This is a genomic window from Clostridia bacterium (genome assembly GCA_017438525.1).
Lineage (GTDB): Bacteria > Bacillota > Clostridia > Oscillospirales > RGIG8002 > RGIG8002.
The window spans coordinates 1-42,600 of sequence record JAFRVI010000033.1; the positions used below are offsets into that span (position 1 = coordinate 1).

The window sequence follows — 42,600 nt, forward strand, 5'->3', positions numbered from 1 at the left end:
AGGGCGTCTGCCAATTCCGCCACACCGGCGTTTGAACAGTCGTATGATACCACATCGGGCGGGAAAGCGCAAGTGGTTTTTGAAAAAATAAGGCGCAACGCATTGACACCGGCGCGCGAAGATAGTAAAATATAGAAGACGATAATCCATACGAAACGGATATGATACTATGAGCGAAGAAAAGAAAACCATAGGCATAATGACCAGCGGAGGCGACGCCCCCGGCATGAACGCCACGATACGCGCCGTCGTCAGAAGCGCGCTTTCGCGCGATATGCGCGTTATGGGCATAATGCGCGGCTACAACGGCCTTATCAACGACGAGGTCAAAGAAATGCATATGCGCAGCGTTTCGGAGATACTCCACCGCGGCGGCACGATTCTTTATACCGCGCGCTGCGACGAGTTCCGCGCGCTTGAGGGACAGATAAAGGCCGCCGAAATCTGCAGGAAGCACGGGATGAGCGGCGTCGTCGTTATCGGCGGCGACGGCTCTTTCAGAGGCGCGGTCGATCTGTCGAAGCAGGGGATAAACTGCGTCGGCATACCCGCGACAATCGACAACGACATCGCGGCGAGCGAATACACAATCGGCTTCGATACCGCTATGAATACCGCCTGCGAAATGATAGACAAGCTTCGCGACACCTCGCAGTCGCACGAACGCTGCTCCGTCGTAGAGGTTATGGGCCGTCACGCCGGCCACCTCGCGCTTGAGGTCGGAGCCGCCTCCGGCGCGACTTCGATAGTTATTCCCGAGATCCCGATCGACATTGAGAAGGATATAATCGACAAGATCAACAGGGTGCAGCGCAAGGGCAAAAAGCACTTCATAATCGTAGTCGCCGAGGGCACCGGTCTGACGAACGAGATATCGCGCCGCATTCAGGAGGAAACCGGCATCGAGAGCCGCGTCACCGTTCTCGGTCACGTCCAGCGCGGCGGTGCGCCGACCGTACGCGAAAGGGTCATGGCGAGCGCGATGGGATACCGCGCCGTAGAGCTGCTTTCCTACGGCGTGACAAACCGCGTCGTAGTGCTGAGAAACACGCAGATAACCGATATGGATATCAACGAGGCGCTCGGGATGAAAAAGCAGATCGACATGAAGCTTTATCAGATATCCAACACCATTTCGATATAACGTTTAGGGGGAAGAAGTATGGACAGCAAAGTCACCGATACCGCTCAGCGACTCAAGGGACTGCGCGAGATGGAGGATATTTCCGTTTCGCAGATGGCGTCCGCGCTCGGCATTTCAGAGGAAGTTTACAACGAATACGAAGCGGGGAAGCGCGACTTCTCGATATCCTTCCTGCATAACTGCGCAAAGCAGCTCGGCGTCGACGTCGTCGACATAATCACCGGCGAAAGCCCGAAGCTTTCCGGCTACACCGTCGTCCGCACCAACGAGCGCCAGCCGATCGAACGCCGCAGGGGATTTACCTACAACCACCTCAACCCGAACTTCAAGGGCAAGATCGTCGAGGCGTTCGAGGTCTTCTGCCCGTATTCCGAAGCGGAGCACATCATGGGCATACCGCTTTCGACGCACAAGGGGCAGGAGATGGACTTCGTCCTCGAGGGCGAGCTTGACGTCGTCGTCGACGGGCACGTCGAACGCCTGAAGCCGGGCGATACGCTTTATATGGATTCCTCCAATCCTCACGGTATGAATGCCGTCGGCAAGGAAGGCTGCCGCTTCCTCGCGATAGTCGCGTCGGTCGAATAAGCTATGGAAGAGTTACGCAAAGAATGCCTCGAATGCAAGCGCTGCGAGCTGTGGAAAACGCGCAATAACGTCGTTTTCGGCAAGGGCGATCCGCACGCCGACATTATGTTTATCGGCGAAGGCCCGGGCGAGCAGGAGGACCTGCAGGGCCTTCCGTTCGTCGGCAGGGCGGGGCAGCTGCTCGATAAGATGCTCGACGCCGCCGGCATACCGCTCGGCAGCGTCTATATCGCGAACACCGTCAAATGCCGTCCGCCGCACAACCGCGATCCGCTGCCGGAGGAGAAGGACGCCTGCCGCGGCTGGCTTCAGCGCCAGATCGAACTGATAAACCCAAAGGTCATAATCGCGCTCGGGCGTATCTCCGCCGCCGACTACGTCAAAGAGGACATTCGCATAATGAAGGAGCACGGTCAGTGGATGGAACGCGACGGCAGAAAGTGTATGGCGATGCTCCATCCCGCCGCTTTGCTTCGCAACCCGAATCTCAAACCCGAGGCGTTCGCCGACATCCTCAAGGTGCGGGACTATATAGAAGAGAACAACTGATGATCCCCATAAACAGGCCGACCGAAACAAGCGTTTCGGTCGGTTTTCCGCATATTGACAATTTTATATAAACGGGTAAACAATATCAGAATATCGCGCGTTCGAGACGAAGCAGGTATTCCTTCTTTTCAACTCCTCCGGCGTAGCCGACGAGATTGGTGTTAACGCCTATCACGCGATGGCAGGGGATGATTATCGCGACCGGATTATTATGACACGCCATACCTACCGCGCGCGCCGCGCCCGGTTTTCCTATCGCGGCGGCGATCTCGGAGTAGGCGCGCGTCGCGCCATAGGGTATCTTCAGCATCTCGCGCCTTACCGCGAGCGCGAAATCGGAGCCGTCTTCGGTCAGCGGCAGGTCGAAATCCGTGCGGACGCCGGCGAAATACTCCTTCAGCTGTATCTGCGCTTCGATAAGCAGACGGCTTTCCCGCGTTTCAACGGCTTCTCCGTTATAATATGACAGTTCGCATATGCGCCCGTCATTTTCCGCGATAAACAGCTTGCCTACGGGACTGTCAAATACCGCTGCGTTCATTCTCATCACCTCCACCGATAATAATATACCACACTTTCGCCGTCCTTTCAACCGCTTTGTAGCAAACGCGGCCCTGCGAGAATAGAATATCATATAAAAGCAAAAGCGGGGAGTATGGTTATGAATAACGGCGAAAAAAGCACGCATTATTTTCTCGGCGCAAACAGCGGCGAGGGTTTCGTATCAAGGTTCGACGAGCTCGACTGTATGCTCGGGCTGAATAGGAAAATCATCATCAAAGGCGGTCCCGGAACGGGTAAATCGCGCATGATAAGGCGCGTCGCGGAGCATTACGAGGGGATGGGCAAGGCGGTGGAATACATCCACTGCTCCTCCGATCCCGACTCGCTCGACGGAATAATCGTTGACGAGCTCGGCGTATGCGTCGCCGACGGCACCGCGCCGCATATCCTTGAAGCCGATCTGCCCGGCGTGCGCGACAGCATCGTCAACACCGGCGACTTCTGGGACGAGAAGGCGCTCGCGGCCGAGGCGGAGGCGGTCGCGGACCTCTGCAAGCGCATCAAGCACGAGTATAACTCCGTCTACCGCTCGCTCAAGGGCGCGGAACGGCTGAAAAGCGACAATTTCAACATAGTAGACGCGGGCGTGAAGCGCGATAAAATGAAGGCGTACACACAGCGCCTTATACGTAAAGAAATACCTTTTTCCGCGAATCCCGAGCCGTATTACTACCGGCGGTATCTGTCGGGCATAACGCCTCGCGGCGTGCTGGTTTACTGGAACACCGTCCGCACGCTCTGCGACAGGGTTTACGTGCTGAACGACGAATACGGCGTCGGAAGATATATCCTTGAAGAACTTCGCACGGCGGCGGTGATGCGCCGGCAGAACGCGATAGTATGTCTCTGCCCGCTTTACGAGGGCGAAGTCGCGGAGCACCTGCTGCTTCCGGAGCTGCGGCTCGCGTTCGTAACGTCGAACGAATACCACGCGTTCCCCGGCGAGCCGTACAAACGCATAAATATGCAGCGGTTTTACGATAACGAAAACGTCCGTTCGCACCGCAACCGCATCCGCTTCAACAAGAAGACTGCCGCCGCGCTGATCGGGAAGGGATGCGAGACGCTCGCCGGCATTAAGATAATGCATGACAAGCTCGAGCGGCTCTACACACATACGATGGATTTTGCAAAGCTCGAAGGACTTACGCGCTCCGTTATAGACCGCCTCGACGCTTTCGTCGGAGAATAGGAAAAATTTTGCATTATCTATTGAAAGAAACCTATATAGTATGCTATAATAACAAACAGAGTAATATGCCCGCAGTGTGATCTGCGCCGGAAGTGAAACAATGTCCGTAAATGTTGCAAAAGTGAATAAGCATACACCGGCGTATGAAGCGGGGATCCGCGCCGGTGCGCTTTTGCATAGAATAAACGGGCAGGAGATAAACGACCGCCTCGACTATGATTTTTACTCTTCCGACGAGGATCCCGTATTTGAGTTCGAGCAGGACGGCGAGCTTCGCGAGGTAACGCTCGAAATGGACGAATACGACGACGCGGGACTTGAGTTCGACACCTATCTTATCGACTGCCAGCAACGCTGCAAAAACAAGTGCGTCTTCTGCTTCATCGAGCAGAATCCCGCAGGTATGAGGGACGCGATATACTTCAAGGACGACGACTCCCGTATGTCGTTCCTCGCCGGCAACTACATAACGATGACCGCCGTTGACGACGCGGAGCTCGAGCGGATGATCCGTTACAAGCTGAACGTCAACGTTTCCGTCCACACCACCGAGCCGGAGCTGCGGGTGGCTATGATGAAGAACCCCGCCGCCGCGAAGATAAACGACCAGCTTAAAAAACTCGCAGCCGGCGGCGTGAAGATGAACTGTCAGATAGTGCTATGCCCGGAAATAAACGACGGAGCGCATCTGGAACGCAGCGTGCGCGATCTCGCCGCGCTGTATCCGGCCGTGCAGAGCGTCGCGGTTGTGCCGGTGGGACTGACGGAGCACCGCGGCGGACTTTCTCCGCTGCGGCTGAACACTCCCGAAGAAAGCGCCGCCGTGATAGACTTCGCCGAGAGCTTCGGCAGGGAGTTCAAAGCGAAGAACGGCACGAGCTTCGTTTTCGCCGCGGACGAGTTCTATATCAACGCGGGCAGGGCGATACCGCCGGCGGAGTACTACGAGGATTATCTGCAGTACGAAAACGGCGTAGGAATGCTCGCTTCACTGCTTGACGAGTCCGAAGCGCTGATTGCTTCGCTCACCGAGGGGAAAAAGAAGGCGACGGTGCACGTTATAACCGGCGTCGCCGCGGCGCCATACATAAAGCGCGTGCTCGAGGAGCTGCGGGCGAAATGTCCGCGTCTCGAATACGCCGTCCACGCGGTGAATAACGACTTTTTCGGCAGGAGCGTGACCGTCGCCGGTCTCGTTACCGGCACGGATATATGCGGCCAGCTCGCGAAGTTAAAGCTCAAGGGATACGTTTTTATCCCGGATACGATGCTTCGTTACGAAAACGATATGTTCCTCGACAGCATGACGCTGAAAGAGGTTTCCAAGCGCCTCGGCGTGAAGGTCCGTCCGGTTCCCGCGGCGGGCGCGGCGCTGGCGCGTGAAATTGCGGAGGTATGCGGATGCGGAAGTATACGGTAGCCGTCGTAGGCAGGCCGAACGTGGGCAAGTCCACGCTCTTCAACAAGCTTACGGGCAAGCGAATTTCGATAGTGGAAGACACTCCGGGCGTTACGCGCGACCGTATTTACGGCGAGTGCGAGTGGCGCGGAGTGGTTTTTGACCTGATCGACACCGGCGGCATCGAGCCGTCGGCTGACGACGTCATACTCGCGAATATGCGCGCGCAGGCGCTCGTCGCCATCGAGTCCGCGGACGTGATAATCTTTATGACCGACGTGCGCACCGGTGTTACCGCCGCGGACGCGGAGATCGCATCCATGATAAAGAAGGCGGGCAAAAACGTAGTCCTCTGCGTCAACAAAGTCGACTCCGTCGGCAGCGTTCCGCCCGAGGTTTACGAGTTCTATTCGCTCGGTTTGGGGGATCCTTACCCGGTTTCGTCGGTCCACGGCTCCGGCACCGGCGATATGCTTGACGCAGTGTTCGAATACTTCCCGACGCTCGAGGGCGAGTCAGACGAAGAGGATATGATAAAGGTCGCGCTTATCGGCAAGCCGAACGTCGGCAAATCCTCGCTGCTCAACCGCCTCGCCGGCGAAGAGCGCGCCATCGTTTCCGATATAGCGGGCACGACGCGCGACGCCATCGACTCCCGCGTCGAGAACGAATACGGCAAATACCTCTTCGTTGACACCGCCGGACTCCGCCGCAAGCCAAAGGTCGACGCGGATATAGAGAAATACAGCGTTATGCGCACGCAGCTCGCTGTCGAACGCGCCGACGTCTGCGTCGTAATGATCGACGCCGAGACCGGATTCACCGAGCAGGACGCGAAGGTTGCGGGTATCGCCGTCGAAGCCGGCAGAGGACTTATCGTTGCCGTCAACAAGTGGGACGCCGTAGATAAGGAAACCGGTACGATGAAGGAATACGACAAAAAGCTCGCGGAAGGGCTTTCGTTCATGCCTTATGCGCCGTATATCTACATATCGGCGAAGACGGGGCAGCGCTGCGATTCGCTTTTCCAGCTGATAAACGAAGTCGCCGGAGAATGCGCGCGCCGCATCACGACCGGACGCCTCAACGAAGTGCTCGCCGACGCTACTACGCGCGTCCAGCCGCCTACAGACAAGGGCAAGCGTCTGAAGGTCATGTATATGACGCAGTCCGGCACGAAGCCGCCGACCTTCGTCATATTCGTAAATTCCAGAGACCTATTCCATTTCTCGTATCAGAGATATATAGAGAACCGGCTGCGTGAAGTTTTCGGCTTCAAGGGTACGCCGATAAGATTCGTCATAAGGGAACGTGAAAAGGAGCAGTTCTGATGTTTTATCTGAAGCTTGCGGGGATAGCGATACTCGCTTATCTGCTGGGAAGTCTGTCATTCTCGATAATAGCGTCCGACGTGCTCGGTGAAGAGGATATACGCAAAAAGGGAAGCGGCAACGCCGGCTTGACCAACGCGATTCGCACCGGCGGAACGTGGGTGGCGATAATGACCTTCATCGGCGACTCACTCAAGGGAGTCGGCGCGATTTACGCGGCAAAGTGGATAATGAGCTCCGACCCGACACCTTTTGCTGTTAATTGGGGAATGTACGTCGCCGCCGTCGCGGTTATGTTCGGGCATATTTATCCGGTCTTTTTCCGGTTTCACGGCGGCAAGGGAGTGCTTACGTCGGCGGCGGTCGTAGCCGTTCTGGACTGGCGCGCTCTTCTGGCGCTGCTCGGAGTCTTTCTGATCGTGTTCATTATCAGCGGCATAGTGTCGCTTTCTTCGCTCGTCGCCGCGATACTGATTCCCGGCGCGACGGTTGTCTTTAATTCGGACGGGTTTTATTATTCCATAATTTTCATGACGATAATCGCCGTAACGATCATCGCCGGACATAAAAAGAATATAGACCGTATTATAAACGGTACCGAAAAGAAACTGTTTTACAAAAAGGAGAAGTAAATATGGCTGCGATAACTGTTCTCGGCGCCGGAGGATGGGGAATAGCATTCGGCATAATGTGCTTCAGAAACGGCAACGCCGTAACGCTCTGGACGCCTTTTGACGAGGAGCGCGAGCTGCTGCTCCGCGAACGCGAGCATACCGCGCTGCTCGAAGGCGTAAAAATCCCTGAGGAAATAAAGATAACGTCCGAGCTTTCATCCGTTTCGACCGCGGATATAATCGTCGTCGCCGTGCCTTCGTCCGCCGTCAACGAAACGGCGGAGAGGATAAAGGGAATAATAAATGAAAACGCCGTCGTCATCTGCCTTTCAAAAGGCCTTGACGGCACGCGCTTTATGCTTATGCACGAAGTTATAAGGGAGCAGCTGCCGGATTGCAAGCTCTGTGTCGTTTCGGGTCCGTCACACGCGGAAGAAGTCGCGCGCGATCTGCCGACGGCGGTCGTCGCCGCTTCCGAAGACGAAGAGGTGGCGAAATACGTTCAGCGTCAGGTCTCCTGCGACACGTTCCGCATTTACACCACTACCGACGTTATCGGCGTCGAGACCGCCGGCGCGATAAAGAACGTCGTCGCGCTCGTCGCGGGCGTGCTCGACGGAATGGGCTACGAAGACAACACCAAGGCGGCGCTTATGACGCGCGGCATGAAGGAGATCTCCGACCTCGGCGTCGCGATGGGCGGCAGGAAGACTACCTTCCTCGGCCTTGCGGGTTTCGGCGACCTGATAGTTACCTGCACGAGTATGCACAGCCGCAACAGGCGCGCGGGAATACTCATCGGGCAGGGCTGTTCCGCAGAGGAAACGCTGAAAAGGATCGGCATGACCGTCGAGGGCTACGCCACGACGAAGGCGGCGTACAACTTTGCCCGTGAGAAGAACGTGGAAATGCCGATAGTCACGGAAATGTACCGCGTGCTTTACGAAGGCAAGGATCCGCGCGTCGCGCTTACCGATCTGCTCAACCGCCCGATGAAGGCGGAATAGGGGAAGAGCGCAAAATAAAAAATCCAACCGCGTAAGCGATCGGATTTTTATCTTGTGTTTGGAGCGAGCGTCAGACTCTCTCGACCTTTCCGGAACGCAGGCAGCGGGTGCAAGCGTAAACGTGAGTCGGAGTGCCGTTCACCATGGCCTTTACGCGTCTGATGTTGGGCTTCCAGGTCCTGTTGGATCTGCGGTGAGAGTGGGAAACTTTAATTCCGAAAGTGACGCCTTTATCGCAAAAATCGCATTTAGCCACCAAAAACACCTCCTAATGAATTCGCAACTTTGCTATTATAACAAAGGTATTCCGAAAATGCAAGAGTTTTTTTCAAAAAAATTCACTATTATAAATCAATATAAAGGAATCGTATAAGAAACCGGGCCGCCGACGCATCGGCGGGGAACGGAGGATTTTATGCCGGCAAACAAAATCGTGCCTTTGAAGCACGTAATTGATGAACTCGGTCTGCGCGTGATATACGCGCCGGAGCATTACGGAAAAACGGAGATAATCACCTCCGAAATCAACCGTCCGGCTCTGCAGCTCGCGGGCTTTTTCGAGGCCTATGACCCCAACCGCATACAGATCGTCGGAATGGTCGAAACAATCTATCTGCGCGACCTTGACCATGTCTCCCGTGCGAAAAGTATTGACAGTCTGTTTTCCGCGGGGCTTCCGCTGCTCGTCGTGACGCGCTCGATCGAGCCGTTCCCCGAAATGATCGAAGCGGCGCAGAAATACGGCGTTACGCTCGCGCAGTCCGCGGCCACGACGTCAGAGTTCACTGCCGCGCTCATAAGCTATCTTAACGTCGAAATGGCGCCGTACATCAATCAGCACGGCGTGCTCGTCGAGGTCTACGGCGAAGGCGTGCTGCTTCTGGGCAACAGCGGCGTCGGCAAGAGCGAGACCGCGATAGAGCTCGTCAAGCGCGGACACCGCCTTATCGCCGACGATTCCGTCGAGATCAAGCGCGTTTCTTCAAAAACGCTCGTCGGCACCGCGCCGGAGATCATCCGCCACTATATCGAGCTGCGCGGCATCGGCATCGTCGACGTCCGCCGCCTGTTCGGTATGGGCTCGGTCAAGCTGACCGAAAAGATCGACCTGGTCGTCCATCTCGAGCCGTGGAGCGAGGACGTGGTCTACGACAGAATGGGTATGGAAACGGAATACACGAGCATCCTCGGTATAAACGTCCCGTCCGTTACGATCCCTGTCAGGCCGGGACGCAACCTGGCGATAATCGTCGAGGTCGCGGCGATGAATAACAGACAGAAAAAACTCGGCTACAACGCCGCCGCGGAGCTCGACGCGAAGATAACCCGCGGCAGCCGTGAAGCGCAAATCTTATCGGAGATGAACGAAGTATGAAAAGAATAGGTATAGACCTCGGCGGCACTTACATCAAAGCCGGTATAACCGACGAAAACAACGACATAATCTTCAGAGGAGAAGCCCCTACCGGTCTGCCTTGTCCTGCGGAGACCGTCGCGGATAACGTAGCCGCACTCGTCAAAAAACTCACGGCGGACGCCGGCCTTACTCTTGACGACATAGAGAGCGTCGGTATGGGCAGTCCCGGCACCGTAGACTGCGATCACGGCATAGTGGAGTACGCCAACAACCTCGGCTTCCGCGACGTGCATTTCTCGGATATGCTCCGCGAACGCATCGCAAAGCCGCTTTATATGGGCAACGACGCGAACGTCGCCGCCTACGGTGAATACGTCAAGTGCGGCGAAAAATACACCTCCTTCGTTTTCATCACGCTCGGAACGGGCGTAGGCGGGGGAATAATACTCGACGGCAAGATTTACACCGGCTTCAATTTCGCCGGCGCGGAGCTCGGCCACATAGTTATCCAAAAGGACGGTTATCCCTGCACCTGCGGCAGAAAGGGCTGCTGGGAGAGCTATTCCTCTACCAACGCGCTGATCAGAATGTGCCGCGAGGAGATGGCGAAGGATAAAAACTCCGCGCTCTGGCGCCTCTGCGGAGGCGACGAAGGCAAGGTCAGCGGCAGAACGGTCTTCGCCGCGGTTGCAGAAGGCGACGCAGCGGCAAAAGCCGCGCTGAAGGTCTTTATCGACTACCTCGCCTGCGGTATCGCGAGCGTTATCAATATTTTTCAGCCGGAGGTGCTCTGCATAGGCGGCGGCATTTCCGCGCAGGAGGAATACCTAATCAAGCCGCTGAAAAAGGCGGTGGAGTCCGAAACCTACGGTATGGGCGGCGGCAGGCGCACCGAGATACGCGCCGCAAAGCTTCTCAACGACGCCGGGATCATCGGAGCCGCCGCGCTCGGAGATATATATAAATAGAATCATTCGGAGGAAAGCATTGGAGCTTATTAAACGCTTTCGGACAATCAAATACCTTACCGACGAGCCGATGAGCCGGCACACGACCTTCCGCACGGGAGGTCCGGCCGATCTTATGCTGCTTCCTTCTTCCGTTGCGGAGCTTTGCGAAGCGCTCGCGATCCTTCGGGAAGAAGGCGTGACGCCGTTCGTTCTCGGCAACGGATCGAATCTTCTCGTTTCAGACAAGGGGATAAGGGGCGTCGTCATCAAGATCGGCGCCGGAATGGACGGGATAATCGCCGACGGCAGCCGCGTTATCTGCGGCGCGGGCGCGCTTTTGACGCGTTTTTGCTCTTTCGCGGCGGAAAACTCGCTTTCGGGCGCGGAAGCGCTTTACGGTATCCCGGGTTCTGTCGGCGGCGCGGTTTATATGAACGCCGGAGCGTACGGCTCGGAGATAAAGGATATCCTCGTCAGCGCCGACTATATTGAACCCGACGGCAAGACCGGAACGCTTCACGGCGTCGAGGGATACGGCTACAGGCGCAGTCCTTTCACGGACGGCGAGAGGATAATAACGTCCGCCGTTTTCGCGCTGAAGGCCGGAAAGCGTTCGGAGATCGAAGCGAAAATGGCGGAGATCAAGACGCGCCGGACCGAAAAGCAGCCGCTGAACTACCCGAGCGCCGGCAGCGTTTTCAAACGCCCGGAGGGGTACTTCGCCGCGGCGCTGATCGACCGGGCCGGACTTAAAGGAACGTCCGTCGGAGGCGCCTGCGTCAGCGAAAAACACGCCGGTTTCATTGTCAACAAAGGCGGCGCGACGACGGGTGACATTCTCCGTCTTATCGACATCGTGAAAGAGAAGGTTCTTGCTGATTCCGGCGTCGCGCTGGAAACGGAAGTCAGATTCGTGGGGGAGGAATAAAATGGGCAATACGGTATTTATAACGGGTATGTCGGGCGCCGGAAAATCCCGTGCGATAAACGCGCTCGAGGATATGGAATACTACTGCGTGGATAATCTCCCCGCAAGCTTAGCGACCACGTTCGCCGACCTCGTTTCGCAGTCGCGGGACAAGCTCTCGAACGTCGCTATCGTTATCGACACGCGCGACGGCGAAAACGTCGGCGTCGAACTTTCGGCCGCGCTTCGCGAACTGACCGAAAGGGGCATCGGATACAAGGTGCTTTTCCTCGAAGCGTCAACTCCGACTATCGTGCGCCGCTACCGCGAAACGCGCCGCAGACACCCGCTGGCGCACTCCACCGGAAGCGACGTCTCGAACGCGATAGAGCGCGAGCGCGAATTGCTTACACCGCTGCGTTCCATGGCGGATTACATCATCGACACGAGCAACTCCACTCCAGCGCAGCTCCGCGAACGCATAGTTTCGCTCTTCTCTACGGAAAAGAGTTCGGGCATGGCGGTTTCCTGCGTCTCGTTCGGCTTCAAATACGGCGTTCCCACCGACGCGGATCTCGTTTTTGACGTCCGCTGCCTTCCTAATCCGTTCTACGTTGACGAACTGAAGCATTGCACCGGCCTCGAAGAGCCCGTCAAAAAGTTTATCTTTTCTCATAAATCTTCCAACGAGTTTCTCGCGAAGATAATAGACTTCATAGATTACGCCCTGCCTCTCTACGCGGAGGAGGGCAAAAGTCAGCTTGTGATTGCCATCGGCTGCACCGGAGGCAGACACCGCTCCGTCGCGTTCGCGCAGGCGGTCGCGGATCATATCGGCGCCGAGGCCATACACAGAGATATCACGAAATAGCGGAGCGAATATGTCTTTTTCAGCTGAAACGAAAACCGAGTTATGCGAGCTTCCGCTCGGCGAAACGTGCTGCGTTACCGCCGAATGCTACGGTATGCTGCTTTTTGCAAGAGAATTCGGCGAGCGCCGCATACGCGTCGTAACGGAGAGCGAAGCGGTCGTAAAGCGCCTTCGCGAGCTTTGCAGAGCGCTTTTTTCGATTGCGCCGAAGGCGGTGCAGAGCAAAGGGCACGGCGCCGGAAAATACGAGGTCAACGTTTCCGACGATGACGCCGAGCGCATATTCAGTTTCTTCGGCCACGATGAAACGCAGGTTTCCACACGCATCAATTACGATATCGTGCTGCCGCAATGCTGCCGCAGGTCGTTCCTGCGCGGAGCGTACCTTACCGGAGGAAGCGTTACCGATCCCAACAGCGGATATCATCTTGAAATATCGACGCCGCTCTTTAATCTTTCAAACGACGCTGCCGAAATAATGACGAGTCTTGGGCTTTCGCCGAAGCGTACGGTGCGCGGAGGCAAAAACGTCGTCTATTTCAAGTCGAGCGAAGAAATAGAGGACTTTCTGAATAATATCGGCGCCGGTTCAAGCGCGTTTCGTCTGATGGAAGTCAAGGTCATGAAGGACGTCAGAAACCGCGCAAACCGCCTGAGCAACTGCGACAGCTTCAATATTTCACGCAGCATCAACGCCGGCGTCGAGCAGGCGGAAAAGATACGCAAAACGCTCGAAACCAAGGGGCGTTCGCATTTTCCGCAGGAGCTCCGCGAACTCGCGCAGATACGTGTCGACAATCCGGAAGCGTCGCTCCGCGAGCTCGGCGAAATGCTCGAAAAGCCGCTTTCGAAATCCGGCGTCAGCCATAAGTTAAGAAGGATAATGGAGTATACCGAATGACCGACTTCGTCCACCTTCACGTTCACAGCGAATACAGTCTCCTTGACGGCGCGTGCCGCATCAAGGAGCTTGTTTCGCGTGCGAAGGAAATGGGGCAGACGGCGGTCGCGATAACCGACCACGGCGTAATGTACGGCGCGGTCGATTTTTATAAGGAATGCAGAGCGCAGGGGATAAAGCCGATCATCGGCTGCGAGGTCTACGTCGCTCCGCGCACGCGCTTTGACAAAGAGCACGCGTATGACTCAAACTACAACCATCTTATCCTGCTGTGTGAAAACGACGAGGGCTATCACAATCTGATGAAGCTCGTTTCCGTCGGATTCACCGAGGGCTTTTACGTCAAGCCGCGAGTGGACGAAGAAACGCTGCGCAAATACAGCCGCGGGCTGATCTGCCTTTCCGGCTGTATTGCCGGGGAAGTCCCGCAAAAACTCCTTTACGGCGACTACGACGGCGCGAAGCGCGCCGCGCTGAAGCACCTTGAGATATTCGGCGAGGGCAACTACTTCCTCGAGGTCCAGGATCACGATATGGACGAGGAACGCCGCGTCCTGCCGCAGCTCAAACAGCTTTCCGAAGAAACCGGCATACCGATGGCGGCGACCAACGACGCGCACTATATCACGAAGGACGACGCGCTGCTTCAGCGCGTGCTTATGTGCGTGCAGATGAACCGCACGCTCGACGATCCGGAGAAGTACGGGTTTCCCACCGATGAGTTTTATCTGAAGACCGGCGATGAAATGGCGGAACGCTTCGGCGGTTTCGACGGCGCGATCGAAAACACCGTGAAGATCGCCGAGCGCTGCAACGTTGAGATCGAATTCGGCGTTACAAAGCTGCCGTATTTCGTGCCGGAAAACAACGAAACCCCTTACGACTGCCTCTGCCGCCTGTGCTTTGAGGGAATGAAAAAACGCTACGGCGAAAATCATCCGAAAGAGATTACCGACCGCCTCGATTACGAGATAAAGACCATAAGCAAGATGGGGTACGTCGAGTATTATCTCATCGTCCACGACTTCATACACTATGCCAAAACGCACGATATACCCGTCGGACCCGGCAGGGGAAGCGGCGCCGGAAGTCTCGTCGCGTACTGCATCGGCATAACCGGCATCGACCCGATAAAATACGGGCTGATATTCGAGCGTTTTCTCAATCCCGAGCGCATTTCGATGCCTGATTTTGACGTTGATTTCTGCGTTGAGAAGCGCGGGCAGGTCATCAACTACATCTCGTCGAAATACGGCGAAAGCCACGTCGCGCAGATAATCACCTTCGGAACGATGGCGGCTCGCGCGGCGATACGCGACGTCGGCAGAGTGCTCGGAATGCCTTATTCCGACGTCGACCGCATCTCGAAGATGATCCCGTTCATGACCGACCTGACTACCGCGCTCGCGCGCAATAGAGAACTGCGCGAAAAATACGACGAGGGCGGGCAGACAAAGAAGCTTATCGACCTCGCGCTCCGCGCCGAGGGGATGCCGCGCCATGCGTCCACCCACGCCGCGGGCGTCGTGATAACACGAGGCGAGGTCACAGAGTACGTTCCGCTGATGAAAAACTCCGACTCGATCGTCACGCAATACCCGATGGGGACTCTCGAGCAGCTCGGATTGCTGAAGATAGACTGCCTCGGGCTCCGTAACCTTACCGTTATCGACAACGCCGTCAAGGCGATACGCCGCAAATGGCCCGGTTTCGATATCAACGAGATATCCCACGAGGAAAAGCGCGTCTACGATATGCTGTCGAAAGGGCATACCGAGGGCGTATTTCAGCTTGAATCGGCGGGGATGCGCAACCTGCTTTCGTCGCTGAAACCGAAACATCTCGAAGATATCATAGCCGCCATTTCGCTTTACCGGCCCGGCCCTATGGATTCGATCCCGAAATATCTCGAATACCGCGCGCATCCGGAAAGAATAAAATACGACCACCCGCTGCTTGAGAACATCCTCAAGGTGACAAGCGGCTGCGTGATATATCAGGAGCAGGTAATGCAGATCGTCCGCGACCTCGCCGGCTATTCGCTCGGCAGGGCGGACCTCGTCCGCCGCGCGATGAGCAAAAAGAAAGCGGACGTGATGAAAAAGGAGCGTCACAACTTCATCTACGGCAAGCCCGAAGACGAAGACGGCCCCGCCATAGACGGCTGCGTCAAGCGCGGAGTCGACGAAAAGACGGCTAACCGCATTTTCGACGATATGATGTCTTTTGCGTCGTACGCGTTCAATAAATCCCACGCCGCCGCGTACGCGATAGTCGCTTACCAGACCGCCTATCTGAAGGCGCTTTATCCGAAGGAATACATGGCGGCGCTGCTGACAAGCGTAATGGGCAGCGCGGAAAAGATAGCCGAATACATCAACGAGTGCAGGCGTATAAACATCAGGATCCTGCCGCCGAGCATAAACGAGAGCTTCGAGAGCTTCGTAGCCGGCGAGGACGGAATTCGCGTCGGGCTTCTTACTATAAAAGGCGTCGGCTTGAAGTATCTGAACGACTGCGTGCGCGAAAGGGAAGCGAACGGAAAATACAAGTCTGTATTCGATTTCATCAGGCGTACAGCGAAGTTCGATTCCAACAAGCGCGCGATTGAAAGCTTGATAAAGTGCGGCGCGTTCGACGGGCTCGGCGCGACTCGTAAGCAAATGCTTACGAGTTACGAAGCGTATATGTCGCAGGTTTCCGCGTCAAAGAATCGCAACCTCGAGGGTCAGACCTCGCTTTTCGGCTTTATCGAACAGCGCGAGGATCTGTCTGAACCGCGGCTTGAAAACGTGGGAGAATACCCGATCACCGACTTGCTCCGCATGGAAAAGGAAACGCTCGGGCTTTACGTTTCCGGTCACCCGATGAGCGGCTACGAAGATAAGGTCAAACGCCGCGGATGCGTCGATATCGCGCGCGTGCTCACGGAATCCTCCGAGGAATACGGAGGTATAAAGGACGGCGATATCGTTTCTGTCGCGGGGATCGCGGCGGAAATCAAGAAAAAAGCCACAAAGAACGGGCAGCTTATGGCGTTCGTAACGCTTGAAGATATGAGCGGACAGATCGAGTGTCTGCTTTTCCCGAACGTATATGAAAAACTCGCGCCGCGGATATCGGAGGAAAAGCCGCTTTTCGTCCGGGGCAGAGTCAGCGTTCACGAGGAGGAGGCGGCGAAGCTCGTCGCGAACGAGGCGTCACTGCTGACCGATCCGGTCACGGAACCGCGCCGCGCCGCGTACGAAGAGCCGGAAAGGGAAGAGCCGCCGCGCAGGAATATGCGCAGCGGACTCTATCTGAAGGTGCCGTCGAAGTCATCGCGTGAGTTTGAGCGCGCGATGAAGCTTATCGCCGTCTTCGAGGGCGAAACGCCCGTGTATTTCTACTTCGACGATGAGAAATCGCTGAAATGCGCGCCGCGAGGCAGCTTTGTGCAGTTCAATGACGTGCTTTTCGGCGAGCTGAAAAAGCAGCTCGGCGACGGCGCGGTCAAATTCGTCAACTGACGCCCTCGCTTTCGAGAAGTGCGCGAAGCTTCGTCAGCGCCCGCTTTTCGATACGCGAAACGTAAGAGCGCGAAATATTAAGCTGTGCCGCGACCTCGCGCTGCGTTCGCGGTCGGCGGTTGTCAAGCCCGTAGCGCATAACTATGATGCGGCGTTCGCGTCCGTTGAGGCCTTGAACGCACCGCCGGAGTTTTTCATTTTCCATCATCCGCGAGATGTTCTCGAACGTGTCTTCCTCGCTGCATATCACGTCGAGCAGCCGGATTGCGTTTCCGTCTTTATCCGTATCTATCGGATCGTCTATGTAAACTTCCGCGCCGGTCTTTTTAAGTGCCCGGAAATACATCAGTATCTCATTCTCAATACACCGCGCCGCGTACGTGGAAAGATTTATGCCTTTGTCGGTTTTGAAGGTGCCTATCGCCTTTATAAGTCCTATCGTGCCTATCGAAATGAGATCGTCCTGGTCCTTCGCGTCGGAATGGTATTTCTTGACGATATGCGCCACGAGGCGCAGATTGTGCTCTATAAGAGTATCGCGCGCGCTCGTGTCGCCGTTTTTCATCCGCTCAAGCGCTTCCTTTTCTTCCTTTTGTGAAAGCGGTTTTGGGAAGAAACCCGCCACGCCGACCTCGAGCGCGAAAAACGCCGCGTTTATCAGCAAAAGCAGTATGCCGTAAATCATATAAACATCACTCCCGTGAAGATTATATGACGCCGCCCGACGTTGCGTGCAAGTCCGCGATTTGATTCTTTCCGCCTGTTTATGATGAATAGTCCTCTATTCTGCGGTTCAGTTCCTCGTCGTCCGCGGCGTAAACGCCGAGTATGAGCGCAGCCCTGTCTCTTTCCGGCAGCGTGCGCGTATCGACTTCGATTACGCTGATCGGTTCGCTGACACCCGCTTTGAAGACGCCGATCACGCCTTCGTATTCGCGCAGAACGTATCCGTATTCTGACGAAATCTCCGGCGCCGACCCGTCCGGCAGGGGAGCCGTCCGCTTCGCGATTTGCGGAGCGAGCATCGCAAGAACCGCCGAAACAGCGAGGAAAGAATAAATAATTATTCGATTTTTCATCCGACAACCTCCGGTATACAAGTTTGCGATATATGGTTGACAATGCTTTTGTATAAAGCAAGTTAGCGTTGCTATATGCCTTTCGTTATTCTGCGCAGAATAACGAAAAATAGTCGTATTGAAAAAAAGTCTTTCAATTGCCGCGTCATCGTGTTATAATAATGATGTAGAAAGGGGTCTTGTGACGAATGAAGCAATTCCTTAAAAACGTCTGGAATAAGATCAAGGCCTTTTGGAAAATCATCACGAAACCGTTCTCAAAACTGCGCGCTTAGTGACGCTCCTACCGCGAAACGAAAGTCGGCAAGGTCATCAAGTGGGTAGGCAGGACCGTGGGGACGTTTCTTTTGGTACTCTTTTTTACCGGCGTATTCACCGCGCTGACCGTGCTTATTTACATCACTCAGTTCATCAACCCTGATATAGGCATTGACCTTAACAACCTGAGTCTCGCGTATACGTCAACGATTTATTATACCGACAACGCTACCGGTCAACCCGTTGTTGAAGAGAAGCTTTATCTCAACGAAAACTGCATCTGGGTAGACCTCGAGAACATACCCGACAACCTTGTCAACGCGTTCATAGCGATTGAAGACCAGCGTTTCTGGGAACACAGCGGCGTCGACTGGAAGCGCACGTTCGGCGCGATACTAAACACCTTTACAGGCACCGACAGCCGCTACGGCGGATCCACTATAGACCAGCAGCTTATCAAGAATCTTACGGGCGATAACGAAGTCTCCATAAAGCGAAAAATAATGGAAATCGTCCGCGCTAATTACCTCGAGAAAAAGTACTCCAAAAAGACGATCCTGGAGGTCTATCTCAACAGGATAAACCTCGGAAGCACTTACACCGGAGTGCAGGTCGCCGCAAACTCGTATTTTGACAAGGACGTTTCCGAACTCACGCTTGCCGAATGCGCAAGCATAGCGGGCATAACGCGCGCTCCGACGAAGTATAATCCGCAGCTTAACCTTCAGAATAACCGCGACCGCGCCGTCGTCGTTCTCGATCAGATGCTCCAGCAGGGCTATATCAGTCCGCAGCAGCACGCCGAGGCGAAAGCGGAGATAGCGACGCTTGAGGTCCTGCCCAGAAAGAATATCGACCTGCCGGAATTCATTCAGAGTTACTTCACCGATCAGGTCATAGAAGAAGTCACAAAGGACCTGATGGAGCAGTACGGCTATGAAAAGAGCCACGCTCAGAACATCGTCTACACCGGCGGTTTGAATATCTACTGCACCATGGATAAGGATATCCAGAACATCATGGAGCAGAAGTATTCCGAGACGGAGTTCAACAACGCGACAAATAAATACGGCGAGAATATCGAATCCGCGATGGTGGTTATGGACTATTCCGGCGCAGTTCGGGGCATAATAGGCGGCAGAGAGAAGACCGGCAACCGCGTTCTAAACCGCGCAACGCAGTCGCTGCGTCCGCCGGGATCGTCGATCAAGCCGCTGAGCGTCTACGGTCCGGCGTTCGAGTATTCTTCCAAGGACTTCGTCTGGAATCTCGAAATCGAGGATTCTCCGATCGACGGCAAATGGCCGAAAAACCAAAGCGGCACGCCGTCCGGAGAGATGATAACCGTCCAGAAGGGTATCGCGCAGTCGCTCAATACGATAGCGGTCAGAGTCATGAAGGATTACGTGACAACGTCCGTATCCTATGAATTCCTTAAAACGAAGCTGCATATAACCAGTTTGATCGATTCGCAGAAGCGGGACGGGAAGACGCTTTCCGATATCGCGCTTGCGCCGCTTGCGCTCGGGCAGCTTACTAACGGTATCTCCGTACTCGAGCTTTGCGCCGGCTACACGATTTTCGGAAGCGGCGGCATGCACGCCGATCCGTATTTCTACGAGAAGGTCGTCGACTCCGCCGGCAACGTCATCCTTGAGAAACGCCCGAATATCACTGAGGCAATCAGCGAGCAGACGGCGTTCATCATGAATAAACTGCTTCAGACCGTCGTCAACTCCGGCACCGGTACTCCGGCGAAATTCAAAGGGTTTGAGATCGGCGGCAAGACCGGTACTTCAAACGACGACTGCGACCGCTGGTTCGTCGGTTACACTCCGTACTATGTGGCTGCCGCCTGGACCGGATTCGATTCTCCGACCACGGTCAAGGGTTTCCGCACCAATCCGTCAGTTACCATATGGAAGAAGGTAATGGAGGAAATCCACAAGGGGCTTCCCGCCAAGAGCTTCCCGAAGGCGCCGTCCGGCGTATACGCATCCGGAGGCGGCTGGTACAGGAAGGGCACGAAGCCGTACGTACCGCCCGAACCGGAACCCGAGGAGAATCCGGAAAGCAATTCCTCTGAGGAGGCAACCGGCGGTGAAGGATCCGTGCCGGAGGAATCGATGTCCGGAGATGTTGTCATAGAGAGCAGCTCCGGCGGAGGCGAGGATTCGAGCTCTTCGGCGACATCTGAGGGCAGCTCTAAAACGGGATAGAGCAACTGTTTATAAAAGAATCGGCAACAAACGGTTTGTCAGGCATTTTTGATGTCATCCTGCCGCAAAAAATGCTTGACAAACCGTCGCTCTGTTGTTATACTATCGTGGTGTGAGTTTTGACCCATTAGCTCAGTTGGCAGAGCACTTGACTTTTAATCAAGGTGTCCGGAGTTCGAATCTCCGATGGGTCACCACAAAGAAGCCCCCCGCTACAGCGGGGGGGCTTCTTTGTGTATGCGTGTTACTGCTGCGTTTTCGCTTTTGATATTCTCTCGTACTCCGCGTCGATCATCGCGTTGTAGTCGCTGTCGGTGAGTTTTAAGCTTTCCTGACCGCTAACGGACTCAGCAGCGAAGCTGTCGAACATCCTTTGTTTTTCTTTAAGTATATTGACAATCTGCTCGTCGACGGTGTTGGCGCAGAGCAGCCGGTAAACCATAACTTTGTTGATCTGTCCCATTCTGAAAGCTCTGCCGACCGCCTGGCTTTCGAGCGACGGCTTGAGCTGCGGCTCGCAGAAGACGATGACGCTCGCCGCCTGGATGTTCAAGCCGGTGCCGCCCGCCTGTATCTGCGCGAGAAGCACCGCGCCGGTCTCGCAGTTGGTGAAATCGTCGATGATCTTTTGCCTGTTTTCCGCGGAAACGCTGCCGTCGATGGGGCCGAAGACGGGCGCGCCGACGACCTCCTTCGCCGCGGCGATCGTGCTGATAAAGAAGGAGAAAACGATGACCTTGCGTCCCTCGCTGACCGCCTGCTCGCAAAGGTCGCGGAGAAGGTCCGCCTTCGAGGAATCACCGATATCGGCGGCGCTCCACGAAACGCGCCGCATATCCATAAAGTTCTTGCTCATGACGGAAGCGCAGTACGCCTCCGACTCCGCGTCGTTCAGCTCGCACCACATTTCCTTCTCGACCTTTTCGGGCAGCTCGTCGAGCACGTCCTCCTTCGTGCGGCGGAAGTAGACGGACGAGATCGCCTGTCTGAAGAGGAGCGCGTGTTCAAGCGTTGCGTATTTCGACGCCTCCTGTTCGACCTCCGGTTTCAGCGATTTAATGAGGAAGCACATCTCGCCGACGTTGTTCTCGAGCGAAGTGCCTGTCATGAAGAGAACTCTGTCGGTGTGCGCGCGGAGGCGAAGGACCGAAACGGTGCGGTTTGCGGACGGATTCTTTATGTAATGCGCTTCGTCAACCACGAGCATCGAGTAATGTAAACCTTCCTCGAGGTCGATTTTGTTCGCGGTTTCGTAGGTGGTGACGCCGACCCCGCCTTCGCTCTGCCACTTTTCTAGATTCTCAAAAAGGTCTTTCCCATGCAGACCGACGAGATCGAGTGAGCTGTGCTTGTTTATTTCGCGGCACCAGTTGACGAAGACGCTGGCGGGGCAGACGACGAGGAAGCGCGCCTTTTCTTCGGCGGAGTTTTCGATCGCGGTCATCGCAGCGATCGCCTGGACGGTCTTGCCGAGTCCCATATCGTCGCCGAGCAGGACGGCGCCCTGGTTGATTATATACTGAACGCCGAAATACTGATACGCTCTGAGCGTGCATTTCAGCCCTGTCAGGTCGAGCGGAACGCTCTCGATCGCGACGGCGAGCTCGTTAGGCAGGCCGTTCCTCTCGATGATATCGCGGTACTTGCGGCGCGTCGCCGAAGCTTCGCCCTGCTTTCTGCCGCTCAGAATGGCGTCGAGCGTTGAGTAGAAGCCGGCGGCGTTCCGCGCGAAACTGCTCCAGTACTCGTCGTGCCGCGCCTTAAGTATGCGGTTTCTGCCGCTTATCAGCTCGCTTATTTCGTTGCCGTATTCGCCTACGGTGTAGAAATCGACCTTTTGCAGGCATTCGCCGACCCGCCGCTTTGTTTCTGCGGAGCTGAAAAGCCAGCTTATGCGGTTGGAAGCGGGACGCGTGTCCCTCAGCGCCTGAGAAATATCGCCGTGATTGTTTTTATAAAGCGCGCTCGCTGCGTCGCTGTTCTGCTTCAGCTCGCGTGAAAGATAGAGCGCGCGTATCAGCGCTTCCTGCTTTGCGGATTTATTGTTCGGGTCGATGCGCAGGCGGGTGGAAGCGTTTACGTCTTTAACTATCCGCCGGACGCTTCGGACTATCCCGTCCGCGCTCTTGCTGCCGACGCCATTTATTCGGGTAAGGGAAGAGGCGCTCGCGTCCTTGAGTTGATAAACGCTCTTGTATCCGACTTTTTTGAGCGCGGATACTCTGATGCCGGAAGCGTATTCGTTCAGTCGCTCAATCGGAGTTTCCCACAGCGTGAGCGCGCGGAGTTCCTCAAGATACTCCTCCGCGGCTTGCGCGGCCTCTTTTTCTATACGAGAATCAACGCCGATAAGCGCTTTGAGCTGCTTCTCGGCTTCGACAAGCGCTCTGCGTCTGCCGTGCGCGGATTTATACGTAACGGTGTTTTCGCTCATAATTCTCTCCCGAAAGAGTATTCGCCATATTATAGCATATTTCGGCGGCGTACGCCGCATTTTTTTGAATTTGTTTATAATCCGTTTGTTTTGATTGCAAATGTGACGGGTTCGCTTACACAGTGCTTGAAATATCGAGTTGGATATGTTATAATACAATATATTTGACCGCATCGGGAGGGGTGAATGACATGGCTTATACGCAGGAAAGGATAAGCGGGATAGTAGCCGCGCAGCGCAAATACTTCCGCGGCGGCGAAACCCTCGACGTCAAGTGGCGCATCGAGCAGCTCAAAAAGCTCAAGCAGGCCGTGATCGACCATAAAGAAGAGCTTCTTGCCGCGCTTTACGAAGACCTCGGCAGAAGCCCTGTCGAGGCGTACCTGTGCGACGTCGGCCCCGTTATCGTCGAAATCAACGAAATCATACGCGGAGTGAAAAAGTGGGCGAAGCCCGAAAAACATTTCAGCGGTCTTATGTGCTTCCCGAGCACGCGCACGACGGTGTATAAAATGCCTTACGGCGTTTCGCTGATAATCAGCCCGTTCAACTTCCCGATACTGCTGACGCTCGGCGTGCTCGCGGCGAGTATCGCCGGAGGCAACACCGCCGTCGTCAAGGCGAGCTCGAAGTCCGCGGCGAGCACGAAGGCGCTGCAGAAGCTTATTGCCGACACCTTCCCCGAGAACTACATCACCCTTATTGACGGCGGACACGACGTTGCGGATATGTGCCTCGCCGAACGCTTTGACAAGATATTCTATACCGGTTCGCCCGCGGTCGCGAAGCACGTGCTTTCCGCCGCGGCGGAGAATCTCACGTCCGTCGCGCTCGAGCTCGGCGGCGAAACGGGCAACTGGTGCGTCGTGCGCAAAGACGCCGACCTGAAGGACGCCGCGCGCAAGATCGCCTTCTTCAAGCTCTGCAACGCGGGGCAGATCTGCATTAACGTCAACCAGATCGCCGTTGCCGAGGAGGTCGCCGACGAGTTCCTCGCGGAGCTCAAAAAAGAGTTCGTCCGCCAGATAGGCGAGAAGCCGGAGGATAATCCCGACTACCCGAAGCTCATCACGGACGCCGTCTATGACAAGTGCGTGCGGCTTACCGACGAATACGCCGGCAGAATCGTTTTCGGCGGCACGGGAAATAAAGAAACGCGCCGGTTTTCACCGACGCTTATCTACCCCGTGAAGCCCGACGAGGATATCGTGCGGCACGAGCTGTTCTGCCCGCTGCTGCCGGTCGTTCCGTTCAAGGACGCCGAGGTCGACGGGATTATGGATATAATCGCGGAGCGCGAGCATCCGCTTTCTATGTACGTTTTCACTTCGGATAAGAAGTGGGCGAATAAGGTCATGTCGACTCAGCAGTACGGCGGCGGCTGCATCAACGAAGTGTGTATTCATATGATGGTCAAGGGCGTGCCGTTCAACGGCACCGGACATTCCGGTATGGGCGCCTACCACGGGGAGTGGGGCTTCCGCGAGTTCACGCATCCCTCGACCGTGCTGACTGGTAAAACGCACTTCAACATTCCGCTCCGCGAACACCCGTATTCGGGCAAAGAAGGGGAGAAGAAGATGAAGCTGCTCAGAAAGCTGGAGAAGTGATCACAGCAGTATTTCCGCCGCGACGACCGCGAATGTACCCGGCGCACCGAGCAGGAAGGACGCCGAAACGCTTATCGCATTGAGTCCGACTGAAATGCCGGTCAGCCCCGCCGCGAGATTAAACGCGCAGAGCAGGGAAAGACCTCCGAGCCCTCCCGCGAAGAAGCGCCGCTTCTTCGAGCCGCCCGCGGCGGTGAGAAAAAACGACAGCGCAAACAGCGCCGAAGCACCAACGACAGTCCAAAACGTATTCATAAATATGTCCTTTCCGATTCAGCTCGCCTTGCGGCGCGCCTTTTCCATCAGAGCGCCGTATTTGCTTTCCGCGGCACAGATAAGGAAGATTATCTCATCCATTCTGTCCGGGTCGTTTTCGTAGTCGAAACGGCAATACAGCCGCGAGAGCTCGGTTTTGGCTTCCTCAATCTGTTCGAAGAGCGTCAGCTCGTTTTCCGCCGCGTTTGTCAGCATAGTTACCACCCTTTTTGTAAAAGATATTGAGCGCGCATTGAAAATATACCCGCGCAAAGATATTTTTGCCTCCTTTGGTGAAACTTATGCCGACGCGGTTGACATACGGTATTTGATTTGCTAAAATATGTTTGGTGATAAATATGAGAGTTGAACCCGGTGGACTCAGCAATATCAACGAAGTGAAAATATTGATTTGCCGCGTCCTGAATGAACTTGACAACCCGATAGCTATGTCGGATCTTACCGACGGAATGCTCGCGGACGGCTACGTCAATTACTTTGATTACGCGATAGCCATAAACGATCTGTGTGAGAACGGTCATGTCCGCAAGGAGACCGAGGACGGCAGGATAGTTTTTTATTTAACCGAAGACGGCAAAAACGCCGACCGTCTCCTCGGAGCGAATCTTCCGCTTGCCGTATGCGAAAAAGTATACGCCGCCGTGCTTGCCGCGAGAAGCGGCGGCAGGGCGATCTGCACGATAGAGCCGCACGAGCTGGGCTGCTTTGTACGTATGCGTTTCATTCTCGGGGGCAGGGAGCTCTTCAACGTCAAGCTTGAGGCGGGCGACGAGATGACCGCCGAGGATATGAAGCGCAACTTCCTGAAGAATCCTCACGACGTTTATATTTCTCTCGTCAAGCTGATAAAATGATCAGAGTATATTTCGCAGCAGCGGCGTTTCGCTTTCGGTGATATGCGCCAGCATCGCTTTCAGCATACGCAGTTCGCCTATAATACCGCTTTTGTCCCGGCATTGAGCAAATCCTTTCATTTGCTCGATGCCGATTTTTATGTCGTGCATTTCCTCATGCCGCACGAAGAGCAGATAATACGGCTCGCGATCGTCCCAGAAGTCGCCGAATTCATCGAGCGTCTGCAGACAAGCGGCGTAATCCTCGCTCATCGCCGCCTTATCGACTTTTTCAATAAAAACGTCGGCGTCCGCCTCGGTGCCGCGTAGGAAAAAGAGGCAGGCGAGGGATGAGCTTATTATAAACGCCAGCAGTATAGGAACCGCGATCACAATACGCTTCATTTCGCATCCCTTCCGACTATCTCAAATTCTCCGCCTCCGAGGCAGAAGCAGTAAAACACGTCGCGGAGCGAGAAGTTTTCCGCGTTAAGCGCGGCAGTCAGTTCGTTTTTGTCAACTCCGGCCGCTTTGAGTTCGTTTTCATCAATTTTCCCGTCGCTGACGACCATTCTCGGCAGTGTTTTCGGAGGGGGAGTCGACGGATCCGCGGGGATAACGCTGATCTTTCCGTCCGTTTCCACTATCGCGAAAGCGACGTCTGCGAATGAGGCGCAGCCGCAGTTGCGTACCTCTCCGAGCAGGTCGTCGAGAGTGAAACGCAGACGAAGCAGATTATTCTGTACGACTGTACCGTTATCGATAACGACTATCGGCGAGCCGAGCGCGCGGCGTCGGAATCCCGCTGAACGCAGACTTATCGCCGAAACGGCAAGCTCGCAAATAACGAGCGTTATAAGCGGTATCAGCCCCTGCAAAAGCGGTATACCGGTGTTCGTTATCGGTATTGCGGCGAGGTCGGAAATAATTATCGTGATTATCAGCTCGCCCGGCTGAAGATCTCCGAGCTGTCGCTTGCCCATAAGCCGCATCGCGAGCATCAGCAGGGCGTATATAGTTATCGTGCGTATAAAAGAAACGAGCATTTTTCCGCCTCCCGTGCGTATTTTTCCCTCATATACGCTTCGATTATTCGGAAACAAGCCGCTTTTCGCTTCATAAAATGAGGCGAGGGGGCGAGAATATGAAGAAACGCCGCAGGCGCATAAGGATAGTGTTGTATGTCGCGCTGACCGCCGCCGCGCTGATGTTTCTCCGCGCGCGGCTGCGCCCGTATATTGCGTCGCTTGCAGAGATGGAGGGCAAGCGGCTCGGCGCCGATGCAATAACCAGAGGCGTCGTTCGTGTGTTTGCAGAGGATAAACCGGCGTACAGCGATGTGGTCACAGTGACTTACGCCGACGGCAAGGCAGTGTCGCTCCACGCGGACGCGGCGAAGCAGAACGCGCTTCGGCTTGCGGTCGGAGACGCTGTCGCGGACGAACTCGGCGAAAATCCGGCGTCAAGCGTGAAGGTGTCGCTCGGCAGTCTCGTGGGCGAGCTTTTCGCGGGCAGGGGAGTTTCGATGAAAGTAATACTCGATTCCGTCGGCACGGTCGACGTCGACTTTGCGAGTGAATTCGTTTCCGCCGGGATTAACCAGACACTCCACCGCATCACCATGAAGGTCGTCGTCAGCTTCACGATTCTCGCGGCGACTTATCGCGTCGATACGCAATCGACGTGTGCATTCAATCTCGCGGAAACCGTCATCGTCGGAGCAGTTCCGGAGAATTATACGGATATCGGACCGATATCCGAAGGCGAATACGGTAAATAATAAAAACTTACCTTAAAATTTCAGCCATATTTTGACATTTTTGTGTTGTAATTGCCTCGTCATGCGTGTATAATAATATATAAAGCGAAAGGATGTGAATCCATGACGTCACTGGCCGAAAACCGAAAAGTCAAGTTTTTAATCAATATCGCATTTATAGCGGTTTGCGTTGTGCTGGCATATTTCGGTCTGCGATATCTGCCGGGATTGTTTATGCCGTTCATCTTCGCGCTGTTCATCGTGCTTATCACGAATCCGCTTGTTAATTTCTGCGAGCGCAAGTTCAAGATCCCGCGCAAGATCGGCGGTCCGATAATAGTGATACTTGCGATCGGATTGATAGTTCTCCTGTTTTACTTTCTGATAACCGTCGTTCTCAGCGAGGCGACCGATCTCGTTAAAGATATCAGCCAGCTTGTAAAAAGCTTGCCGGAGAAGTGGGAAAAGATAATCGCTTCTTACGAAGCTTTCCTTGACAGGATAGCTCTTCCGACAGTCTTGCGCGATGCGTTTGATTTTAACAAACTTGTTTCGAACATGACGAAATCCCTGTCGGAGACGCTGGACGTGCAGAATATAGTGTCCGGCATAGTATCCAACGCGTCGGCGTTCCTATTCGGATTCTTTATTATGGTAGTCGCGACAGTGCTGCTCAGCGCGGATTACGTCCGCATTAGAGCGTTCGTGATGCGACAGCTTTCGCCGCGGTATCAAAAGACGATGCTGAACGTCAAGGTGTTTATGAAGACGACGGTCTGGGGCTACATCAAGACTTATGCGATTATTTTTGCTTTCTACTTTGTTGCAATGATGGGATTGTTCTTGATACTGAAGGTGGATCATGCGGTGCTGATTTCTTTCCTGATCGCGCTGGTTGATCTGCTGCCGGTATTGGGACTCGGCATCGTTTTCATTCCGTGGTCGATAATCAGCATTATCGGCGGAGATGTCTGGTTCGGCATCGCGCTTATAGTCGCTTACGTGGTGCTGACCTTCGTCAGAAACCTCATCGAGCCGAAGTTGATAGGTAAACAGGTCGGGATACATCCGTTCGTCGCTCTGCTCGCGCTGTACCTTGGGCTTAAACTCTTCGGAATAATCGGCGTGTTCGTGCTGCCGCTGTCGGTCATACTGCTTAAAAGCGAGCACGACGCGGGAAGACTGCATCTATGGAAATGACGCGTCCGCACGTTGAAATATTCACCGACGGCGCCTGCTCCGGAAATCCGGGCGCGGGCGGATGGGGAGCTGTCCTGCGGTATAACGACAGGGAAAAGGAGCTCGCCGGCGGCGAAAAGGAAACGACGAACAACCGTATGGAGCTGACCGCAGTCATTGAGGCGCTCTCCGTGCTGAAAAAACCGTGCAGGGTAACGCTTACGACGGATTCGCAGTACGTTGCCAACGCCGTCGGGCAGCGATGGGTCTACTCTTGGCAGGCAAAGAATTGGCGCAAAGCGGACGGGAAACCGGCACTGAACGTCGACCTTTGGCAAAAACTGCTCCCGCTTCTCGAAACGCACGACGTCGAATTCGTCTGGATCCGCGGCCACAACGGCCACCCGGAAAACGAGCGGTGCGACGCTCTCGCGGTCGCGGAAACCGCTAAACAAAAGTGAGTATAAATAATAACACCCTCGGGGATTTCAATTCCCGAGGGTGTTTTGTCGTATGTGCCGTTCTTATTTTTTCCACGTAGCCGGTGAAAGTCCGATTATCAACGGGAATATCTCAAGTCTTCCGAGCATCATCATAGCCGAGAGAACTATCTTCGAGAACGCCGAGTAGTTCGCGTAACAGGACTGCGTTCCGAAGAACGGGCCGATATTGTTAAAGCAGGATATCGTTGCCGTCAGATTCGTTTCAAACCCGAAACGCTCCCACGAGATCAGAAGGAATGCCGTGATGAGACACAAAACGTAAAACGCGAGGTAAATCGTTACGCTCTTCTGCGTCGCTTCGTCGACGTCTTTTTCCTCAAATTTAATAGCGTTTACGGAACGCGGATGGAGCATGTGTCTGACTTCGCGCGTTATCTGCTTAAAAATCAGTATGACTCGCGAGACTTTAATGCCGCCGGCCGTCGAACCCGCGCAGCTGCCGATACACATCAGCACCAGCAGAATGCCTTTTGAAAGTGAAGGCCACGCGTTCATATCTGTCGTAGTATAACCGGTGGTGGTGATGATCGATGACACCGAGAACGTCGAGTCCTTGATCGCTTCGCCGAGCGTGGCATACAGCGAGCTGATGTTCCAGGTGATTATCGCAGCGCCGATGACAAAGAGAGAAAGATACAGCTGCAGCTCCGAGCTTTTCAGTACCGCACGGAGTTTGCGCATCAGCAGCAGGTAATAGAGGTTGAAGTTTATACCGAACATCAGCATGAAGACGGTTACGACAATCTGTGAATATGAGCTGTATGCGCCGATCGAAGCGTTCTTTATGCTGAATCCGCCTGTGCCGGCGGTGCCGAACGTGTGGACGAGCGCCTCAAAAAGATTCATGTCGCCTGCCCAGAGGAATGCGACCTCGGTAAGTGTGAGCACTATGTAGATATAATACAGTATTTTAGCTGTGTCGCGTGCCTTCGGCACGAGCTTGCCTACGGCGGGGCCGGGCATTTCCGCACGCATCAGATGTATCGAGCGGTCGGAAACGTTGCGCACGACAGCCATGAGGAGCACTATAACGCCCATACCGCCGAGCCAGTGGGTGAAGCTTCGCCAGAAGTGCATTCCGTGTGAGAGCGTTTCGACGTCTTCGAGAATGGAGGCGCCGGTGGTCGTAAATCCGCTGACCGTTTCAAAAAACGCGTTGACATAGTTCGGTATGGCGCCGCTTATGACAAAGGGGAGAGCGCCTATGGCGGACATTCCTATCCAGCTCAGCGCCGCGATGGCGAAACCCTCTTTGGCATAGATTACGTGGTTTTTCGATTTGAATATCAAAAGCAGCAAAAAGCCGAGCAACGCAGCACCCGCCGAAACGACGATAAAAGACTGCATGGACTTCTGCTCGCCGTATATCAATGAAACGACTGCGGGGAGCAGAAGACATGCCGCGCACGCGAGCGACATTCTGCCGAGGGTATTGAATACCATTTTGCGATTCATAACCGAACGCACCTCATGATTGTTTTCACCTTTTGGGAAAACGTGTTATCGTTTAGATTTTGAAGCACTTCTGGAGTGCCTTGCGGTCGCCGAGGACAAGCATTGTCTTGTGCTCGTTGAGGACCGTCTCGGGAGTGACGGAAAGATTCATGTCGCCGTTATTCTTGACGGCGAGGATATTTATGCCGTACTTTTTGCGGATATCAATCTGACCGACGGATTTGCCGATCCAGTCTTTAGGAACCGTGACTTCGAATATGGCGTGTTCTTCGTCAAGCCGTATGTAGTCGAGGATGTGATCTGAGGAGTAGCGGATAGCCGCCCATTCGGCGATCTGCTTTTCGGGATTGATGACTTCGTCGGCGCCGTTGCGCAGCAGGAACTTCGCCTGCACCTCTCTGTCCGCGCGGGAAACGACGAGTTTGCCCCCCAACTCTTTGAGCAGAGAAGTCGTTTCGAGGGAGCTTTGGAAATCGTTCCCGATAGCCACGATGCATACGTCGAAGTTGTTGATGCCGAGAGATTCGAGGAACACCTCGTTCGTGCTGTCGCCGATCTGCGCGTCGGTGACGTAGGGGAGAACGGCGTTCACGCGCTCCTCGTCGCGATCGATAGCGAGCACCTCGTGACCGAGCTCGCTGAGCTGTTTCGCGACCAGGCGGCCGAAATTGCTGAGGCCTATTAACAGAATAGATTTCATAATAACATCTCCTTGTTGTTGATCAGCCGACGCTGATCCTTCCGACCGGACGCTGCGAAACGTCTCCGCCTTTGCTGTTGACGGCGGCGTACATCAGCGTCAATCCGCCCACACGACCGAAGAACATCAGCAGTATAAGGATCATATGCGACGCAAAACTGAGCGCGGGGGTTATGCCGAGCGTCAGGCCGACCGTACCGATTGCCGACGCGGTTTCAAAAATACAAGCGCCGAGCGGCAGACTGTCAATAATACTGATCGCTGCGGCTCCGGTAAGCGCGAGGAACAAATACATTATCAGCAGCGCGGCGGCGCTTTTGACCGTGCTGTCCTCGATGCGCCTGCCGAACATTTCCGGGCTTTTCTTTCTGCGGATAACAGAAACCGAGCTTGAGCACAGTACCGCGAGCGTTGTTGTTTTCATACCGCCGGCAGTCGAACCGGGCGAGCCGCCGATGATCATAAGTACGATGATCAGCATACGTCCGGCGCTCGTGAGCGCGGTAAGGTCGGCGGTGTTGAAGCCCGCGGTCCTCGGCGTTATCGCCTGGAAAAGCGACAGACAAATGCGGTCGCCCATCGGATGATCGGCGTATTCGCCGAAGAACAGTATCACGGCGGGGATAAATATCAGCAGGGCAGAGGTAACGAGAACGACCTTCGTCTGAGTTCTGTATCTCTTAAAGTGATGCTTGTGCGTGTAAATATCGTCCCACGTCAGGAAGCCGATGCCGCCTATGATAATCAACAGCGACAGAGGGATGACTACGCCGGGATTGCTTCCGAACGACGTCAGTGAAGAGAACTGTCCGGTCCGCGCTCCCATAATATCGAAACCGGCGTTGCAGAAGGCAGAGATCGAATGGAAGAACGACATCCATATACCCGCGGCGCCGTACTGCGTGCAGAAGCTTGGCAGCAGCACCAGCGCGCCGGCAACCTCGAATATCAGCGCGGTCTTGAAGATGAAGCTCGTCATCCTTACGATGCCGCCTATCTGGTGCGCGGAAATGCTGTCCTGGAGCATACTGCGCTGCAGAAGGGAAATCTTCCTGCCGGAAATCATCGCGATAAACGCGGCGACGGATATGACGCCGAGTCCGCCTATCTGTATCAGCACGAGGATCACGGCCTGCCCGAAAGGCGACCAGAAGCTCGCGGTGTCCTGAGTAACGAGTCCGGTGACGCATGCGGCGGAGGTGGAGGTGAAGAGCGCGTCTTCAAAGCGCGCGCCGCCTTCGCCGTTCGTCGCCATGGGAAGCGTCAGCAGGGCGGTCCCGACGAGGATCAGGCATATAAACCCGAATATAATGATTTGGAAGGAAGACGGTTTCTTTTTGAATAGCCCTCCGCTCATAACGGTACTCCGATCATAAAAACTGATTATCCGCCGCGCTGTTACGCGAGGATGTCCGAAAGGTCGAAAAGCTTCTTGCCGGAAACGATAACTACGACTCTGTCGCCGGAAAGGATCATATCGTCGCCGGTGGGGATCATCGCCTTGCGTCCTTTAATTATTCCGGCGATGAGGATGCCGGGTTTCAGCTTAAGATCCTTGAGCGCGGTTTTGACGCCCCTGAAATCGGCGCCGACCTTGAACTCGATCGCCTCGACGCTGCCGTCCATCAGTTTGTAAAGCGTCTCGACGTTGCTGCCGAGGGAGTTTTGCAGCGCACGGGCGTAGCGCGAAACTATATCCGAAACGATGCGTTTAGGCGAGATGACGCTGTCGAGCCCGAGGTTCTGCGCCATAGCGTAAAGCTCGTCGCGGTTGACTTTGGAAATGACCTTCGGCACGTTGCGCGAGCCGGCGAAAATGGAGATGAGTATGTTCTCTTCGTCCATGCCGGTCAGCGCGAGGAACGCGTCGACGCGGTCGATGCCTTCTTCGATGAGAAGCTCCTGCTCGGCGCCGTCGCCGACGATCATCGTAGCGGCCGGCAGCTTTGAGGAAAATTCGCGGCAGCGTTTTTCGTCCTTGTCTATGACCGTGACGTTGCTTCCGCCGGAGAGCAGACGCTTAGCGAGGTAGAAAGAGATTCGGCTCGCGCCGAGTATAAGACTGCTTCGCGTCTGGCGGCTGACGACGTCCATCATCTTCAAAAGCTTGATTATTTCGGCGGGCGGCGCGGTGAGGCCGATCCTGTCGCCGCTCTGCAGAACGAAGCTGCCGTCGGGGATATAGACCTTGCCTTCGCGCTGGACGGCGCAGATAAGGAACTTCGCCGGGAACTTGCGGCGCAGGTCATGGAGTGCAACACCGTCGAGAGGGGAGCCCGCCTTCAGTTTCATCTCGACCATTTCGAGGTTGCCGCCGGAGAAGGTCTCGACGTTGACCGCCGCGGGGAGCTTGAGTATTCTGAATATTTCCTGCGCGGCGAGCCAGTCGGGGTTGATCGATGCGGCGAGGCCGAGGTGCTGGCGGACGAAGATCATGCTCTTGTCATTGTATTCGGGGTTGCGGATACGCGCAATGGTGTGCTTTGCGCCCATGCGCTGGGCGAAAAAGCAGCTGAGCATATTCGTTTCGTCTGCGCCCGTAACGGAAACGAAAAGCTCCGCCTTCTCAACGCCGGCTTCGGTAAGAGTCTCGAAGTCCGTGCCGTTTCCGCAGACGGAAATAACGTCGTATATATTGCCGATGTTTTCGGTGACGGCTGGATCCATATCGACAGCGACGACGTCGTGTCCTTCGGCGACGAGACTGGAAATGATAGCCGTGCCGATCTTGCCGCAGCCGACGATGATAATTCTCAATCGTATCACTCTCTTTCACAACGATACCGGAATTATACCACAGGTATCCGAATAATTCAAGTGAAATAATTATTAGGAAAAACAAACGCCGTATTTATGCGTCAAAACAGCTTTGATAATACCAGGAACGCCGCGAAAAGTTACAAAGAGTTACAAAAACGCCTTAAAAGTAACAAAAAGGTTACAAAACTGTAACTAATTTGTAACCGTTTTTTTCCTTATTATGTGATATAATACGATTGTGATGGGAAACAAATGCTTTCTGACATTATACATACAACTCTGTTTACGGAGGTAACGACAATGAAAAAGCTTACAGCGATAATCCTTATTTTCGCGCTTGCGGTGCCGCTTTTGACCGCCTGCGCGAAGCCGAGCGACGCTCAAAGCGAAACCGTCGAAAGCTCTTCGCAGGGTGGGAGCGCGCTTCCGTTCGATCCGACTGTTCCGCAGAGCGTTGACAGCGGGACTTACAGCTATTATATCTACGACGGCAGCGAAATTCTGAAAGAATGGCTGGGCGGCTTCGGCATTTTGGACTATTTTTACAGGATAACCAACTCGTCCAAAGTTGCCGAAAGAATACTCGACAGACCTATCAGGGAGTTCGGCGGCTTTGGTACGGAGTTTGTTGCGATAACGAAGGACTGCAAACTTATTCGCTTTCCGAATATTGCCGACGTGCCTGAAGGCAAAATCACCTATCTCGGAGATGTTCCCGCTGACGCGTCTTGTTTCGCAACGAACGGCAAGGCAGCGTGTTATATGGCGGGAGAAGAACTCGTCGGCGTTTCCGTTGATGACGGCTCTGAAGTGTTCAGGCAGAAGTTTGACGGATTGAAGCAGATATATTTCGGCGATAGCGTCGGGATTGTTTGCCGGACGGACGAGCGATATTACGTTTATGATACCGAAAAACGGCAGATCGTATTCACGGGCGTTAAGTTAAGCGAACAGACGTGGGAAAATGAGGCAGTTTACGAATTGGATAAATACTTTGGTAAAGCCGATTAACGATACTCGCTTCCGCAAAAAAGCCGCTGCTCGATTGAGCAGCGGCTTTTTTCGTATCTTTTCGTTTTATCTCACAAACTTGAGCGTGAGGATCTTCTTCGGCGCGATCTCGAAATCGACGAAGCCGTCCTTGCCGATCGCAAGCTCGGATTCGGGAAGTTCTTCGAGCGTTACGACGCTGCACTTGCTCCACATCCTGCCGTCGTAGGGGGGCAGATACCACTCCGCCGCCTCTCTCTCGCAGGGGGACTGCGGCGCTTCGATCGGCGCGCGCCCCTTGTTGAGCCGGATGGCGTTCTTGATCGTCTTGTCGGAGTAGTTGAAGAGTCTGACGACGTAGCCCTCCTCGTCCTCGCTCTGTTTTACGGCGCTGACGTTGAGGTTCTCTTCCTTCAGCTCGAGGAAGGAGTGCGTCATCGGGTTCTTGCCGCCGTCCTTCGGCGCGATCTGCGCGAGCGAAGGATCGAGGGTGAAACGCTCGGACATCTGCCATACCTTCGCCTTCTCGTAATCGCCGGTGTAGGGGTAGAAGGCGTATTTGAAGGTGTGCTTGCCGAGGCACTGGGAGCCCTTGTCGATCTGGCTGTAATCCTGCATCGAGCAGACGCAGATGCGCAGCGGGAAGGCGCGCAGCAGCGTCAGGTACATCGTGCGGTCCTTGTCGGCGTCGTCGACTTCGTACGCTTTCAGGCCGAAGTTGAGCAGCGCTACGCCGTCCTTGCCGTCGTGCATCGTGACGAAGGAGTTCATAGGATGCTCGGTCATCGGCAGCTCGTCATAGAGCGAATAGTCGAGCTTCGCGGTCTGGCGCTTGACGATATCGAACTGTCCCTGCGCATAGACGCTGTCGCTCACTATGCCGGTGGGGAAGCCGACCTGCAGGTAGTGATCCTCGGCGCGGTTGTTGACCGTGGTCTCTATGGCGACGTACTTGGCGCCCTTATGCAGCGTGATGACGCTGTCGATGGAAACGGGCACGAGGTGCGGGCTTCTCTTCTTGTCGCCTTCGCCGCGGGATTCGGGCAGCATCCAGTCTAGCGTTACGCGGAACGCCGTTTCAAGCTTGCCGCTGCGATAGACGGAGACCTTCGGAGTCTCGGTGAGGGTGGTGAAGACCTCTTCCTGCTCGACCGTGAAGTGCTCCCACGGATTGGCGATCTCGGAGGAATCCTTGAAGAAGCCGAGGTTTTTGTATTCTCTGCCGTTCTCCTTGTTGATGACGTTGAACGTGCCGTTGGAGTTCATCGAAACGATGAGATATTCATTCTCCATCGTGGTCGGGGAGGTGAGCATCGTTTCGGGAGTCGTCTTTCTCTCGCCGGCCTTGACGGTCACGAGCTTGAGCGTCTTATAGCCCATCGCGGGGATATCGGCGACTTCAAGGCGGATCTCATATTGCTCGGTCGGGATGACGTTGGGCGAGTCATGCATAAACTGGACGACCTGCTCGTTGGCGCGGTTGGTGGAAACGAGCTGATATGCGAGCTCCTTGCCGTCCTCGTCGTAGATGTGGAACGCCTGGCCCTTGTCGTTCTTCGGCCAGGGGCGCAGCTCGACTCTCGCTTCAACGACCTCGGTGCGCTTGAAGGGCGCGGGGTTGTAGACGACGATGGCGCTGTCGTCCTCGGAGAAGCCCTCGAGCTTGATGTCGCCGGCGACGTCGATGAACGCGCGCTCATAGACGCAGCTGCTGATCTCGCGGGACTGCTTGAAGCGCGCCATGACGTCGTCCGCGACGACGTCGCGGCTGCAGGCGCCGATGCTGTCGTGTCCGTGATTCTGGAGCAGGTAGTTATAAGCCAGCGCGATGAAGTTCTTCGGATACGCGGCTCCGCAGAGCGCGGCGAAGACCGCGAGCGGCTCGGCGTAGTTGGTTAAGTCGCGCTCGGTGCGGAAGTTTGACTGCTTGATATACATTCTCGCGGAGCAGACCCAGCCCATCAGCGGCGAAACGCTGCCCTTGGTGGAGGGCCTTCTCATCTCGCCCTTGATGAGCGTGGACTTGGGATCGAAGTTCTCGATGACCGCGTCCTCGAACTCCTTGAGGGAGGAGAAGAAAACGTCGCATTCGGGGAGCTTGTCGTTGAGGTCCTTGACCATCCTGACTTCGCGGGCGTCCGGGAAGGAGGAGTCGTGGCTCTCGGACCAGAAGCGGTGGTTGGTCGTCCATTCGCCGTCCTGCTCTTTAAGGGCGTTCTTTCCGGCTTCCTCGACTCTCTCGGTGAAGTATTTATAGAAAGGATGGGTATACTGCATATCCATCGGGTGACGCTCGGAGTCGATGAACTTGAAGACGCCGTTGGTGCTGTCCCACTTGAAGACGCGGTTGTTTACGTCGTCTACGTTGAAGTACACCGGGCGGTGGACGACGTACCAGACGTTATAGCGCGGGCGGGTGGCGAGACGGGAGGCGTAGATGCGCGTGCCGTCGGCGCCTTCCCAGAAGAATTCGGACTTCGGCGCGACGTAGGGGTTGAGTCCGCGGTAGAAGGAGGCGAAGCGGATCCCGAAGCCGCTGTAGATCTGCGGCATCTGCGAGATCTGGCCCCAGCCGAAGGGGGAGTAGCCGGTCTTGCTGACCGCGCCCATCTCCTTGCCGATCTTATGGCCGAGCAGCAGGTTGCGGATAAGGGATTCGCCGCCGACGCAGAACTCGTCCGGCAGGCAGAACCACGGGCCGATGGCTATGCGGCCTTCGCGGACGTACTTCTGGAATCTTTCCTTCTTCTCCGGATATACCTCGAGGTAATCCTGGACGGGCATCGTCTGCGAGTCGAGGTGGAAGTGCTTGTAGTCGGGATTCTTGTCAAGGATGTCGAAAAGCAGGTCGAGCATCTGGCCCAGCATGAACTGGGTGCGTCTGGCGGAGTAGCGCCATTCTCTGTCCCAATGGGTGTTGGGGATAAAGTGGCACTGGATCTTCTGATTCTTGTCCATGTTCGTTTCTCCTTATCCTTTGATTATATTCATTATTTCGGCGAAGGAATCGGTGTAGTGCGAGCAGAGCGCTTTAGTGCCGCTGGATTCGATGTTGCCTCCGGAAATGCCGATGGTGGCGTAGCTCGCGAGCCGGATGGAGCAGGCGCCGGCGCCGCTGTCCTCGATGCCGACGACGTGAGCGCGCTCGGCGAAGGGGATGTTAAGACCGACGACGCAGGTCTCGGAGTAGAGCCACGGATGCGGCTTCGGCGAAAGCTCGCCGAGCGTTCCGACGCTGCCTTTGCGGAGCGGGAAGCCGGCGGAAATTATCGCGTCGTAGAAATCCTTCGGATCGCCCATCTTCAGCGTCTTGAACGCAGAGAGGATCTCGGGCCACGCTTTTTCGTAGAGGCCGGAGGTTACGAGGCCGATCTTGACGCCCATATCCTTCAGCTCGTAGAGGAAATCCTTGAGCCCGGGGGTGGGGACGAATGCGTTTTCTCTGCCGCGGCCTTCCATGATCTCCTGCATCTCTCTGTGAGTATGCTCGAAGTAGAAGTTTCTCGCGTCCTCGAGCTTCTTGTCGGGGCAGTACTTGTTGATGCAGTACTTCAGATGTTCCGAAACGCTGTGGCCGGAAACGTAGGGGAGGTCCGCCTCCTCGAGCTCGAACTTCGGATTGCCGAGCAGACTCGCGACGGAAAGCTGTATGATCCAGATCCAGAACTCCTCGCTGCGGACGGAGGTTCCGTCGAGGTCCATAAGGACCGCTTTCAGCGGGCGCTCGATGGATACGGGGTAAACGGGATAATAGACCGGGAACGCGATCGCGGATTTGACGCAGGCGAGAGTCTGGTTTCCGAAGGAAACGAACTCGACCTTGCGGTCGCCGGTCGCGGCGATCTCCTCGACGCCGTTGACGCCGCGGGTGTAGCGTCCGTCGCTGGTCTGTTCCATTCTGATGAGACCCGCGTCGGCGCTGAAGGTTCCCAGATCGGGAAGAAAAATAGGTTTGATTTCACTCATAGGTTTTACCATCCTTTGCCGGAGTTGGCAGAATGTCCTTTTTACAATCTGCCTTATATATTGACTATTATAATTCTATGTTATAGAAATGTAAAGAGTGTTTTTTACAAAATAAGCGATTATTTTCAGAAAATTTTCCAATATCTTGCGGTAGAAGACTCGATTTTCGCTCTTTGTTATTGTATTTGATTGACAAGACGCAGCGCGTATGTTATAATTATGGAAACAAATATGCGCATAAAGGAGTGATTCTAATGAGTGTAAAGAAAAGTGCTATGAGAGCATTGTCAATCGTTCTATGCCTGGCTATGTTTGCCGGAATCGGATTCACACGCTTCACGATGAGCGCTTCCGCAGATGCGCTTGTCAGGGTCGTTAACGGCAAGGCGCTCATGTCGTCTTCTGTTACATTCATTCAAGCATATATCGACTGCGAAAAAGACGTATCAACGGAGGTGAGTTTTTTCGCGGCGACCGGACTTGACGTTTACGGTTTCTCTTCCTACTACGGCGGAGACGTAGACAACGTAAAGTCCGATCCTTCCGAAACGCATCTGACCGGCACCGACGGAGATTATTACGTTACATGGACGAATGACCGCTCTTTGAATCCTTATCAGGCGTTTGAAGCTGATGTTTCGGGTATCGTTGGCAACATCATCATAGGATATGACGGCAAACTCCACGATACGGATACCAATGGTTCGATAATACTCCAAGTATGGAGCCCTGCCGAGAATAAGTATATTAAAATGGATGAATGCGGAGTCGTGAGCGGCACGGGTGTCCCTGCCGGCTCGGTATCGGTATGTGCGGAAATAAACGCGGCTGAGTATTCTGAGAACGGCATCGTCAGGTACAGAGTCGTTCTGCCGACCGACGCAGCTTATAAGTGGATTTATACACGTCACGCAACAGTGGGGCAAGTAGACGAAAGCACGCAGTACGGCACTACAAAAACGCGGACTAAGCCCGGCAACGCTTCCTTGAATTATAAAGGCGAAGTTGTTCCCGGAATGTGCTTCTGCGTGAAGACGGAGACCGACGCCGGATACGGATATTCGATGATATTCCCGTTCAGCTCTGAAAACACCGCGCAGTCTCAGCTTGCTCACTTCAACGTTAACTTTAACGGCGACGCCTGCACGACGCGCAACATGAGCTGGGTTTCCAAAAACGACCTCGCTGCCGCTGTGGTTCAGGTCGTGCCTTACGGCAAGCTCGACCCCGATTTCACCAATGCGAGAACCTATACCGGCAAAAAAGACAGGATAAAGAACGCCGAGAAACCCTACGGCTTCTACGTCACCGTCGACGACCTCGAGCCCGATACTGAATACTGGTACCGTTACGGCGACGGGAATAGTGTTTGGTCTTCACCGTGCTATTTGCGTACCGATGACGGCGACGCGCACTTTTCGTTCATGATGAGCGGAGATCCGCAGTCTTACACCGACAGCACCGATGAAGCGCAGATCGAAAAGGTGTTCGGACAGTACAGGCAGGTCGGTTATTCTTTTAATGAAGCGAAACGCACCACCGGCGCGGAGTTTATGGTCGTGTGCGGTGACGAAAGCGACCACGGCAACTATGAGTCTTGCTGGGATTGGTACTATGACAAAAACCAGACGTTCTACCGATCTTCGACGCTTGCGCCGACGATGGGCAACCATGACAGCTGGGGGTGGGATATGTGGCTTGCGAATCACTTCCTTTCGGACCCCGATACCGGCGAACGGGGAAGTTACTGTTCGTTTGACTACGGCAACGCTCACTTCATTATCCTTAACGGCAATATAGCCGAGGCAAATAACAGAAGGGCGATGCGCGATAAGGAATACGCGTGGCTCATAAGAGACCTTGAAGAGCACAAGGACGCTGACTTCAAATTTATAATCGAGCACCAGGGTATGTATTCGTATCCGGTGCATACAAACGAGGCGGAAACTGTCGAAATCCGTTCTATCCTCGTGCCGATAATAGACGAATACGGAGTAGACTTCATGATGCAGGGGCACGATCACATCTGGCTCCGCACGAGCTCTATGGAAGGCGGCAGAAATGTTTCCCCCGGCAACACGACGACGATAACCGATATCGTCACCGGAGATACCTACATCGTGGATCCGCAGGGAACGACCTACTGCAACGGCGGCTCGCTGACGGGCAGTAAGTATCACAATCCGAACCCCGCGAACTTTCTGACGCTTATTTCCGTTGCCTGTGCCGCTCAGCCCAATATGCCGACTTATAACACCTTTGAGATCGACGGGGGCAAGCTGAAGTTCAAGGGCTGGGCTTTCAACAAGTCGACAGGCGTGATTTCGAGGATCGGCCAGTATTCGCATTACGGCAATGAAACAGATGGCTACAGCATAGTCAAGACTTCCTACTACACTAAGATCAATAACCGCATAAACGCGCTTCCCGAAACGCTGACGCTTGAGGACAGGGAAGAGGTCCTCGCGCTCAAAAAGATGTGCGACGCCGAGAGCGAAACGTTCCTTGACGCTTACGTTCCGGACGCGGGAAAACTCGCGGCAGCTTATGAAACCGTCGAGCAGCTTTATCAGGATTCGATAATCAAAGGAGACCTTGACGGAGACGGCGAAGTGACCGTAGCGGACGCGCTTGCCGCGCTTCGTGTTGCCGTTGGTCTTGCGGATCAGCCCGAAGGCGACGCGCTTATCGTTGCCGACGTCGACTGCGACGGTGAAGTGACTGTTTCCGACGCGCTTCACATTCTCCGTTTTGTCGCAAAACTCGTTGACGAGCTGTAATAATCGTTAATTAGCAAAATAATGTAAAAATTATCTTGCAATTATCGAGTTTATGTCTTAAAATAAAAATATACTGATTATGGAGGAATGCAAATGCTTTCAGCAGGAGATTTCAGAAACGGCGTAACCTTTGAACTGGACGGCGACGTAATGCAGGTCGTTGAGTTCCAGCACGTTAAGCCCGGCAAGGGCGCTGCTTTCGTGCGCACGAAGATGAAGAACGTCATCACCGGCGCCGTCACCGAGCGCAGCTTCAACCCCACGGAGAAATTTGAAAACGCCTACGTCGAGCGCAAGGATATGGAATATCTTTACAACGACGGCGACCTTTACTACTTCATGGACGGCGAGACCTATGAGCAGGTTCCGATCAGCAAGAATATACTCTCTGACAACTTCAAGTTCGTCAAGGAGAATATGGTCTGCAAGATCGTTTCCTACAAGGGCAACGTTTTCTCCGTCGAGCCGCCGCTGTTCGTTGAGCTCGAAGTCACCGAGACAGAGCCCGGCGTCAAGGGCGACACCGCCACCAACGTCACCAAGCCCGCTACGCTCGAAACCGGCGCGGCGATCAAGGTCCCGCTGTTCATCAACGAGGGCGACGTGATCAAAATCGATACCAGAACGAGCGAATATCTGCAGCGCGTCCAGGGTTGACGATTCGATTTTATAGGGTTACAATACTTGAAAATAAAGGAGTTATAATTATGTCTTCTCAGGAAAAGATTGCTTATATCAAAGGACTTATCGAAGGCCTCGATCTCGATAAGGAAAGCAAGGAAGCGAAGGTCTTCGCGGCCATCATAGACGCGCTCGACACCATCGCCGAGGACATCGAAGAAGTCAAGGACGACATCTTTGACCTCAACGAGTACGCAGAAGCTATGGACGAGGATCTCTATGACGTCGAAGAGGC

Annotated in this window: 39 protein-coding genes and 1 tRNA gene; 25 read left to right on the forward strand and 15 right to left on the reverse strand. The window is 54.8% G+C overall.

All coding sequences use genetic code 11. The features are described 5' to 3' along the window. Nucleotides 1-169: 169 nt before the first annotated feature. The 3 genes from pfkA to IJL83_03410 are packed head-to-tail and all read left to right on the forward strand — an operon-like array spanning nt 170 to nt 2,281. Entirely contained in the window at nt 170-1,144 is a 975-nt protein-coding gene (gene pfkA, locus IJL83_03400) for a 6-phosphofructokinase (protein ID MBQ6552644.1), read from the forward strand. 18 nt (nt 1,145-1,162) lie between these two features. Next, entirely contained in the window at nt 1,163-1,732 is a 570-nt protein-coding gene (locus IJL83_03405; GenBank protein MBQ6552645.1) for a helix-turn-helix transcriptional regulator, read from the forward strand. A gap of 3 nt (nt 1,733-1,735) precedes the next feature. Next, nucleotides 1,736-2,281 (forward strand): uracil-DNA glycosylase, encoded by a 546-nt coding sequence (locus IJL83_03410; GenBank protein MBQ6552646.1) that lies wholly within the window; start codon nt 1,736-1,738, stop codon nt 2,279-2,281. 85 nt (nt 2,282-2,366) lie between these two features. Here IJL83_03410 and IJL83_03415 read toward each other — a convergent pair whose 3' ends face one another. Continuing rightward, the gene (locus tag IJL83_03415) at nt 2,367-2,822 is read right to left on the reverse strand and encodes a methylated-DNA--[protein]-cysteine S-methyltransferase (GenBank protein MBQ6552647.1); all 456 of its coding nucleotides are present in this window, start codon (nt 2,820-2,822) and stop codon (nt 2,367-2,369) included. A gap of 120 nt (nt 2,823-2,942) precedes the next feature. Here IJL83_03415 and IJL83_03420 point away from each other — a divergent pair, with 120 nt between their 5' ends. The 5 genes from IJL83_03420 (at nt 2,943) to IJL83_03440 (ending at nt 8,388) form a co-directional block, all read left to right on the forward strand. Continuing rightward, nucleotides 2,943-4,037 (forward strand): hypothetical protein, encoded by a 1,095-nt coding sequence (locus IJL83_03420; protein ID MBQ6552648.1) that lies wholly within the window; start codon nt 2,943-2,945, stop codon nt 4,035-4,037. A 172-nt stretch (nt 4,038-4,209) separates the two neighbouring features. Further along, nucleotides 4,210-5,457 (forward strand): DUF512 domain-containing protein, encoded by a 1,248-nt coding sequence (locus IJL83_03425; protein ID MBQ6552649.1) that lies wholly within the window; start codon nt 4,210-4,212, stop codon nt 5,455-5,457. Continuing rightward, nucleotides 5,439-6,767, forward strand: a complete 1,329-nt coding sequence (der, locus tag IJL83_03430; GenBank protein MBQ6552650.1) for a ribosome biogenesis GTPase Der — start codon at nt 5,439-5,441, stop codon at nt 6,765-6,767. The genes IJL83_03425 and der overlap by 19 nt, the downstream gene beginning before the upstream one ends. Beyond that, entirely contained in the window at nt 6,767-7,399 is a 633-nt protein-coding gene (gene plsY, locus IJL83_03435) for a glycerol-3-phosphate 1-O-acyltransferase PlsY (GenBank protein ID MBQ6552651.1), read from the forward strand. Before der ends, plsY begins: the two co-directional genes overlap by 1 nt. 2 nt (nt 7,400-7,401) lie before the next feature. Further along, nucleotides 7,402-8,388 (forward strand): NAD(P)-dependent glycerol-3-phosphate dehydrogenase, encoded by a 987-nt coding sequence (locus IJL83_03440; GenBank protein MBQ6552652.1) that lies wholly within the window; start codon nt 7,402-7,404, stop codon nt 8,386-8,388. 70 nt (nt 8,389-8,458) lie between these two features. Here IJL83_03440 and IJL83_03445 read toward each other — a convergent pair whose 3' ends face one another. After that, nucleotides 8,459-8,644, reverse strand: a complete 186-nt coding sequence (locus tag IJL83_03445; protein ID MBQ6552653.1) for a 50S ribosomal protein L28 — start codon at nt 8,642-8,644, stop codon at nt 8,459-8,461. 159 nt (nt 8,645-8,803) lie between these two features. Here IJL83_03445 and hprK point away from each other — a divergent pair, with 159 nt between their 5' ends. The 6 genes from hprK to IJL83_03475 all read left to right on the forward strand — a co-directional run bounded on the left by hprK (nt 8,804) and on the right by IJL83_03475 (nt 16,883). Next, nucleotides 8,804-9,763, forward strand: a complete 960-nt coding sequence (gene hprK, locus IJL83_03450) for an HPr(Ser) kinase/phosphatase (protein ID MBQ6552654.1) — start codon at nt 8,804-8,806, stop codon at nt 9,761-9,763. After that, nucleotides 9,760-10,713: an ROK family protein gene (locus IJL83_03455; protein MBQ6552655.1), complete on the forward strand. Its 954-nt coding sequence runs from the start codon at nt 9,760-9,762 to the stop codon at nt 10,711-10,713. The genes hprK and IJL83_03455 overlap by 4 nt, the downstream gene beginning before the upstream one ends. A gap of 70 nt (nt 10,714-10,783) precedes the next feature. Continuing rightward, nucleotides 10,784-11,623 carry a UDP-N-acetylmuramate dehydrogenase gene (gene murB, locus IJL83_03460; protein MBQ6552656.1) on the forward strand — a complete coding sequence of 280 codons (840 nt, stop codon included), beginning with the start codon at nt 10,784-10,786 and terminating at the stop codon, nt 11,621-11,623. 1 nt (nt 11,624) lies between these two features. After that, nucleotides 11,625-12,473: an RNase adapter RapZ gene (gene rapZ / locus IJL83_03465; GenBank protein MBQ6552657.1), complete on the forward strand. Its 849-nt coding sequence runs from the start codon at nt 11,625-11,627 to the stop codon at nt 12,471-12,473. Between the two features lie 10 nt (nt 12,474-12,483). Further along, nucleotides 12,484-13,374 (forward strand): DNA-binding protein WhiA, encoded by an 891-nt coding sequence (gene whiA / locus IJL83_03470; GenBank protein ID MBQ6552658.1) that lies wholly within the window; start codon nt 12,484-12,486, stop codon nt 13,372-13,374. Then, nucleotides 13,371-16,883, forward strand: a complete 3,513-nt coding sequence (locus tag IJL83_03475; protein MBQ6552659.1) for a DNA polymerase III subunit alpha — start codon at nt 13,371-13,373, stop codon at nt 16,881-16,883. The genes whiA and IJL83_03475 overlap by 4 nt, the downstream gene beginning before the upstream one ends. Here the strand turns inward: IJL83_03475 and sigK are convergent. Both sigK and IJL83_03485 read right to left on the reverse strand, forming a co-directional pair. Then, nucleotides 16,876-17,568 carry an RNA polymerase sporulation sigma factor SigK gene (gene sigK / locus IJL83_03480; GenBank protein MBQ6552660.1) on the reverse strand — a complete coding sequence of 231 codons (693 nt, stop codon included), beginning with the start codon at nt 17,566-17,568 and terminating at the stop codon, nt 16,876-16,878. The two genes, IJL83_03475 and sigK, sit on opposite strands and share 8 nt — an antisense overlap. A gap of 79 nt (nt 17,569-17,647) precedes the next feature. Continuing rightward, nucleotides 17,648-17,962 carry a hypothetical protein gene (locus IJL83_03485; protein MBQ6552661.1) on the reverse strand — a complete coding sequence of 105 codons (315 nt, stop codon included), beginning with the start codon at nt 17,960-17,962 and terminating at the stop codon, nt 17,648-17,650. Between the two features lie 347 nt (nt 17,963-18,309). Here IJL83_03485 and IJL83_03490 point away from each other — a divergent pair, with 347 nt between their 5' ends. Together IJL83_03490 and IJL83_03495 are read left to right on the forward strand one after the other, a co-directional pair. Then, nucleotides 18,310-20,439: a transglycosylase domain-containing protein gene (locus tag IJL83_03490; GenBank protein MBQ6552662.1), complete on the forward strand. Its 2,130-nt coding sequence runs from the start codon at nt 18,310-18,312 to the stop codon at nt 20,437-20,439. Between the two features lie 121 nt (nt 20,440-20,560). After that, nucleotides 20,561-20,636 (forward strand) — tRNA-Lys (locus tag IJL83_03495). A gap of 47 nt (nt 20,637-20,683) precedes the next feature. On the opposite strand, the gene IJL83_03500 is transcribed toward IJL83_03495, so the two are convergent. After that, on the reverse strand, nt 20,684-22,873 hold the full coding sequence (locus tag IJL83_03500) for a DEAD/DEAH box helicase (GenBank protein ID MBQ6552663.1): 2,190 nt from the start codon (nt 22,871-22,873) through the stop codon (nt 20,684-20,686). A gap of 191 nt (nt 22,874-23,064) precedes the next feature. Between IJL83_03500 and IJL83_03505 the strand changes: the two genes are divergently transcribed. Continuing rightward, the gene (locus IJL83_03505; GenBank protein ID MBQ6552664.1) at nt 23,065-24,483 is read left to right on the forward strand and encodes an aldehyde dehydrogenase family protein; all 1,419 of its coding nucleotides are present in this window, start codon (nt 23,065-23,067) and stop codon (nt 24,481-24,483) included. Here IJL83_03505 and IJL83_03510 read toward each other — a convergent pair whose 3' ends face one another. Both IJL83_03510 and IJL83_03515 read right to left on the reverse strand, forming a co-directional pair. Further along, on the reverse strand, nt 24,484-24,738 hold the full coding sequence (locus IJL83_03510; GenBank protein ID MBQ6552665.1) for a hypothetical protein: 255 nt from the start codon (nt 24,736-24,738) through the stop codon (nt 24,484-24,486). A gap of 18 nt (nt 24,739-24,756) precedes the next feature. Next, nucleotides 24,757-24,954, reverse strand: coding sequence for a DUF2508 family protein (locus IJL83_03515; GenBank protein ID MBQ6552666.1), 198 nt, complete (start codon nt 24,952-24,954; stop codon nt 24,757-24,759). 143 nt (nt 24,955-25,097) lie between these two features. Here IJL83_03515 and IJL83_03520 point away from each other — a divergent pair, with 143 nt between their 5' ends. Continuing rightward, the gene (locus tag IJL83_03520) at nt 25,098-25,613 is read left to right on the forward strand and encodes a DUF4364 family protein (GenBank protein ID MBQ6552667.1); all 516 of its coding nucleotides are present in this window, start codon (nt 25,098-25,100) and stop codon (nt 25,611-25,613) included. Here the strand turns inward: IJL83_03520 and IJL83_03525 are convergent, their stop codons facing one another. Both IJL83_03525 and IJL83_03530 read right to left on the reverse strand, forming a co-directional pair. Beyond that, the gene (locus IJL83_03525) at nt 25,614-25,997 is read right to left on the reverse strand and encodes a DUF4363 family protein (GenBank protein ID MBQ6552668.1); all 384 of its coding nucleotides are present in this window, start codon (nt 25,995-25,997) and stop codon (nt 25,614-25,616) included. It abuts the gene before it with no gap. Next, complete coding sequence (locus IJL83_03530; protein ID MBQ6552669.1) at nt 25,994-26,638, reverse strand: DUF421 domain-containing protein; 645 nt, start codon at nt 26,636-26,638, stop codon at nt 25,994-25,996. The genes IJL83_03525 and IJL83_03530 overlap by 4 nt, the downstream gene beginning before the upstream one ends. A gap of 98 nt (nt 26,639-26,736) precedes the next feature. Between IJL83_03530 and IJL83_03535 the strand changes: the two genes are divergently transcribed. From IJL83_03535 to rnhA, 3 genes are all read left to right on the forward strand, one after another. Continuing rightward, nucleotides 26,737-27,372, forward strand: coding sequence for a hypothetical protein (locus IJL83_03535; protein MBQ6552670.1), 636 nt, complete (start codon nt 26,737-26,739; stop codon nt 27,370-27,372). Nucleotides 27,373-27,543: 171 nt separating this feature from the next. After that, complete coding sequence (gene ytvI, locus IJL83_03540) at nt 27,544-28,551, forward strand: sporulation integral membrane protein YtvI (GenBank protein ID MBQ6552671.1); 1,008 nt, start codon at nt 27,544-27,546, stop codon at nt 28,549-28,551. Beyond that, a complete protein-coding gene (rnhA, locus tag IJL83_03545; protein ID MBQ6552672.1) occupies nt 28,542-28,991 on the forward strand; it encodes a ribonuclease HI in 450 nt (149 codons plus the stop codon). The genes ytvI and rnhA overlap by 10 nt, the downstream gene beginning before the upstream one ends. A gap of 63 nt (nt 28,992-29,054) precedes the next feature. Here rnhA and IJL83_03550 read toward each other — a convergent pair whose 3' ends face one another. From IJL83_03550 to trkA, 4 genes are read right to left on the reverse strand one after another with little or no spacing between them, the layout of a single operon-like run. After that, entirely contained in the window at nt 29,055-30,488 is a 1,434-nt protein-coding gene (locus tag IJL83_03550; protein MBQ6552673.1) for a TrkH family potassium uptake protein, read from the reverse strand. 52 nt (nt 30,489-30,540) lie between these two features. Beyond that, entirely contained in the window at nt 30,541-31,188 is a 648-nt protein-coding gene (locus IJL83_03555; protein MBQ6552674.1) for a TrkA family potassium uptake protein, read from the reverse strand. Between the two features lie 22 nt (nt 31,189-31,210). Next, nucleotides 31,211-32,545, reverse strand: a complete 1,335-nt coding sequence (locus IJL83_03560) for a Trk family potassium uptake protein (protein ID MBQ6552675.1) — start codon at nt 32,543-32,545, stop codon at nt 31,211-31,213. A gap of 41 nt (nt 32,546-32,586) precedes the next feature. Continuing rightward, nucleotides 32,587-33,945 (reverse strand): Trk system potassium transporter TrkA, encoded by a 1,359-nt coding sequence (gene trkA, locus IJL83_03565; protein ID MBQ6552676.1) that lies wholly within the window; start codon nt 33,943-33,945, stop codon nt 32,587-32,589. A gap of 303 nt (nt 33,946-34,248) precedes the next feature. Here trkA and IJL83_03570 point away from each other — a divergent pair, with 303 nt between their 5' ends. Continuing rightward, the gene (locus IJL83_03570; protein ID MBQ6552677.1) at nt 34,249-34,959 is read left to right on the forward strand and encodes a hypothetical protein; all 711 of its coding nucleotides are present in this window, start codon (nt 34,249-34,251) and stop codon (nt 34,957-34,959) included. Nucleotides 34,960-35,025: 66 nt separating this feature from the next. Here the strand turns inward: IJL83_03570 and IJL83_03575 are convergent, their stop codons facing one another. Together IJL83_03575 and IJL83_03580 are read right to left on the reverse strand one after the other, a co-directional pair. Further along, nucleotides 35,026-37,896 carry a hypothetical protein gene (locus IJL83_03575; GenBank protein ID MBQ6552678.1) on the reverse strand — a complete coding sequence of 957 codons (2,871 nt, stop codon included), beginning with the start codon at nt 37,894-37,896 and terminating at the stop codon, nt 35,026-35,028. Between the two features lie 12 nt (nt 37,897-37,908). Next, the gene (locus IJL83_03580; GenBank protein ID MBQ6552679.1) at nt 37,909-38,835 is read right to left on the reverse strand and encodes an HAD family phosphatase; all 927 of its coding nucleotides are present in this window, start codon (nt 38,833-38,835) and stop codon (nt 37,909-37,911) included. A gap of 344 nt (nt 38,836-39,179) precedes the next feature. Between IJL83_03580 and IJL83_03585 the strand changes: the two genes are divergently transcribed. From IJL83_03585 to IJL83_03595, 3 genes are all read left to right on the forward strand, one after another. After that, on the forward strand, nt 39,180-41,684 hold the full coding sequence (locus tag IJL83_03585) for a metallophosphoesterase (GenBank protein ID MBQ6552680.1): 2,505 nt from the start codon (nt 39,180-39,182) through the stop codon (nt 41,682-41,684). Nucleotides 41,685-41,777: 93 nt separating this feature from the next. Further along, on the forward strand, nt 41,778-42,341 hold the full coding sequence (gene efp / locus IJL83_03590; GenBank protein MBQ6552681.1) for an elongation factor P: 564 nt from the start codon (nt 41,778-41,780) through the stop codon (nt 42,339-42,341). Between the two features lie 50 nt (nt 42,342-42,391). After that, on the forward strand, nt 42,392-42,600 hold a 209-nt coding region (locus IJL83_03595; GenBank protein ID MBQ6552682.1), incomplete at its 3' end, for a hypothetical protein.

Coding starts and splice junctions, on each gene's coding strand:
- pfkA (MBQ6552644.1), top strand. CDS start 170: ATGAGCGAAGAAAAGAAAACCATAGGCATAATGACCAGCGGAGGCGAC.
- IJL83_03405 (MBQ6552645.1), top strand. CDS start 1,163: ATGGACAGCAAAGTCACCGATACCGCTCAGCGACTCAAGGGACTGCGC.
- IJL83_03410 (MBQ6552646.1), top strand. CDS start 1,736: ATGGAAGAGTTACGCAAAGAATGCCTCGAATGCAAGCGCTGCGAGCTG.
- IJL83_03415 (MBQ6552647.1), bottom strand. CDS start 2,822: ATGAACGCAGCGGTATTTGACAGTCCCGTAGGCAAGCTGTTTATCGCG.
- IJL83_03420 (MBQ6552648.1), top strand. CDS start 2,943: ATGAATAACGGCGAAAAAAGCACGCATTATTTTCTCGGCGCAAACAGC.
- der (MBQ6552650.1), top strand. CDS start 5,439: ATGCGGAAGTATACGGTAGCCGTCGTAGGCAGGCCGAACGTGGGCAAG.
- plsY (MBQ6552651.1), top strand. CDS start 6,767: ATGTTTTATCTGAAGCTTGCGGGGATAGCGATACTCGCTTATCTGCTG.
- IJL83_03440 (MBQ6552652.1), top strand. CDS start 7,402: ATGGCTGCGATAACTGTTCTCGGCGCCGGAGGATGGGGAATAGCATTC.
- hprK (MBQ6552654.1), top strand. CDS start 8,804: ATGCCGGCAAACAAAATCGTGCCTTTGAAGCACGTAATTGATGAACTC.
- IJL83_03455 (MBQ6552655.1), top strand. CDS start 9,760: ATGAAAAGAATAGGTATAGACCTCGGCGGCACTTACATCAAAGCCGGT.
- murB (MBQ6552656.1), top strand. CDS start 10,784: ATGAGCCGGCACACGACCTTCCGCACGGGAGGTCCGGCCGATCTTATG.
- rapZ (MBQ6552657.1), top strand. CDS start 11,625: ATGGGCAATACGGTATTTATAACGGGTATGTCGGGCGCCGGAAAATCC.
- whiA (MBQ6552658.1), top strand. CDS start 12,484: ATGTCTTTTTCAGCTGAAACGAAAACCGAGTTATGCGAGCTTCCGCTC.
- IJL83_03475 (MBQ6552659.1), top strand. CDS start 13,371: ATGACCGACTTCGTCCACCTTCACGTTCACAGCGAATACAGTCTCCTT.
- sigK (MBQ6552660.1), bottom strand. CDS start 17,568: ATGATTTACGGCATACTGCTTTTGCTGATAAACGCGGCGTTTTTCGCG.
- IJL83_03485 (MBQ6552661.1), bottom strand. CDS start 17,962: ATGAAAAATCGAATAATTATTTATTCTTTCCTCGCTGTTTCGGCGGTT.
- IJL83_03500 (MBQ6552663.1), bottom strand. CDS start 22,873: ATGAGCGAAAACACCGTTACGTATAAATCCGCGCACGGCAGACGCAGA.
- IJL83_03505 (MBQ6552664.1), top strand. CDS start 23,065: ATGGCTTATACGCAGGAAAGGATAAGCGGGATAGTAGCCGCGCAGCGC.
- IJL83_03510 (MBQ6552665.1), bottom strand. CDS start 24,738: ATGAATACGTTTTGGACTGTCGTTGGTGCTTCGGCGCTGTTTGCGCTG.
- IJL83_03515 (MBQ6552666.1), bottom strand. CDS start 24,954: ATGCTGACAAACGCGGCGGAAAACGAGCTGACGCTCTTCGAACAGATT.
- IJL83_03520 (MBQ6552667.1), top strand. CDS start 25,098: ATGAGAGTTGAACCCGGTGGACTCAGCAATATCAACGAAGTGAAAATA.
- IJL83_03525 (MBQ6552668.1), bottom strand. CDS start 25,997: ATGAAGCGTATTGTGATCGCGGTTCCTATACTGCTGGCGTTTATAATA.
- IJL83_03530 (MBQ6552669.1), bottom strand. CDS start 26,638: ATGCTCGTTTCTTTTATACGCACGATAACTATATACGCCCTGCTGATG.
- IJL83_03535 (MBQ6552670.1), top strand. CDS start 26,737: ATGAAGAAACGCCGCAGGCGCATAAGGATAGTGTTGTATGTCGCGCTG.
- rnhA (MBQ6552672.1), top strand. CDS start 28,542: ATGGAAATGACGCGTCCGCACGTTGAAATATTCACCGACGGCGCCTGC.
- IJL83_03550 (MBQ6552673.1), bottom strand. CDS start 30,488: ATGAATCGCAAAATGGTATTCAATACCCTCGGCAGAATGTCGCTCGCG.
- IJL83_03555 (MBQ6552674.1), bottom strand. CDS start 31,188: ATGAAATCTATTCTGTTAATAGGCCTCAGCAATTTCGGCCGCCTGGTC.
- IJL83_03560 (MBQ6552675.1), bottom strand. CDS start 32,545: ATGAGCGGAGGGCTATTCAAAAAGAAACCGTCTTCCTTCCAAATCATT.
- IJL83_03570 (MBQ6552677.1), top strand. CDS start 34,249: ATGAAAAAGCTTACAGCGATAATCCTTATTTTCGCGCTTGCGGTGCCG.
- IJL83_03575 (MBQ6552678.1), bottom strand. CDS start 37,896: ATGGACAAGAATCAGAAGATCCAGTGCCACTTTATCCCCAACACCCAT.
- IJL83_03580 (MBQ6552679.1), bottom strand. CDS start 38,835: ATGGAACAGACCAGCGACGGACGCTACACCCGCGGCGTCAACGGCGTC.
- IJL83_03585 (MBQ6552680.1), top strand. CDS start 39,180: ATGAGAGCATTGTCAATCGTTCTATGCCTGGCTATGTTTGCCGGAATC.
- efp (MBQ6552681.1), top strand. CDS start 41,778: ATGCTTTCAGCAGGAGATTTCAGAAACGGCGTAACCTTTGAACTGGAC.